This window comes from Pseudoalteromonas sp., from assembly GCF_036960685.1.
Taxonomy (GTDB): domain Bacteria; phylum Pseudomonadota; class Gammaproteobacteria; order Enterobacterales; family Alteromonadaceae; genus Pseudoalteromonas.
In genome coordinates, this window is the sequence record NZ_JBALXK010000006.1 from 12,473 (window position 1) to 69,084 (window position 56,612).

The 56,612-nt window shown below is 39.2% G+C and carries 51 protein-coding genes, 2 tRNA genes and 1 pseudogene; 30 read left to right on the forward strand and 24 right to left on the reverse strand.

Annotation, left to right across the window (positions count from 1 at the left end):
• The 9 genes and pseudogenes from V7783_RS07050 to V7783_RS07090 all read left to right on the forward strand — a co-directional run.
• Positions 1-360: pseudogene (locus V7783_RS07050) on the forward strand (copper resistance CopC family protein); the annotation flags it as partial.
• Between the two features lie 11 nt (positions 361-371).
• Complete coding sequence (locus tag V7783_RS07055; RefSeq protein ID WP_335678121.1) at positions 372-1,280, forward strand: copper resistance D family protein; 909 nt, start codon at positions 372-374, stop codon at positions 1,278-1,280.
• Between the two features lie 22 nt (positions 1,281-1,302).
• Positions 1,303-1,791, forward strand: coding sequence for a YybH family protein (locus tag V7783_RS07060; RefSeq protein WP_335678122.1), 489 nt, complete (start codon positions 1,303-1,305; stop codon positions 1,789-1,791).
• Between the two features lie 10 nt (positions 1,792-1,801).
• Positions 1,802-2,320, forward strand: coding sequence for a DUF411 domain-containing protein (locus V7783_RS07065; protein WP_024591412.1), 519 nt, complete (start codon positions 1,802-1,804; stop codon positions 2,318-2,320).
• 133 nt (positions 2,321-2,453) lie between these two features.
• Complete coding sequence (locus V7783_RS07070; RefSeq protein ID WP_010388415.1) at positions 2,454-2,966, forward strand: DUF305 domain-containing protein; 513 nt, start codon at positions 2,454-2,456, stop codon at positions 2,964-2,966.
• A gap of 24 nt (positions 2,967-2,990) precedes the next feature.
• Entirely contained in the window at positions 2,991-3,722 is a 732-nt protein-coding gene (locus tag V7783_RS07075) for a MauE/DoxX family redox-associated membrane protein (RefSeq protein WP_002963060.1), read from the forward strand.
• A 361-nt stretch (positions 3,723-4,083) separates the two neighbouring features.
• Complete coding sequence (locus tag V7783_RS07080) at positions 4,084-4,461, forward strand: MerR family transcriptional regulator (RefSeq protein WP_010557530.1); 378 nt, start codon at positions 4,084-4,086, stop codon at positions 4,459-4,461.
• Positions 4,462-4,526: 65 nt separating this feature from the next.
• The gene (gene merC / locus V7783_RS07085) at positions 4,527-4,916 is read left to right on the forward strand and encodes an organomercurial transporter MerC (RefSeq protein WP_024601094.1); all 390 of its coding nucleotides are present in this window, start codon (positions 4,527-4,529) and stop codon (positions 4,914-4,916) included.
• A complete protein-coding gene (locus V7783_RS07090; RefSeq protein WP_076916053.1) occupies positions 4,904-5,119 on the forward strand; it encodes a GDCCVxC domain-containing (seleno)protein in 216 nt (71 codons plus the stop codon). The genes merC and V7783_RS07090 overlap by 13 nt, the downstream gene beginning before the upstream one ends.
• Before the next feature lie 232 nt (positions 5,120-5,351).
• Here V7783_RS07090 and V7783_RS07095 read toward each other — a convergent pair whose 3' ends face one another.
• From V7783_RS07095 to V7783_RS07115, 5 genes are all read right to left on the reverse strand, one after another.
• Positions 5,352-6,794, reverse strand: a complete 1,443-nt coding sequence (locus V7783_RS07095; protein ID WP_335678123.1) for an IS1182 family transposase — start codon at positions 6,792-6,794, stop codon at positions 5,352-5,354.
• Between the two features lie 236 nt (positions 6,795-7,030).
• On the reverse strand, positions 7,031-8,170 hold the full coding sequence (locus V7783_RS07100; RefSeq protein ID WP_335678124.1) for a hypothetical protein: 1,140 nt from the start codon (positions 8,168-8,170) through the stop codon (positions 7,031-7,033).
• Positions 8,171-8,463: 293 nt separating this feature from the next.
• Positions 8,464-8,700, reverse strand: coding sequence for a helix-turn-helix domain-containing protein (locus V7783_RS07105; protein WP_058549639.1), 237 nt, complete (start codon positions 8,698-8,700; stop codon positions 8,464-8,466).
• Between the two features lie 293 nt (positions 8,701-8,993).
• Positions 8,994-9,362 (reverse strand): hypothetical protein, encoded by a 369-nt coding sequence (locus V7783_RS07110; RefSeq protein WP_335678125.1) that lies wholly within the window; start codon positions 9,360-9,362, stop codon positions 8,994-8,996.
• Positions 9,363-9,450: 88 nt separating this feature from the next.
• Complete coding sequence (locus V7783_RS07115) at positions 9,451-9,642, reverse strand: hypothetical protein (RefSeq protein WP_193154514.1); 192 nt, start codon at positions 9,640-9,642, stop codon at positions 9,451-9,453.
• Between the two features lie 92 nt (positions 9,643-9,734).
• On the opposite strand from V7783_RS07115, the gene V7783_RS07120 reads away from it, so the two are divergent.
• Complete coding sequence (locus tag V7783_RS07120) at positions 9,735-10,010, forward strand: helix-turn-helix domain-containing protein (protein ID WP_335678126.1); 276 nt, start codon at positions 9,735-9,737, stop codon at positions 10,008-10,010.
• A 27-nt stretch (positions 10,011-10,037) separates the two neighbouring features.
• Here V7783_RS07120 and V7783_RS07125 read toward each other — a convergent pair whose 3' ends face one another.
• Positions 10,038-10,757, reverse strand: coding sequence for a hypothetical protein (locus V7783_RS07125; protein ID WP_335678127.1), 720 nt, complete (start codon positions 10,755-10,757; stop codon positions 10,038-10,040).
• Between the two features lie 627 nt (positions 10,758-11,384).
• Between V7783_RS07125 and V7783_RS07130 the strand changes: the two genes are divergently transcribed.
• Together V7783_RS07130 and V7783_RS07135 are read left to right on the forward strand one after the other, a co-directional pair.
• Positions 11,385-11,606, forward strand: coding sequence for a hypothetical protein (locus tag V7783_RS07130; RefSeq protein WP_008136222.1), 222 nt, complete (start codon positions 11,385-11,387; stop codon positions 11,604-11,606).
• The gene (locus V7783_RS07135) at positions 11,599-12,480 is read left to right on the forward strand and encodes a site-specific integrase (protein WP_335678128.1); all 882 of its coding nucleotides are present in this window, start codon (positions 11,599-11,601) and stop codon (positions 12,478-12,480) included. Before V7783_RS07130 ends, V7783_RS07135 begins: the two co-directional genes overlap by 8 nt.
• A 62-nt stretch (positions 12,481-12,542) precedes the next feature.
• Here V7783_RS07135 and V7783_RS07140 read toward each other — a convergent pair whose 3' ends face one another.
• From V7783_RS07140 to V7783_RS07150, 3 genes are all read right to left on the reverse strand, one after another.
• Positions 12,543-13,406 (reverse strand): hypothetical protein, encoded by an 864-nt coding sequence (locus V7783_RS07140; RefSeq protein WP_335678129.1) that lies wholly within the window; start codon positions 13,404-13,406, stop codon positions 12,543-12,545.
• Positions 13,399-18,138 carry a hypothetical protein gene (locus tag V7783_RS07145; RefSeq protein ID WP_335678130.1) on the reverse strand — a complete coding sequence of 1,580 codons (4,740 nt, stop codon included), beginning with the start codon at positions 18,136-18,138 and terminating at the stop codon, positions 13,399-13,401. Before V7783_RS07145 ends, V7783_RS07140 begins: the two co-directional genes overlap by 8 nt.
• 205 nt (positions 18,139-18,343) lie before the next feature.
• Positions 18,344-19,600, reverse strand: a complete 1,257-nt coding sequence (locus V7783_RS07150; RefSeq protein ID WP_335678131.1) for a tyrosine-type recombinase/integrase — start codon at positions 19,598-19,600, stop codon at positions 18,344-18,346.
• Between the two features lie 398 nt (positions 19,601-19,998).
• On the opposite strand from V7783_RS07150, the gene V7783_RS07155 reads away from it, so the two are divergent.
• Together V7783_RS07155 and V7783_RS07160 are read left to right on the forward strand one after the other, a co-directional pair.
• The gene (locus V7783_RS07155; RefSeq protein WP_335678132.1) at positions 19,999-20,913 is read left to right on the forward strand and encodes a zinc dependent phospholipase C family protein; all 915 of its coding nucleotides are present in this window, start codon (positions 19,999-20,001) and stop codon (positions 20,911-20,913) included.
• 1 nt (position 20,914) lies between these two features.
• Entirely contained in the window at positions 20,915-21,322 is a 408-nt protein-coding gene (locus tag V7783_RS07160; RefSeq protein ID WP_335678133.1) for a hypothetical protein, read from the forward strand.
• 75 nt (positions 21,323-21,397) lie between these two features.
• Here V7783_RS07160 and V7783_RS07165 read toward each other — a convergent pair whose 3' ends face one another.
• The 6 genes from V7783_RS07165 to dapB form a co-directional block, all read right to left on the reverse strand.
• Positions 21,398-22,612, reverse strand: coding sequence for a winged helix-turn-helix domain-containing protein (locus tag V7783_RS07165; protein ID WP_335678134.1), 1,215 nt, complete (start codon positions 22,610-22,612; stop codon positions 21,398-21,400).
• 12 nt (positions 22,613-22,624) lie between these two features.
• Positions 22,625-23,671, reverse strand: a complete 1,047-nt coding sequence (locus V7783_RS07170) for a S66 family peptidase (protein ID WP_335678135.1) — start codon at positions 23,669-23,671, stop codon at positions 22,625-22,627.
• A gap of 128 nt (positions 23,672-23,799) precedes the next feature.
• Positions 23,800-24,276, reverse strand: coding sequence for a transcription elongation factor GreA (gene greA / locus V7783_RS07175; RefSeq protein WP_064667004.1), 477 nt, complete (start codon positions 24,274-24,276; stop codon positions 23,800-23,802).
• A gap of 51 nt (positions 24,277-24,327) precedes the next feature.
• Positions 24,328-27,546: a carbamoyl-phosphate synthase large subunit gene (gene carB, locus V7783_RS07180; protein WP_283710621.1), complete on the reverse strand. Its 3,219-nt coding sequence runs from the start codon at positions 27,544-27,546 to the stop codon at positions 24,328-24,330.
• 16 nt (positions 27,547-27,562) lie between these two features.
• Positions 27,563-28,699 (reverse strand): glutamine-hydrolyzing carbamoyl-phosphate synthase small subunit, encoded by a 1,137-nt coding sequence (gene carA / locus V7783_RS07185; protein WP_064667006.1) that lies wholly within the window; start codon positions 28,697-28,699, stop codon positions 27,563-27,565.
• 207 nt (positions 28,700-28,906) lie between these two features.
• A complete protein-coding gene (dapB, locus tag V7783_RS07190) occupies positions 28,907-29,704 on the reverse strand; it encodes a 4-hydroxy-tetrahydrodipicolinate reductase (RefSeq protein ID WP_335678136.1) in 798 nt (265 codons plus the stop codon).
• A gap of 264 nt (positions 29,705-29,968) precedes the next feature.
• Here dapB and V7783_RS07195 point away from each other — a divergent pair, with 264 nt between their 5' ends.
• Both V7783_RS07195 and V7783_RS07200 read left to right on the forward strand, forming a co-directional pair.
• A complete protein-coding gene (locus V7783_RS07195; protein WP_064667008.1) occupies positions 29,969-31,282 on the forward strand; it encodes a Na+/H+ antiporter NhaC family protein in 1,314 nt (437 codons plus the stop codon).
• Positions 31,283-31,425: 143 nt separating this feature from the next.
• Positions 31,426-32,202 (forward strand): hypothetical protein, encoded by a 777-nt coding sequence (locus V7783_RS07200; protein WP_064667009.1) that lies wholly within the window; start codon positions 31,426-31,428, stop codon positions 32,200-32,202.
• Between the two features lie 73 nt (positions 32,203-32,275).
• On the opposite strand, the gene V7783_RS07205 is transcribed toward V7783_RS07200, so the two are convergent.
• Positions 32,276-32,803: a GNAT family N-acetyltransferase gene (locus V7783_RS07205; RefSeq protein WP_335678137.1), complete on the reverse strand. Its 528-nt coding sequence runs from the start codon at positions 32,801-32,803 to the stop codon at positions 32,276-32,278.
• Between the two features lie 101 nt (positions 32,804-32,904).
• Entirely contained in the window at positions 32,905-34,230 is a 1,326-nt protein-coding gene (gene pssA, locus V7783_RS07210) for a CDP-diacylglycerol--serine O-phosphatidyltransferase (protein WP_064667011.1), read from the reverse strand.
• A gap of 290 nt (positions 34,231-34,520) precedes the next feature.
• Between pssA and trxB the strand changes: the two genes are divergently transcribed.
• The 5 genes from trxB (at position 34,521) to infA (ending at position 40,468) form a co-directional block, all read left to right on the forward strand.
• Positions 34,521-35,471, forward strand: coding sequence for a thioredoxin-disulfide reductase (trxB, locus tag V7783_RS07215; RefSeq protein WP_335678138.1), 951 nt, complete (start codon positions 34,521-34,523; stop codon positions 35,469-35,471).
• 299 nt (positions 35,472-35,770) lie between these two features.
• Complete coding sequence (locus tag V7783_RS07220; RefSeq protein ID WP_335678139.1) at positions 35,771-38,584, forward strand: bifunctional aconitate hydratase 2/2-methylisocitrate dehydratase; 2,814 nt, start codon at positions 35,771-35,773, stop codon at positions 38,582-38,584.
• 161 nt (positions 38,585-38,745) lie between these two features.
• Positions 38,746-39,462, forward strand: coding sequence for a leucyl/phenylalanyl-tRNA--protein transferase (gene aat, locus V7783_RS07225; RefSeq protein WP_192542136.1), 717 nt, complete (start codon positions 38,746-38,748; stop codon positions 39,460-39,462).
• Positions 39,455-40,159 carry an arginyltransferase gene (locus tag V7783_RS07230; RefSeq protein WP_335678140.1) on the forward strand — a complete coding sequence of 235 codons (705 nt, stop codon included), beginning with the start codon at positions 39,455-39,457 and terminating at the stop codon, positions 40,157-40,159. The genes aat and V7783_RS07230 overlap by 8 nt, the downstream gene beginning before the upstream one ends.
• Positions 40,160-40,249: 90 nt before the next feature.
• Entirely contained in the window at positions 40,250-40,468 is a 219-nt protein-coding gene (gene infA, locus V7783_RS07235; protein ID WP_002962494.1) for a translation initiation factor IF-1, read from the forward strand.
• Positions 40,469-40,645: 177 nt separating this feature from the next.
• Here infA and clpA read toward each other — a convergent pair whose 3' ends face one another.
• Both clpA and clpS read right to left on the reverse strand, forming a co-directional pair.
• On the reverse strand, positions 40,646-42,910 hold the full coding sequence (gene clpA, locus V7783_RS07240; RefSeq protein ID WP_335678141.1) for an ATP-dependent Clp protease ATP-binding subunit ClpA: 2,265 nt from the start codon (positions 42,908-42,910) through the stop codon (positions 40,646-40,648).
• Between the two features lie 69 nt (positions 42,911-42,979).
• Positions 42,980-43,288: an ATP-dependent Clp protease adapter ClpS gene (gene clpS, locus V7783_RS07245; protein WP_192542137.1), complete on the reverse strand. Its 309-nt coding sequence runs from the start codon at positions 43,286-43,288 to the stop codon at positions 42,980-42,982.
• Positions 43,289-43,497: 209 nt separating this feature from the next.
• Here clpS and cspD point away from each other — a divergent pair, with 209 nt between their 5' ends.
• Both cspD and V7783_RS07255 read left to right on the forward strand, forming a co-directional pair.
• A complete protein-coding gene (cspD, locus tag V7783_RS07250) occupies positions 43,498-43,713 on the forward strand; it encodes a cold shock domain-containing protein CspD (protein ID WP_064667018.1) in 216 nt (71 codons plus the stop codon).
• 447 nt (positions 43,714-44,160) lie between these two features.
• Positions 44,161-46,383 (forward strand): NADP-dependent isocitrate dehydrogenase, encoded by a 2,223-nt coding sequence (locus tag V7783_RS07255; RefSeq protein WP_335678142.1) that lies wholly within the window; start codon positions 44,161-44,163, stop codon positions 46,381-46,383.
• Between the two features lie 132 nt (positions 46,384-46,515).
• On the opposite strand, the gene V7783_RS07260 is transcribed toward V7783_RS07255, so the two are convergent.
• The 3 genes from V7783_RS07260 to V7783_RS07270 all read right to left on the reverse strand — a co-directional run bounded on the left by V7783_RS07260 (position 46,516) and on the right by V7783_RS07270 (position 50,043).
• A complete protein-coding gene (locus V7783_RS07260; protein ID WP_335678143.1) occupies positions 46,516-47,757 on the reverse strand; it encodes an amidohydrolase family protein in 1,242 nt (413 codons plus the stop codon).
• A 12-nt stretch (positions 47,758-47,769) separates the two neighbouring features.
• Positions 47,770-49,152 (reverse strand): amidohydrolase, encoded by a 1,383-nt coding sequence (locus tag V7783_RS07265; protein WP_335678221.1) that lies wholly within the window; start codon positions 49,150-49,152, stop codon positions 47,770-47,772.
• 105 nt (positions 49,153-49,257) lie between these two features.
• The gene (locus tag V7783_RS07270; protein ID WP_335678144.1) at positions 49,258-50,043 is read right to left on the reverse strand and encodes a hypothetical protein; all 786 of its coding nucleotides are present in this window, start codon (positions 50,041-50,043) and stop codon (positions 49,258-49,260) included.
• Between the two features lie 353 nt (positions 50,044-50,396).
• Here V7783_RS07270 and V7783_RS07275 point away from each other — a divergent pair, with 353 nt between their 5' ends.
• On the forward strand, positions 50,397-50,762 hold the full coding sequence (locus V7783_RS07275; RefSeq protein ID WP_335678145.1) for a DUF3718 domain-containing protein: 366 nt from the start codon (positions 50,397-50,399) through the stop codon (positions 50,760-50,762).
• A 67-nt stretch (positions 50,763-50,829) separates the two neighbouring features.
• On the opposite strand, the gene V7783_RS07280 is transcribed toward V7783_RS07275, so the two are convergent.
• Positions 50,830-51,525 carry a DUF445 domain-containing protein gene (locus V7783_RS07280; RefSeq protein ID WP_335678146.1) on the reverse strand — a complete coding sequence of 232 codons (696 nt, stop codon included), beginning with the start codon at positions 51,523-51,525 and terminating at the stop codon, positions 50,830-50,832.
• A gap of 131 nt (positions 51,526-51,656) precedes the next feature.
• On the opposite strand from V7783_RS07280, the gene V7783_RS07285 reads away from it, so the two are divergent.
• Positions 51,657-52,517: a fructosamine kinase family protein gene (locus V7783_RS07285; RefSeq protein ID WP_335678147.1), complete on the forward strand. Its 861-nt coding sequence runs from the start codon at positions 51,657-51,659 to the stop codon at positions 52,515-52,517.
• A 183-nt stretch (positions 52,518-52,700) separates the two neighbouring features.
• Positions 52,701-52,904, forward strand: coding sequence for a CPXCG motif-containing cysteine-rich protein (locus tag V7783_RS07290; RefSeq protein ID WP_335678148.1), 204 nt, complete (start codon positions 52,701-52,703; stop codon positions 52,902-52,904).
• A gap of 68 nt (positions 52,905-52,972) precedes the next feature.
• Here V7783_RS07290 and V7783_RS07295 read toward each other — a convergent pair whose 3' ends face one another.
• Entirely contained in the window at positions 52,973-53,605 is a 633-nt protein-coding gene (locus V7783_RS07295; protein WP_335678149.1) for a riboflavin synthase subunit alpha, read from the reverse strand.
• 162 nt (positions 53,606-53,767) lie between these two features.
• Here V7783_RS07295 and V7783_RS07300 point away from each other — a divergent pair, with 162 nt between their 5' ends.
• The 4 genes from V7783_RS07300 (at position 53,768) to V7783_RS07315 (ending at position 56,592) form a co-directional block, all read left to right on the forward strand.
• Positions 53,768-55,123 (forward strand): MATE family efflux transporter, encoded by a 1,356-nt coding sequence (locus V7783_RS07300; protein ID WP_335678150.1) that lies wholly within the window; start codon positions 53,768-53,770, stop codon positions 55,121-55,123.
• Complete coding sequence (locus tag V7783_RS07305) at positions 55,101-56,171, forward strand: DUF3080 family protein (RefSeq protein WP_335678151.1); 1,071 nt, start codon at positions 55,101-55,103, stop codon at positions 56,169-56,171. Before V7783_RS07300 ends, V7783_RS07305 begins: the two co-directional genes overlap by 23 nt.
• Before the next feature lie 111 nt (positions 56,172-56,282).
• Positions 56,283-56,359 (forward strand) — tRNA-Val (locus V7783_RS07310).
• A 156-nt stretch (positions 56,360-56,515) separates the two neighbouring features.
• Positions 56,516-56,592: transfer RNA gene (locus V7783_RS07315), tRNA-Val, on the forward strand.
• The last annotated feature ends 20 nt before the right edge of the window (positions 56,593-56,612 follow it).

A 56,612-nucleotide genomic window follows, 5' to 3' on the forward strand; every position in this document is an offset into this window, starting at 1 on the left:
TTTTCCGCATCAGCGCATATATCACTCAAGCAATCAACACCTGCGCAAGAAGCCATGTTAATGAAAAGCCCAGAGCAATTTTCGTTAACTTTTGGTGGTGAAGTAAGGCTAGCAAAAGTCATCATCAAAGATGAAAAAAATAAATCAATAAACTTTGATTTCAAACCAAGCTCTACCCCAAGCACAGACTTTAGTTGGTCATTGCCGAGCTTAGTCCAAGGCACTTACACGGTTAAATGGACAGCACTGGGTGGTGATGGACATAAAATGACCGACACGTTTAGATTTATGGTACACAAAAGTGAATCGCATAAGATGATGCAAGAACAATCTAATACCCACAGCAAACATAATCATTAAGTAGCAACATAATGCAATTAAGTGAATGGTCAGTACTCTTACTATTATTAAAACTAGCAAGCTATATCGCAATTGCAGGGCTTGCGGGCACTTTATTAATGCGCTTTATGTGTGGCAACAGCAATGTTGCAGGGCATCACTTAATTAGCTTTTATCAGTTCTTAAAACGTTGGCAAATTACGTGTGTAGTTACAGGTAGTATTGCTGCACTTTTACAAGTACCAATAGAAGCTGGAGCAATGGCTGAATCAGGCTTTATGGGAATGTTTGACCCCTTTATGCTTGAAATTGTTTGGCAATCAGTCATAGGTGACCAAGCAACGTTTAGAATACCAGCGCTCATTATTGCTCTAATTAGCGCATGTATGTGGAGTGTGGAATCAGATGATAACGTAGCAGGTTATAAAAACGGTGCCGTTATACTAATCATGCTTGGGTTTATCGCTTATAGCTTCACTTTTACTGGGCACAGTGCAAATGAAAATGGGTTAGTGAAAAGTATTTTAACCTTTCACCTTATTGCCATTGCGAGCTGGTTAGGGTCATTGTGGCCGCTTTACAAAAGCTGCACTTTACTACCTACCAGTGAAGTAAAGCGGTTAATGCATTACTTTGGTCAACTCGCTATTGTTATTGTATTTGTACTACTTATTTCGGGCTTAACTCTGCTCTTGCAGTACCTAGAGTCATTTTCTGCATTGTTTACATCAAATTATGGGCAACTAATTTTATTAAAGCTGTTACTCGTCTGCGCGATGCTGTTACTAGGTGCATGGCATAAGCTTTTTTTAGTCCCGCAAATCACTCAACAACACCATATAAGTATATTAAAACGCTCGATTACTGTTGAAATAGTAATTGCCCTGTTTGTACTTATTACAACAAGTGTATTTACCACACTTGTTGGTCCGCCTATTTAACGATTAATAAAAAGGGAAACGTATGTTAATTAAATCCTCTAATTTAAAAATTTTATTGCTACTAATTTTTAGCACTGTTAGTTCTTTTACTGTTAGTGCACATGACGATGAAAAATATTCAAAAAAAGGCAAGGCCTTTGTCAATGTTGATAGCGAGGCTGCAAAAACAGTCAGCCTATTTCATGCATCTCTAAAACAAGGTAATCGCGAAGCTGCACGTAAATTACTGGCCGACGATGTCATCATTTTTGAAGGCGGAAGTGTTGAGCGTTCTGCAGATGAATACGCGAAACATCATATGATAGCGGATATGAAATTCTTAAGTGCTGTTAATAGTGAACTACTAGAGCATCAAGTTTACACAAATGGAGACATAGCTTACTCAATTTCAAGAAGTAAAACTCAAGGAAAGTACAAAGGAAAAGATATTAAGTCTATGGGAATGGAATCAATCACATTAAAAAACACCGATACAGGTTGGAAAATCACTCATATTCACTGGTCTAATTAAGGAGTTAACAATGCGAGTAATCTACATTACCTCAGCGTTTTTTTTATCATTAACTATGTCATTTTCGGCAATGAGTATCGAAAAACAGCATAAAACATCAATAATCTATGAAAATTCAGAAAAACCTGAAATTGAGCTTACCGTTTATAAAAGTAAAAATTGTGGATGTTGTAATAAGTGGATTGCTCATTTGAGTGAAAACAATATTCAAACAAAAGCAATTAACGTTAATGACATGGGGTCGATTAAATCTCAGTATCAAATAAAACCTAATATGCGCTCATGCCATACAGCCGTGTCAGCCGATGGATTTGTATTTGAAGGTCATGTTCCCGCTAAACATATAAAACAGTTTTTATCTGGGCAACACGCTCCGCACATTACAGGCTTAAGTGTACCAGCCATGCCTATTGGCACTCCCGGAATGGAAATGGAGGGTATATTTCACAAATATAATATTGAACTACTCACTGACAACTCAAATGAAGAAACCTACAGATACATAAGTAAATCCAGCGAGCAATTTTAGCCTAACGGCATAATTCTTGAGTTAATTGTTAAATACCCATTTTACACAACAGGAAACACTGATTTGTGAGCTTGATAGTGTAAAGATTACTCATATGTAAAAACAAAATACAAAACTTTTAAGAATCAATACAATGTCACACTATTCAAAATTTTTTTTAATGATAGCAACATCTACAATAACCATGTTTGTATTGATGTATTTGAACACCTACCAACTTAGTCATGTTTATTTTAGTGAAACTCGTACTTATATGGCGCTTTATATGGGAGCCACGATGGCAGTGATAATGCTACTTTTCATGCTCAATATGTATAAAGATAAAAAGAAAAATATAACAGTACTCATTGCTAGTGTTGCCGTATTTGCAGGAAGTTTATTTTTAGTTCGCTCACAAGTGACTGTTGATGATAGCTCATGGATGTCGGCGATGATCCCACATCATTCAATTGCCATACTCACCAGTGACAGGGCAAAAATCAAAGATAAACGCGTTCAAAAGCTTGCTACAAATATAATTGAAGCCCAAGAGCGAGAAATAAAAGAAATGCAATGGCTCCTAAAAGATATAGAGCAAAACGGCATTGCACAAACCAATGCTCAAGCACAATTAAGAGCTGTTCCAGATTTCAATTCAAATAAATAAACCGCATAACATAAGGAGTAAAGCATGAGTAAATCAGCCCAACTTTTTAGAATGGCAACAGATGAGCATATTTGTCCGTTTGGTTTAAAATCAAAAGACCTACTAGAGCGAGAGGGATATACAGTTGATGATCAGCTTTTAACTTCTCGAGAGCAAACAGATGAATTTAAAAAACAACACAGTGTAGAAACTACACCTCAAGCATTTATTGATAATAAACGTATAGGTGGCTACGACGATTTACGTGATTACTTTAATAAGCCACAAGCAGCCCAAGAAGGTACAACTTACACGCCCGTGATTGCGATTTTTTCGGTTAGTTTTTTGCTTAGTGTGGCATTTAGTTTTGCATCGGATAATAGCTTATTATCAATGCAAACCGCTGAACTGTTTGTAGCCCTAACAATGGCAGTGTTAGCAATACAAAAGCTTCAAGACTTATTTAGCTTTACTAATTCATTTATAACCTATGACTTAGTCGCTATGAAAGTAGTCAGGTACGCTTATGTCTACCCATTTTTAGAAGCATTTGTTGGCATTGGAATGATAGCCGGATTACCAGCCTATATTATTGCCCCTATTTCATTATTCATAGGTGGGGTTGGTGCTGTTTCAGTGATAAAAGCAGTCTATATAGATAAACGAGAGTTAAAATGTGCGTGTGTAGGCGGTGACAGTAACGTACCACTAGGGTTTATCTCTCTAACAGAAAACTTATTTATGATAGCTGCCGGTATTTGGATGTTTGTTAGGTAAATAACAGCTTTAATTTAAAAATATGATGACGAGCTTATTTATAGCACGAACCAGACTCAGTAGTTGAGTCTGGTTCTGCCTGAACTTAAAACGCCATCAATTTGCTCTGGCTTCTCTAAGGTATCTTGAAGTTACAATGAGACTAAAGTTTTTTATTAATTGCATGATTTAAAAAAGCACTAGCCCTCTAACTTTATTAAATAGATCTAATCTAAATTTGATTCCAGGATTCTTTTGGCAATAAATTTTGTGAAATTTTTTCTAGTCCGCTTAGAGCGAAAACCAGTCATTGTAGTTCGAGCAATTTTACTTCGTATTGATATACTAATGTCATGATTAAAGTTGATTTTATGGTTGGACGATGAAAACAATAGGCAAGTTGGCTAAAGAACTTGATATAGGCGTAGAAACTATACGGTTTTATGAGCGGGAAGGCTTGATAAAACAGCCTCAAAAACCTCAAAATGGTTATCGTGTCTATGACGACTCAATCACCAAACAATTACAATTCATCTGTAAGGCCAAAGCACTTGGCTTTACTCTAAAAGAAGTGGCTTCATTGATGTCAATGGATGGCGATTGTGCCAAAGTAGAATCCCTAGGCTTGCTGAAATTGAACGTAATTCAAAATAAGATAGCTGACCTTCAACGCTTAGAAGTCGTCATAAAAGAAATGACTAATTCATGCCGCAACAATAACGATCAATCCCACTGCCCAATAATCGATTCGCTAAAATAGTATTGACTCCGTACCTACCTACGGAGTTCATACTCAAATCATTCAAATAATGTTAGACGTTAAAAATGATTAATAAGATTTTAGATAAAGTTAGCTCAGGTGGTGTTTGGCTTGCGGCTCTTAGTTGTACGGGGTGCTTCCCCGCACTCGGCTCGTTAGCATCAGCATTAGGATTAGGCTTTCTCTCTCACTTTGAGGGAATTGCTGTAAATACCTTGTTACCTATATTTGCAACTCTGGCATTGTTGGTAAATTTGTATAACTGGTATAAAAACCAAAATCATGCGAGAGGTATTCTTGGGGTTATTGGCCCTATAGCGGTTTTGTTAACCCTCTATCCACTATGGCAATACGAATGGAGCACTTATTTGTTTTATGTAGGTATTTGTTTGATGATTGTAATGTCCGTATTAGACATTGTTAAACCTTTGAAGGAGCAAACATGCAAAGTATAGAGTTAAATTCTACCATTACTTGCCCTGAGTGTGGCTTCAGTAAAACTGAAGAAATGCCAACCAACGCTTGCCAGTGGTATTATGAATGTGAATCTTGCAAAGTTCTCCTAAAGCCTTTGAAAGGCGATTGTTGCGTATATTGCTCTTATGGAACAGTGAAATGCCCGCCAATTCAAGAAGGTCAAAGTTGTTGCGATAGCTAAATGACAGTCTATTAATGGCAATGAGAAGGCATAAAAAGAAATAGTGAAATGTCAGCAATCGTATCATTGCAGCCTTTATCACTAAGTCACTCAAGGGCTGCTTTTGGCACAGACTGTGTAAAAACTAATTTTTAATAAATTGTCTTGGGTATGTTCTTAGTTTAAAACCATCTAGGATGGTTGCGATCGATTTTCTCTCAGTATCACAATTTTCTCCGCGCGAGCGAAACTGCTATAGCAACGCTACTCTAATCGCTTTACTTAGACCATTAACTCCCATAATTGTGAGCATTCTTCTGAAGTTGTAAGCCAGAACATGAAGACTTATTTCTGTACTCACGCTTTTTAAACCTCGTGTTAGTAAGTGGGTAGCTCCCATCCAGAGTTTAATTGTGCCAAAGGGGTGCTCAACAGTTTGCTTGCGATGAAGCATCAATTCAGGTTCATTCTTTAGCTTTTGAAGCATTTCTTCTGTCAGAATCTCATGCACCCACCGCCTTATTCGCCTAGGGTCTTTTTTAGAGTTAGTGCACTGACTTCTTATTTTACAATCTCGACAAGCAATGTGATTGAAGTAAACATCAAGGTATTTACCTTGCTCAAATACCTGCATTCGATTTTGAAGTTCATTACCAGCGGGGCATAAGTAAATATCTTTATTTGCATCGTATTTGAAGAGTGAGCGGTTAAATATCCCTTTCTTTTCAGAGGACGATGTATCCGTCTTGGGCATGATTGGCTCTGCACCCAAATCGATAGTATCTTTTATATCGGGCTGACTGAAGTAACCTTTATCTGCTAATACCCTTATATCTTCCTTGCGCAATGCTTTTTGTGCGAGTTTTGTCATTGACGCAAGCTGGCCTCTATCTGGCACGTTGGTCACCTCATGCGCCACTATAAGGTGGTGCTTGGTATCAACCGCACTTTGCACGTTATAACTCACAACTCTTGTAAAACCTTGAGTTTTCATTAAACGTGAATCAGGATCAGTAGTGGATATTTGCTTGTCAGGATGAGCTTCAACTTGTTCTTTAATCTCGTGTAGTTTTTTTAACTGGCTGCGAAAGTCAGCTAGCCTATCTTTTGTGGCTTTAATTTTTGTGACGTTAGCTTGCTCTTTATCGGCTTCATCAAGTAATTCAAGGTAACATTCAATGTTCTTTTCGACTCGGTCGATGTGGAATTTAACTTTGCTTGGCGTAAAATTATTGCCTTTGTTGTTGCTAGCTTTAAACTTACTACCATCGATGGCAACAACTGGTTTCTCAAACATATTCAGACGACGGCAGACTTCAACAAACGTTTTGCACACATTTTTTATACCATCTCCGTTGTCTTTTCTAAAATCAGCAATCGTTTTAAAGTCGGGTGCCAACTTACCAAGTAGCCACATCAGTTCAATATTGCGTTGGCATTCGGTTTCTAATCGGCGGGATGATTGAATACGGTTGAGGTAACCATAAAGATACAGTTTTAATAATGTGGCTGGATGATACTTAGGGCGGCCTGTGGACTTTAAAGTTAATCCTTTAAACCCCAATTCAGCTAGATTTAGTTCCTCAATGAAAACATCAATCACTCTGACCGTATTATCTTCACTGACGTAATCTTCCAACGATTCTGGAAATAACGTTGATTGGTCACGACTTTCACCGCTTATAAACTTTGACATACTGCCTCAACCCTCAACTGAATCAATAGTCTAATTATATAAATATCAGTATATTAAGTGAACTAAATGTATAGATTAATAGATCATAAGCAGAACATACTTAGACCAAAAGGTGATCAGAGTTTTCACACAGTCTGTGCCCAAAGCGGTCGGGGAAACTAGTCCAGAAAGTTCTAAGCTGTATTGCCACTGTTGCATATTTTGCTGTTTAATTTCAATCTAAGTGCCCTGTCACATTATGTTATCCAATATCTTTTAACTGTTCTTAAACTAAGATTGGTAAAAAGTGCAACAGCCTGTTGAGTTGGTCTGTTGCCCGTTTCTTTGGTTATTTTTTTAACAGCTTTTTTAACAAGCTGCTGCGAATTACTTCGCTTTTTAACCGCAGTGTCTGTAGCTGCTTTTTTCTGCCTCTCCTTAATTTCATCACTTGATAACTTCACTTTTGACCTAATATTTAAATATTCAGGGCAATAGCCGAACAAGTCTTTCAGGTAATCAGCTAGAGTCTCTTTTCTGTATTTGTAGTGTGTTGTTTTTGCTGTTCTAGTTAAACTAACAAGCTCTTCTAATGATAAACCAATTAGCTCATCATTTATTTTTGTTAGCTTTTCAAATGCGGTGTTTTTATTTAGGTGTTGAAACGCAACAAACAGGATAAACGCTGTTTTATCTCGCTTACCCTTTGGCACCCCACCCTGCTTATAAAAATGGTTTTGAATACTGTTAATACATTTTAGCCACCATTCTTTAATGCTATGACCGTAGCGTTGGTGACCTGGTTGCTTTGGTTGCTTTGCTATCTTATTTCTGGGGTTTGAAGCTAAACTAGTTTTGAATTCTAGCTGTGATTTCTCTATATTCTTCCGTAAATGACATAGCTCTAAACACATCAACAGTTCATCAAATGTATATTTAGTACCAGAACCAAAATACCTGGCATGCAATCCTGTTCTACTGTGAACAGAGCCGGGGACGCGCAAAAAGCCGCTAATTCTTTTTGTAGCCATAAGATCTATATGCCAAAAACTATCTGCCGTTCCAAAACTCTCAATTAGACTTTTAGCAATTTGTTGCCATATCAACTTGTTAATTGCGACTGCATCTACAGGATTGTAAATCCAATAAAGATGTATTCCACCTGAGCCAGAAAGGACATAGCCAGTTGGCGGCGGTAGCTTACTCAGTTTTAACCTATTGAATACTTCAGGAACAATTTTAGCCTCTGTCCTTCTAACATCGTATGGATCACATTTATCATTAAGATCAATTTCAATCCAATTCGCTGACAGTAGAGCTAGGTTGCTCTCCCTAGGCCAACTAAAAAATTCGTTTGGAGTGTAATAGCAGTCTACTGATTCACTTGTACTATACAATACTCCTCGAACAAACTTACTAGTGTCCCGTCTAAAAGCTCGAAAATCGGTTAAGCTTTTTGATTTACTGTTCCCAAGCAAATGAATAAATTTTTTAGACTTATGGCATTTACTTAGTAACCCTCGAACATATTTAGGTGTCTTGAATTCAATTAGAGAATAAAACTGACTCGGATAGGCAATAGTATATTCTGGCCACTCGAATTGTGGCCTTATTTTAAAGGCAAGCATATAATATTAAGATGCAAAGTGCGTTTGGGGTGTCGCCGGTCAAGCAGCCCCTTTCGCCTTCCTTACACCTCCACTCCTTCAAAGCGAGCAAGCCATTGCTCAACTGTTTCGCGTTTAAATAGGCGAACTCGACCCAATTTAATAGAAGGTGGTGCTAAACGTTGAACTTGATAAAGGTTGGCATCTTTTCCAGACTCAATAGCCTTTCGCTGGGCGCTCAGACGATTATTAATTGTGCCTGTAGATAGATGTAAAAGCTCTGATAGCTCTTTTACTGATAAGATTTCTGATGACTGCATGTTCGCTCTCCAATACGTAAATTAGAGCAAAGAGATGCCACATTGCTCTGTGAGCCGTGGACTTGCTAGTACATATAATTAATATATGCGTACCCTAGTAACCTCTTTTCTACGTATTGAAAGCAGCCCCGAACATTAGGCGCCTGTTTTTTATTAACTTTACTATGTTCTGTGGTAAATCTTTTATCTCTTTGCATTATAAGTAAGCATAATAGGTATGCTTAAAATGAATTTAAATGAGATATAGTGATAAATCAAGTGAGCTTGAGGAATAAAATTGCTTTAAGGCTCAGCTAATGAATTACCGAGCGCTGGATTTTTAAACTATCGCTACAATCATCACAGAGCATAAGCATCCACTTAAACACTGATTGGACATGGTCTTCAGGGTAGTAATTACCCCGCTTTTTCACTTTTTCTGATCTATTATAAAACGATGAAAAAGACTCTAGTTGTATATCCCAAACCTCTGATTGCTCGTTACTATAATCGTAAAACATGAAATCTAAGGTAAGTAACTCACTAAGTACTTGTGCTTCATTAAGATTACTTAAGTTATCTCTAATTGATAATAGCTTATCACGGCTATTATCTTGGCCTTGCAACCTGATAAATAAAAAATCAATCGCGGGTAAAAATGCATAAACGTTAAAATTAATCATAAAAAACTACGCAGCTTTTCAACTGCGTAGCCTGTATTTTGTGTAAAAACCCACCTAACAATTGCACTTAACAAAGCAACTGTCAAAACTATTTGTAGAACTCACCACGACTATGAGTGTCTCGCGCTTCTTGCTCTGTGTAGCTATCACCACAATGATCGACATTTCCAGTTCCATCATTGTATTCATCGATGAACTTATCTTGCTCAGACTTATCATCAACATCCAGCAAAATATCAACCGTCACGGCTCCTATAAACTTAACTGCTTTCCACAACATTTGCTTCACCCGCCTACATCTAAGTATTCCTTAGTATCGTGAACACATTAAAGCTAAGAAACTCTTAGTTTTCAAGTTAAGAATTAAATATAATGAAAACGAATGATGGTTCACCGTTTCCAAAACGGCTAAAAGAGGCAAGACTAGCAAAAGGACTTTCGCAAAAAAAACTAGGAATACTGGCAGGCATGGATCAGTTCGCGGCGTCGCCTAGAATGAATCAATACGAAAAAGGCGTACACTCACCCGACTTTCAAACAGTGCGGGCACTAGCTAAAGTCTTAGAAGTACCAACAGCTTTTTTTTACTGCGAAGAGGATGAGCTTGCAGGCCTTATATTAGCTTACAAGGTAAACACCTTGAAATAGGCAATTACACGTAAGAAAAATATCTTTTTAAGTCAAATCAATGTCAACTTTTTGCAGTAATGATTTCTTTTGTACGCACGCATATCTCAAATTTGAAATTAGTATTTTTGATGCTCTCTTGTAGCTCACCATCAACGTCAGAGCGAAAAATGAGAACAATGATAAATACACCGATGTTTCAAAAAGGCTATTAAGAAAATTTTCATCTGGTTTCATATCAGATATGCTAATTAACCTAAATTGATAGTTTATGAACAAAATATACCCAGCCCAAGCAGACCCGATTAGCCATTTGTAAAACTTAACTCTTTCATCTATTCGCTCTTCAATTTTATCAACGTTGTCCTCCAACAACTCTAAACTATCAACACTATTAATTTCATGTTCCGATAAAATAATAACCGTGTTATTAACTGTTAGTTCTGTAACTCCATTAAAAGCATATGAACTAGGCGTAGAAAAGCTAATCAACAGTAAAAAAAACCATACAAATATATTTAAGCTCGCAATGTAGCTATTAGAGTCGAGAATAGAATTTTTGACTAAAAAAGATAAAGCTAGAGCTATGGCAAAACTAAATAACGACCACATTTTTAGCGGACGAACAAAGTCTACGAATCCTACTTGCAAATATACTAGAGGATAAAGAAACAACCTTTGAACTGGTGACAAGTAACTTTTCTTAGTAGAAAAACCTAATAAGCTAGATTCCGTACACTCTAATATTGACTTAGTTTTATTAAACACTAAACGCTCCGTAAATTATTAAACCAATAAAAAATTATTAAAGTATCGTTTATCTAGCACCTAAGCAATTTTAAAACATTAATAGCGAGAACCTAATTCAGGCATTGTAAAATAGCTATATGTAAATGATAACTTTAGCTTTATACCTACAATATAATGTAGAGCTTTAATAAAACCAATTTTAATAGAGGCATCATGAGCAATAGCCTCTCTTTAAACATTGGGGCTTCGCCCCTGTCCCCCGCTATGTCGAAGCCGAAAATCGGCTTACACATAGCGGGGGACAACACATTCATACTCTTATACGCAGGTTTTATTTGCAGATTGAAAAATATTTCTAAAGTGGTAATCTTATTGCTACTGAAGCTCTAACGAGCCAGAAAAAAACAGGCGCTATTCTGCTGCCTTCAACACGTAGTAACGAGGTAAATACTATCTTTTCAAAGGTAGTAACCAACCAAAAACGGCGCACTCCAGCTGCTGACAACACGTAGAAATGAGGTTAATAATCAGGCGAGATCAGTCCGAGCCTTTCGCATATGCGAAAAACAGGGGCGAATAGGCTTAAGTGCCGCTGAGCTTTATTGCCAGTCAATCTTACAACCTTAATACGACTGGAGTCATACCATGAAATTCGATGCCCTAATCGAAGTCCAAAAACTAAAATTTGAAAGTAAGTTAATCGCAGGAAGCCGTAAAAAAACATCTAAGCTTGATAAACATAAATTCGAGCTAATAGAAATTTACAAGCAAGGGTCAAACATTGTCGAGCTTCAGCGCTGGCTAAAGCGTAAAGGTATCAATGCTCATTGGTCAACAATTCAAAGATGGATTAAAAAACATGGCTAAATTTGCGAAACCAAAAACTCAAGCACACAATGTCATAAAAGGGCTTACAAAAAGTAAGCTTATAAAGTCTCTTGGAACTGCCAGAAACTACGAGCAATCACTTAACACCGTTGTCTCTTGGGCTAAAGATATTGGCATAAACGGTATTCAGGCAATGACCATCGATCAAGCACTCAATTATTTAGATTACCGTAAAGAAATAGTGGGTCAAAAGTCACTGGATATGGAGCGCCAAGCTATACAAGCAATGATGAGGCTAAACGGCAAACTTAAAGATAAGCAAACCCTCCCCGTTATTAAATCAATTAATCAGCAAATTCTTAAATCACGCGCCTACACCACAGAGCAAGCACAAATAATAAGTAAGCACCAAACATCTAAATATTCATTATCAACACAAATAGCACTCTCTTCGGGGCTTCGTGCGCATGAATTATTGACCATAGCCAAAGTTGAAGAGCGCAAAGCAGATAAACGGCCAGCTTTTGATTCAAAGTGGTCTGGCAGAAACGGTGTGCTATATACCGTGACAGGCAAAGGAGGCTTAACACGCGAAGTACTAATACCTCACGATTTATCAGCTAAATTAGAACTTCGTAAATTTAAACAACCTGTGACCGTTGTTGACAGAAAAATAAACTACTTGCAGCGCTACGATATTGGAGGTGGCAAAAAGTGGTCCGACTCATTTAATAAAGCATCAAACCGTACTCTTTCATTTTCCAACGGTGCTCACGGCCTTAGGCATAGCTACGCACAAGAAAGACTATTAGAGCTGATACTTAACCAATATCCATATCAAATAGCATTAGAGACCGTTTCACAAGAAATGGGGCATTTTAGACCAGAAATCACTGAGGTATATTTAAGGTAAAATGACCCTGTAACACTATTTCTAAAAGCCTATTCACCATCATGAGTCGTAATTAGCTTAAGCTAAATAATGTAAGTAAAATAGACTAGATTAGGAATTATTTTTTTGAGTTCCTTGAAATAGTCTTCTCTTAATATCAAGTCACAGCCTTCTAACTTTGCAATATTTGAGTCTGCTCCAACAAATGAAGCACCATTACCAATTAACTGATCCCTCCAACACCTAAATATTAAAACGATTTCATCATTACTATTCAGTGCCCTTAGCCCATTATTGTAATTATCTAATGTTAGTCCAAGCATGTTCAATAAATCGCTATTCATCCATAAAACGTATTGAGGTTCGATGCTATTAATATTTGCATTAAAGCCTTGTATAACTGGTTCTTCAAGATAGTAACTATTTTCCCAAATATGATTCGACGGATATTTCTCAACTAAAGGGTTCATTTCTATTTTACATGGAAGTAAACCTTCAAATATAACACCACCTTTGTTTTTTCTTCTTTCTCCATAATGATTCTCACTAAGCTCCCTTTCAAACCTTGATATTACTCTAAAACCATCTTCATAATCAGGCTCTTTAAAACCTTCCACTATATCAGAAGGTTTTTGTATGCAGGGTCTTTGAATTAAAGCCCTAGAAGTGGCGATAATTGTTTTTATATCTAGTTTTACTTCATTTTCAAAAACCACAGAGGTTTTATACTCGTCATATAAATACTTGCACACGTATTCAAAAACTAAGCTATCGAGGTATATATTAGGAGATAATCGTTGATGAGAATGGTTGACAAATACATCCATTCCATCTTCATTAATATTTTCCAATATTTCCACTTTTATTACATCAATATCAACACCTAAATTATCTAAATAAACAAGATATTTATTTCGGTTTATACTATCTAAAATTTGTTTATTCATGCTCCGATCCATTTAAAATATCTTGAACAGTATTGTGTATATATAAATTATCTATAACGAGAGCGTTTCTCATTTCATCTTTAATACTATTTATGAATAAAGAATGATTATCACTTTCGATCAATAAAAGCTCTAATATGCTTGCAACTGACAATTGATGAAAACACTCTATATTATTAAAAAACCACCTGAACGGTTTTATTAATAATGAACCATCGTGTTTCATGAGATAGCTAATAGCTACAATAATATCCTTATGTACAAATGAATCTAAGTTTTTTGTCTTGCTAAGAATCACTACGATAGCAAGCTCATCATGATTCATATCTGAAATTTCAGTGCATTCTAAACTTTCCCATTTAAAATCATTTGTATCTGGTAATCTATTTTCAACAAAATCAAAACTATTTTTATACATTGATAAAATAGATTCATCTTCTAAGCCTGCGTATTCAAATGCAATAATCAAGTTAGCAGCATATTTATATAAATAATCGGAAGTGGAAAATATTTTACGCAGTGATTTTGCCAATACCTTTAATGATTCATCTTTATCAATTTCTACCGCGATTTTTAATGATTCTTTGTCAACAAAGTTAGAAAGCCAGCCATTTTTAGAATAAACAAAGTTATGAATAAGTAGATAAACTTTGGTTGCATCCAACAATGACAATTGATTAATTAAAGTCCGCATTTTCTTAAAATGCTCTTCACCATCACTTGGAAATCGTTTTTTTATAATTGGAATTAACAGTTCTGTAGCAAGTTGATCATTACTACTTTCTTCCAGATAGAAATAAAGATAATTTAAATCTTCATCGGACAATTCAACTTTCTTATAATACTCTAATAATTCGAGCTCACTTTTGCCCTTCAATGAAACTTCTGTGCAGAGCTGTTTAGTTAAATTTTCACCTAATTTCTCATTTTTATAAATATTAGTTGTTGTTTTATTTTCCGACCTTTTATTATAAGTTAAATAGGTTATTCCGAACCGATCCATCAATTGGTAAAACTTAGTTCCCGTTTTATTTTTTAATTCATTATAAGAGTCATTCCAATCTCTAATTGATAAGTTGATCAGTGATAGCTCTGCTAACTTTTTATCTATTACTTCTAGTCTAGCAATTACATCCAGAAATCCATCAAGGTAATTGTTTCTAATATTTGTTGGTGACAATTTATATAAAAAATTAAGAATGACGGGGTCAACGTGATTGCTTTGTTGTAAGTATGAAACAAGCATGTAATCCAATTTCCAAAAATACTCATTCGTTAAAAACTCATTAACTAAGTATATAGTGGCTAGCTCATAATCAACATTCAAAAGCTGCTCAAACCAGTCTATAGTCAGCCATCTAATGCCCTTCCCCTCTTCCGTATGCTTCATTACGGCGTCAGTTAGGTACTTCAGCCTTTTAGCATATTGCTTGGCAAAGTCTGGATTAATATTATTAATAGCAGGTATCGGTTCGATAAGCTCTGTCAGTGTTGTATCTTTACGAGAGGTGTAACTTGTAATTAACAAAAGAGCCTTTTCCAGCTCGTGTTTTGCTTCATTAACCATTCCTACTTTTCCATAATAAATGGATTTTCTGAATGAGTAGTCTGCATGCTCATAATATTCATTGTCTTCTGCTTGATCAAATTGATCATAGGCATCAATAATCAAATGAATATTTTTATCATTTAAGAATTTTTTTTCTATTGTCGGCAGTATTGGATGTGGTACTTTCATCAAATTTGAGATTACTTCTTCCCATGACTCTTTTGAAACTATATACCTTAAAGATCGCTCAATAGTATGCTCAATTAAGCTACTATGGGTATAATTAAAAGTTACTGCTCTTGGTGCTCCTTTAAATCGATCTGTATCGCTAGCTAGAAATTTAATGTTTTCTATAACTGCTTTTTCTTTATTTGTATCAGATAAATCATTTTCAATTATAAATAATCTAATAAAATACTTTATCCAATTACGCACAAAATTGTGTGAGGCTATTCCTTTTTCAAACTCAATTAATGCTTTTATATCGAACTGTGCGTATCGTTCAACATTAAAGTAAAACTTATCTAATTCATTGTTTTTTATATGCTCATCTATAAATTTTAAATCTAAAGGCTCTATTTCAGAAGGCTGTTTGTCATCTGCAATCGAAATTCTTTGTTCGCAATTTGTTCTCTCTAGAGCAGCATTTATTTTAACTGCGATCGTTTTATCTTCATCGTCATTAACACTTTTATAATGATGAAGTATCACCTCAAAACCTTTACTCTTAAATACTTCTACAATAAAAACCCTAAGATAATCAGAGTATTTATCAGATAAAACAGAATTGAAGATTTTATCTAATGAACTCTTTATTTGAATTTTATAACAAATGAAATATTTAAAATCATCAAATGCAACGCCACTTTCAAATAAACCTTTTACTTCTTCCCAATGTGGTGAGTATCCATATTCTTGCAATATCGCAAAACCTTTGGCTGTAATTCTGTCACTATAGTTTTTTTCGCTATTAAAAAATAAAAATGAATTAGCTTTTTCTGTCCCATAGATAGAACAAATTGCTTCAAAATATAGTTCGAAATTATCTAAAAACTGACTATGATTTTCCTCAGAGTTTGTTGTTGAAATAGCTCTATGTAACTCACCTGAATAAATAAATAGAGGCCAGTCTTGTAATTTTTCTGCTATGTGTAAGAAATGTTTATAGTTATTCTTTATTAACGTCTCTGAATGACCGTAATATAAGCTTTTGGATAAGAAGCTTTTCTCTGCATACGCACTCGCGTTTTCATATCGTTCTGAAAGGATTAAGTATTTTAATAAATATCTGTAAGATTTATCATTTTCATAGAAGTCATTATTAATCAACCAATTTGATATATATTCATATATCTCTTTTATGTCTTCTATAGAAGACAGTTTCTCAATGTTAAACCTCCTAAAGCTATCATGATATAACTTTACTCCTCCCCTAGAGCTATTCTCAGATATAACAGGGGCTAATACTTTCATGTCAGAATTAAAATGACGCTTCATCGGTATTATTTCTTTGAGTTCTTTTTTACTAACTGCAAACTCTAAGCAAGATAGTATTTCAGACGTTGTATTATTGCCTATTTGACTTGTTAAATATTCATAATAATTTTTTAGGCCTAAATCATATTTAGGCAGGCTATCGATAAGCTCTTCAGTAATAGCTTGATAATCATTAAGAGTCTTTATTATGTAAGTCAAATATAATGGACTCCCTTCACTTTTTTTATGAAGTAGAATCGATAGATTTCCATCATTAATTTGAATGTCTTCACATTCAAACCTGTCCATCAATTCTTTAGCGTTTTCTATATCCCACTTAGGTAATTGTACTTTTATAAATTCATAACTTTCTGTTAAAACGTCAACTTCATCCGTTGGCTGAGAACCTAATATAATACTGACATTATTAGGTAGTTCGATCTTCGATATGTATTCAATAATTTTTGTCTTTTCTTTAGATAAAGTAACTGATTTTTTCAAAACTCTATTAATATGATCTAAACCGTCTACTATGATTATGATTGGTACCTCAATAGCAGAAAGTAATAGATTTAACTCTTCTAAGTTAGCTGCTAGTACATTATTTTTTTCTTTTTTTAATTCAGGAAAATTTTGACCAATCTCACTTATTAGATTACCAAAAAAAACATCTGAACTAACTCTCTTATCAGACAAAGGATCTTCTGTACTCGTGAAGCAATAGTGTCGTATTACAGCATGGTTATATCGTGTCAAATACTCTATTAAGTTGGTTAAGAACCATGACTTGCCTGCACCAGGCTCACCGAGTAATAACGTTTTATTGTTAGTAATAGCATTTTCAAGAAATAAACTATTTTTTTCATCTGATGTAATGTTTTTATTTTGGTCAACTTCGAATTTTTGCTCTATTCGACCAAAGTCGGTTCTTACTCGTAGTGCAATAAGTATATCTTTTGCTGAAACTTGAGCTGAGCGTGTTCTATACACCCCTGTTAATTTAGCTAATCGTTCTAGAAAATCAGAGATGTAAATATCATCATTTGGGTATTGTTCAATACCTAATTTTTGAGCTTGTTCTATTAGTATTTCTTCTAACTGACTTGGCCTATTAAATTTTAAACTTGCTTTAGGTAAGTTGACCTCAATAAGTAAATCATTACAAAAATCATTAAAGTCAGCTCTATTTATATCGTTATCTTCTACATAAGTTTTTAAGCTATTCCAGCGATTAAAATTTTCTGGATTTTCTTCCCATAATCGGTCAAGGTTAATTTTGAAAACCTTTGTTGGAAAATTATTGAATGATGATCTATCAAGCTGTACCTCTAAAATCCTTGTAATGTTTTGATCAACTGGTTCGTCCCAAGCTAAGCATAATCTAAATTCAGTATTAGGGGTTTTAAGGTTTTTCCACGTTTCAAATAATTTATGGATTGCTATTTTGTAATGAGTATCACCTGAAAGGTAATCTTTTATTAGTATTTTTGATACTGTGTCATTACTGTACTTAATCTGCTTCCGCTGTATTTCAGCACCATTAGTAATGACTAAGTCATCAAATCTATCAGGGATATTTCCTGTGGTATTCTTTTTATCAATTGAAAATATACTATCAAAATTACCATCTAAAATTTCTTTTAAAATAAAGTAGCTTGTTATCAAGTCTTGATAGTCATAGCCTTCATGTGCATTATTTAAACTCAAAAATCACCTCCCGTATTTTTTACTATTCATTGTAAGGTCGGTCCTTTGACCTTAAATATATTAATATATATCTTTACTATTAGATGTCTTATTCATAGATATACAAGAATATAGAATAGTTAGTTATTCAAAACCCATATCTTTCTGTTAAATTAATCAACTTTCATGACTATATAAGACCAAATGGTGTAGCCTTACTAAATATCTATACAAATAATTTTCTCCCCCACTCTTCCAAAGCTTTACTTCTGGCTTCCATATACTCCTGCATATTATATACGCCCTGCACTCCTTGCAATTGGTGATTCAGTATTTTTTCAATCACTATTGGATCTGTTCCAATATCAGTATCACCTAAGCGAGTAGCGACAGTTCTTCTTAAATCGTGAGGCACAAATTTAGGTACTCCAAGTTCCTCTAGTTTACGACTAATAGAACGTGATAGTGAATGCCTATCAATAGGTTGCTCACCTGGGCCTGATTTATTCGTTGATGTACTCGGGAAGACATATTTAGAATTAAGATAGCCAAATGCTGCGCGTAACTCATCAAGCAAAATAACCATATTTTGAGTAATCGGTACTTTATGGGTTCTTTCGCCATCTTTGTTTTGCTTTACGCGCTCGGCGGGGATTGTCCATATCATTTTTTCAAAATCAAATTCTTGCCACTGCGCGCCTGTGACCTCTATTGGCCTACAACCGGTTAACGTTATGCACTTTAATGCGTAAATAACTTGCTGGCTTATACCTAGCCTTGGTAGGCGGTCAAATACTTGAATAACCTCTTCAAACTCAAGCGCTCTGGTTCTCGATTTTTCTAGGCCACCCACACTCTTCTTTTTAACAGTGCTTATCGGGTTACCTTGTATTAAATCGCGCTCAACGCCAAAGTTAAACATTTGCTTTAGAATGGATAGCGTTTTATTGGCCTGCGTTTTAGCACCCCTATCTGTTATTGGATCAAGCACTTTTTTAAAAATTTCGCGGCGGGTTATTTCTTTAAGTTTGTAGCTGCCAATAAAGGGCAGAATGTCTTTTTCAAACATTCTAATAACAGGGTCTACATCTTTACGGTTAGCTTTAATATCTCTTTCAATAAACTCATTTGCAAGCACAGCGATTGTCGGCGAGGTACTTTTTTGCTTTTCAATCAGCACTGCTTTCTTTTTTTGTAAAAAAACATCGATACCGCGTGACACATCACCAATATATTGCTTAGCAAGCTGTCTAGCTTCACTTACTGTGATTACCGATGAATTACCTAAGGCTAACCTTCTTTCTTTCGAACCTCGGCCTCCTAGACGGTAATACAGATAATATACCTGTGAGCGCTTTCCTTCTTTATTCGCCTTACCAATATTTAGATAGAAACCGGAGATCTCAGTGTCATTGATTTTGGTAATTTCCAGAGGGATATTTTTGAGTACAGATTCAGTTAGTTTTACTTTGATTGACGCCATTTTTCGCACACCTAGAGTTAAGTCAAAACTTTTGTCGCACACTTATCGCACGAGCTGATTTGAGTTCACTAAACTTCACGTTTATTCACTAGGTATAATTTAAAAGCTTAATCCTTTCAATAGCAATAACTTACAATTACTTCAAACACTTCACTGTAGAACACTTTTAGCCACTTTTGTACACGATAAAGCACAGGTGATTTTTATGGGGTGGCAGGGGTCGAGAGTTCGAATCTCTCCATACCGACCATTTAACTCCTTTCCTAAGCTAATATCTTATAAAACACTGCTTAAATTTGCTAAATAATACAGTTATTTATAATTTCCACTACTTGACTAATAACCATACTGTTGTAATTTGATCGGTATATTAAAATATTAAGTAGAAGGATTTACTCATGCCTGGTGCCTTTGCACACATCACTGCGGCTAACATAGCTACTGAGAATAACGCTTTGATTGGAATGAATATTCCAAACAGAGCAAAGCTGATCTTAAGTCAAAACCAAAAATACCTCGAGTTGGGCTGTGTATCCCCTGACTACCCTTATTTAGCTATCGGTAATTCAGAGCAAAATAAATGGGCTGATTTAATGCATTACCAAAACACCGGTGACATCATTAAAGCGGCTGTGACGTACTGCAAAGAACTTGAAGGCCGCACGCAAGAAAAGTGCTTTGCCTGGCTGTGTGGTTATATGTCGCATGTTGCGGCTGATATCACGATTCATCCGGTGGTCGAGCTTAAAGTTGGCCCATATGAGCAAAACCAAACTGACCACCGCATCTGTGAAATGAATCAAGACTCTTATATTTGGCCAAGGTTAAATCTGGGTGAAATTGGTCATGCGGATCGCGTTCAGCTTAATATCGGGTCGTGTACCAACCAAAGCAATTGCCTTGATGACGATATTAAACAACTTTGGCAACATGTTTTATCGAATATCCACCCAGACTATGCGCAATCAGCAGCACCTGACTTCGATGCCTGGCACTCAGGTTTTCAACTGGTTGTTGACCATGCTGAAGAAGGGTATCGGCTTTTCCCATGGGCAAGACATGTTGCAGCAAACAACGGGCTACTCTACCCTCGCCAAGATGAGATTGATTACACGTATATTGAGCAACTTAATACCCCAAACGGGTCAATGCATTACGACGCTATTTTTGATTTAGCGGTTGTAAATATACAGTATTTTATATCTATTATCGCCAATGCTATTTTTAATGATGCACATTGCAGCCAAATCTGTAATTGGAATTTAGACAACGGTAAAGACGAAAATGGCAACCTAACCGCATGGAATATTTGATATGAAGAACCTCATTCTACTCATCACTATTGTTTTATCTGTTGCTTGCACTAGCTTAGTTAATACGTATGACCCCGAAAAAATGGCAAATCTTGCATCGCAATTAAAAGACATTTCCGCCGCGGTTGATGGCACATTAAAGTTCAGCTCTCAAACCTATACTGATCCACAAGCCTTGCTAATGGCAGCTATCAACGATGAACAAAACAAACTCGATCCTTTTGAGGGCTATCAGTTAAAAGTTTTCATTCAAGATAAAAACGCTGTGCTATTACTGTGTGAGGATGATGTGTTACTAATTGAAGATGCCGGTTGTACTGCGCAATCTGATCTTCAACACTGGCAATCAACTCAATCAAAAGCATGTGCAACCACTTTAGATACAAATCTAGTGTGTAAAATTAACTGATTAAAATCAAAGTATAACGCTGAATTAGCCTACCCAGTGCGTAATTACTGAAGCTTACGCACTGCTATTGTAGTTTCAAAACAATGACTTTAATAGATTCTGCAGTATAGGTGTTAGCCGTTGTGGGTGAACTTGATTTAGTGACACTGAGTTACATTGCTGGAATGCGATAAATTCCATGATTGCATTACCAAAAGCAGTTATTACAAGGGAAATATCCAATTCATAGACCTCTAAGTGCAACGATTTGATCTCTAAATGAGCTGTTTTACGGTGCACTTTGCAATCCATGCGGCCAATAAACACATCAGCAAACAATAGCGGTAAGCAAAAGTAACCATATTGGCGTTTTGCCTCTGGAACGTAGCATTCTAATTGATAGTTAAACTGAAACAATGACTTTAAACGTTCTCGCTGGATCACGCTATTATCAAAGGGGGAAAGGATTTTCAGCTGTTCGCTGACACGAATTCGAGTTTGCTCAAAACCCCCTGTTGGCAAAAAGTACGATTCACCATTAGTAAATTGCAGTTGCTCTAATTGGCTTTGCTGTAATCGCGTATTTACGAGGTTTTTTATAGCTGCTTTTAACTGAGTATTACGGCGTAAATAAGTTAATCCTTTTATTGAAACAAGCCCATGACAACGTAATTGTTGATCTAAAATATGCTCTGCATATTCTGCCATACTCGGCATCTGTAAATTCACTTCTGTTGGTAGCACGCGCTCTGTGAGATCATACACTTTCTCGAAGCCTTCACGGCTACTCACCATTAAATCCCCTTCCATGTATAACTGCTCCAACGCTTTTTTAGCAGGCTTCCAATCCCACCAACCATTACTTTTGTTGGTACTGCTTTTAATATCACGTGAGCGTAAAGGGCCATCATTACGGATGCGTGTAAGCAGTTCAGCCATCAACTTGCGATCACTGTCTTTATACCAGTGGGTTTGACCACTTTTTATTGCATGTTTATAAAGCAAAGAAAAACGAAAATCTGCGATTGGCAAAAAAGCCGCCGCATGCGCCCAATACTCAAAAGTGGCTTTGTTATGCAACATGCAAGTTAACATATCAGGCGAGTAATTAGGGACTCTAGAGTGCAAAATATGATGATGCGCACGCTGTACAACGCTAATGCTATCAATTTGTACATAGCCAATTTGATTAATCGCCTCACAGGCACCTGCTTGCCCTACCCCAAAGGGCCGTTTTTGCAATAACCCCTGTGCCGCCAGCGCTATACAGCGTAAGCGTTTAAAATCTTCTGCGCTGTTAACGTGGATCATAAACGCTCACTTTTAACTTAAATTGGTGGTGATTTGTGCATCGCGCACCTTTGCATTCTCAAGCTTTGCCAATACTTTTACTCTGGCACCATTGACTAAACATAAATTGGGTGCGATATGTCCGATATCAGCATCAATAATGACCGGGAATAAGCAGGTACCAAGGGATAACTCAAGCGCTTGATAATATTCAGCTTGTTGTTCGGGATTTGTCGCTGCACCATTTCTGCCAATAATTAGGCCGTTAATATCACTGAAAATGCCACTTAATTTCAGCGATATTAAAAACCGCGTTAGCGCATTAGCATTAAGCTCGGCATTTTCTAAGTATAAAACCAGCCCATGAGGCGCAAATTGTTTTTTAAATTCATCCAGTGCTACAAAGGGTGATGGCAGTAATAAACCAAGGGTGTCTAAGCAGCCGCCAAATAACCGCCCAGATAGCTCTACTTCGCGGCTATCTTTGACGTTTAAACAACGCCATTGGCTCGGTTGCGTGAGTGAAAATAGCGCATCAGGTACTTTGGCATAATTAATTGCATCAGCTTGATAACACGGCGCGGGTGTTTGCGTAAATTCACTACCCGCTTCGAGCTCAAGCGTTTTAAATACTTGTAAGCAGTGAGTATCTTGCTCGTTTGGATGCAGTTGCATTAAGTTGGTACAATGTAATGTTGCCCAGCCGCAACGTGCGGTTAATACACAAGCAAGCGTGCTGACATCTGAAAAGCCAACGAGCCATTTCGGGCGAGCTTGTTTAATTGCATTAAAATCCAGGTATGGCAGCACTTCCATGGCAAGTTCCCCACCCCAAGGCGGCATAATTGCCGCAATGCTATCATCAACTAAAAACGCCATCAGCTCATCGGCGCGTTGTTTTGCTGGGCTACTTTGTTGCCTTACACATTCGCCCTCCACTACTTGGTAACCACGGCGTGTTAAACCGCTAAGTACGCGCTCAAGGCGTGGCTGGAAGACGCTATCAACACCGGATGAAAAGGCACAAATGGCGATTTTATCGCCGTTTTTTAATGCATCTGGAAAAGTAATGGCTGTCATCAACATCTACAAATTATCAATACGTTAGCTTAACGTACCCAATTTATTAAAGAATGTCGAGGTTGTTTGAGGCATAAAAAAACCGATGCTGGCATCGGTTTTTAAAAGCGTGAAAATGAGTAAAGTAATTAAATGTACTGCACTTCAATAACTTCGTATTCAACATCACCATTTGGCGTTTTAATGATCACAGCATCGTCTGCTTGTTTACCAATTAAACCGCGAGCGATTGGTGAGTTAACCGAAATACGGTGGTTTTTAATATCCGCTTCATCATCACCAACAATTTGGTAGGTTACTTCAGCATCGGTTTCAACATTTACAATCGTTACCGTAGTGCCAAAAATAACTTTACCGGTGTTTGGCAATTTAGTTACATCAATAATTTGTACATTTGAAAGCTTGGCTTCAATTTCTTGAATACGGCCTTCACAAAAACCCTGTTGCTCACGCGCAGCATGATATTCAGCGTTTTCTTTTAAGTCACCGTGTTCACGTGCATCAGCTATATCTGCAACGATTTTTGGACGGGTAACTGTTTTTAATTCGTTAAGCTCTTTGCGCAGTAAATCAGCGCCACGAACTGTCATCGGAATTGATTGCATACTTTTCTCACTTAATCCCAAGGCCGCGCATAACGGCCTTGGCACATTTCCTTAGTTCAATCTCAGGTGTAGTTCTTGAACTGACGTTACTTTGCTACGGTCGTCTGCTTGGTTAGCAGTACAGTTAGCAAATGCCGCATTAAGCGTCGTCGTATAGTTAGTCTTGTGTTGCAATGCACCACGACGTAACACCTTCGAATCTTCGATCGCTTGGCGACCTTCGGTGGTATTAACGATATAGCTATACTCGCCATTTTTGATTCTATCAAGAATATGCGGGCGACCTTCAAATACTTTGTTTACACGGCGTACCGCAATTCCAGCATCTTCAAGGGCTGCAGCTGTGCCACCTGTTGCATCTAGTTCAAAACCAAGCTCAGTCATGGTTTTAGCTAGTTCAACAATACGTGGTTTATCGCTATTACGCACTGATAGTAACGCGCGGCCACCGCGTGGTAAAGTGTTGCTTGCACCTAATTGTGCTTTTGCAAAGGCTTCAGCGAATGTATCGCCCACGCCCATTACTTCACCCGTTGAGCGCATTTCTGGGCCACGGATTGGATCTACGCCTTGGAACTTAGCAAACGGTAATACTACTTCTTTAACGCTGTAGTAAGGAGGAATTACTTCTTTAGTAATACCTTGGCTTGCAAGCGATTGACCCGCCATACAGCGCGCCGCTACTTTAGCAAGTGCTACACCGGTTGCTTTTGATACAAACGGTACAGTACGCGCAGCGCGTGGGTTTACTTCGATTAAGTACACTTTGCCATCTTTAACAGCAAACTGAGTATTCATCAAACCAACTACGCCAAGCTCAAGTGCCATATCTGTTACTTGCTTGCGCATTACGTCTTGCACTTCTTGTGATAACGAATGTGCTGGTAATGAACAGGCAGAGTCACCAGAGTGAACACCGGCTTGCTCAATGTGTTCCATAATACCGCCGATGATCACTTGCTCGCCGTCGCAAATTGCGTCAACGTCAACTTCAATCGCGTTATCTAAGAAACGGTCAAGTAATACTGGCGCTTCATTTGATGCAGATACGGCTTCGGTCATGTAACGACGTAAGTCTTGCTCGTCATAGACAATTTCCATAGCACGACCACCTAGTACGTACGAAGGACGTACAACCAGTGGGAAGCCAATTTCAGCTGATTTAGCAATTGCTTCTTCAGTTGAAGTTACCGTTGCGTTTTCAGGCTGTAGTAAATCTAAACGCTCAACAAGTTGTTGGAAACGCTCACGGTCTTCTGCGCGGTCAATGGCATCTGGCGAAGTACCAATCACTGGCACACCATTCGCTTCAAGGGCACGAGCAAGTTTCAGTGGCGTTTGACCACCGTACTGCACGATAACGCCTTTTGGCTTTTCAACACGTACGATTTCAAGTACGTCTTCAAGGGTAATTGGCTCGAAGTATAAACGGTCTGATGTATCGTAGTCAGTAGACACTGTCTCAGGGTTACAGTTAACCATGATAGTCTCGTAACCGTCTTCACGTAGTGCAAGCGCCGCGTGTACACAACAGTAATCAAACTCAATACCTTGGCCGATACGGTTAGGGCCGCCACCGATAACCATGATTTTATCACGATCTGAAGGGTTCGCTTCACACTCTTCATCATAAGATGAATACATGTAAGCGGTGTCTGAGCTAAATTCTGCAGCACAGGTATCAACGCGCTTGTACACAGGCACGATATTTAATTGGTGACGCTTTTTACGAATTTCAGCTTCAGAAACACCGGCAATTTCAGCGATACGTGGGTCAGCAAAACCTTTACGCTTTAATTTACGTAGAAAGTCTGCATTTAAGCCAGCCATGCCAACTTCAGCGATTTTCGCTTCATCTTTTAAGATGTCTTCGATTTGCACTAAGTACCAAGGGTCAATCTTAGTTAGTTCAAACACGTCATCAACGCTCATACCGTGACGCATTGCGTCTGCAATGTACCAAATACGCTCTGCACCTGGCTCACGTAGTTCGCGGATAATTTTTTCTTTTGCTTTAGGGTCATCAAGCGCCACAATCGGGTTAAAGCCCGTTGCACCTACTTCAAGGCCACGTAATGCTTTTTGTAATGACTCTTGTTGGTTACGACCAATCGCCATTACTTCGCCCACTGATTTCATTTGCGTAGTTAAACGGTCGTTTGCACCGGCAAATTTTTCAAAGTTAAAGCGAGGAATTTTTGTTACTACGTAATCGATTGACGGCTCAAATGACGCTGGAGTTTTACCGCCAGTGATATCATTTTGTAACTCGTCTAACGTGTAACCGACTGCTAACTTAGCAGCGATTTTAGCAATCGGGAAGCCCGTTGCTTTTGACGCAAGTGCAGATGAGCGTGATACACGTGGGTTCATCTCGATGATAACCATACGGCCATCAACTGGATTTACACCAAACTGTACGTTTGAACCACCGGTTTCAACACCAATCTCGCGTAGTACTGCCATAGAGGCATTACGCATGATTTGGTATTCTTTGTCGGTTAGGGTTTGTGCTGGAGCCACAGTGATTGAATCCCCTGTGTGCACGCCCATTGGGTCAAAATTTTCGATAGAACATACGATGATGCAGTTGTCTTTTTTGTCGCGAACAACTTCCATCTCATACTCTTTCCAGCCGATTAATGATTCATCAATCAATAACTCGCTAGTTGGAGAAAGGTCTAAACCACGTTCACAGATTTCTTCGAACTCTTCTAGGTTATACGCTACACCACCACCGGTGCCGCCCATAGTGAAAGAAGGACGAATGATACATGGTAAGCCAATGCGCGTCATAGTATCGCGGGCTTCTTCCATTGAATGAGCAATTTCAGCACGTGGACATTCAAGACCAATGTTTTTCATTGCTACGTCGAAGCGTTCACGGTTTTCTGCTTTATCTATTGCATCAGCTGTTGCACCAATAAGCTCAACGCCGTGTTTTGCCAATACACCGTGCTTATCAAGTTCTAATGCACAGTTTAATGCAGTTTGACCACCCATAGTGGGCAGTACTGCATCTGGCTTTTCTTTTTCAATAATTTTTTCAACAACTTCCCAGTGAATTGGTTCGATATACGTCGCATCGGCCATATCAGGATCAGTCATAATTGTTGCAGGGTTTGAGTTAACTAAAATAACTCGATAGCCTTCTTCTCTAAGTGCTTTACACGCTTGAGCACCAGAGTAGTCAAATTCACAGGCTTGGCCGATTACAATCGGGCCTGCGCCTAGGATAAGAATGCTTTTTATGTCGGTACGTTTTGGCATTGTTACTCCGGTATAATTAGTTGTTACGTGCTTGCATCAAGTCGATGAAGTGATCAAATAATGGCGCTGCATCGTGCGGACCTGGGCTTGCTTCTGGGTGACCTTGGAAGCTAAACGCTGGCTTATCAGTACGATGAATACCTTGCAAGGTACCATCGAATAACGATTTATGCGTTGCACGAAGGTTATCAGGTAGCGTTGCTTCATCCGCAGCAAAACCGTGGTTTTGTGCAGTGATCATAACTACATCGCGGTCTAAGTCTTTCACTGGGTGGTTACCACCGTGATGACCAAACTTCATTTTTACTGTTTTAGCACCTGAGGCGAGTGCTAACAATTGGTGACCTAAACAAATACCAAAAATTGGTGTCTCTGTTTCTAAGAAGGTTTTAATTGCTTCAATCGCGTATGTACACGGCTCTGGGTCACCTGGGCCATTTGATAAAAAGATACCATCTGGGTTAAGTGCTAACACGTCGGCTGCCGAGGTTTGTGCAGGAACAACGGTTAATTTACAACCACGGTCTACAAGCATACGTAAAATATTACGTTTTACACCGAAGTCATAAGCGACAACGTGAAATTTCTCATCTTCTGCGTTCAAGGTTTTAAACCCTTCACCCAGTGTCCAGCTTGATTCATTCCACTGGAAATTTTCCTTGGTTGAGACTACTTTTGCTAAATCCATGCCTTTTAAGCCTGGGAAGGCTTGCGCAGCTGCGAGCGCTTTGCTTTCGTCGATATCATCACCTGCAATAATACAGCCGTTTTGAGCGCCTTTATCGCGCAAAATACGAGTCAATTTACGAGTGTCGATATCTGCAATACCTAAGATATTGCGTTGTTTTAAGTAATCATCTAACGATTGCTCGTTACGAAAATTACTTGCTAGCAGTGGCAAATCACGGATCACAAGGCCTTTCGCCCAAATGTGACTCGCTTCTTCGTCTTCGCTGTTAGTACCCGTATTACCGATATGTGGGTACGTCAAAGTTACGATTTGTTCCGCGTATGAAGGGTCGGTCAGGATTTCCTGATAACCAGTCATAGACGTATTGAATACTACTTCGCCGACTGACATGCCGTCAGCGCCGATTGCAGTACCGCGAAACACTGTGCCGTCTTCTAGAACTAACAGAGCGGATTTAGTCAAGTTAACCTCCTAACAGTAAAAAACGGGAGTAAAGTCATTTGCTTTACTACCCGTTTATAGCGATTGGAAACACGCAATTATGAATTTTTGGCAAATTGGCGCTATTCTATAGTAATTTCGTATTTAGGTCTAACCCTATTTCAATAATTACTAAAAATAAGCGCTATTAGCTAAAAAAACCACCAAAGCGCCAAAAATGCAAGAAAACTACTTCAAGTCAAGCACATCTTGCATATCATAAAGTCCTGCCGGCTTATTTTTCAACCAGCCTGCAGCTCTTACTGCGCCTAACGCAAAGGTCATTCGAGAACTTGCTTTATGAGTTAATTCAAGCCTTTCGCCAGAAGTTGCGAAATATGCGGTGTGTTCACCAACTATGTCGCCGCCTCTGAGTACCGAATAACCAATTTCATTTTGCGATTTTTCTGTTTCTACTTTGCTACGGTCAAACACCGCAACTTCATCGTGATCCCAGCCTTTTGCAGCGGCAATAGCTTCACCAATGGCTAAAGCTGTACCCGATGGCGCATCAATTTTATGGCGGTGATGCGCTTCAAAAATTTCAATATCTAAATCATCACCAAATTTAGTCGCGGCGGTTTGCACTAAATTCAACAGTATATTTACGCCCACACTGTAATTACGCGCAAACACAATAGGAATGTGCTTAGCCGCCGCTTGTAACGCCAGCATATCGTCATCATTTAGGCCTGTTGTGCCAATTACCATCGGGATGTTTTCTGCCACGGCTATTTTTAAATGCTCACGCATTCCCGCAGGAAGGGTAAAATCAATCAATACGTCAATATTGCCTACATTACGCTCATCACTGAAGTTAACGGTTGGAGGTGCGGCACTATTTAATTGATTAACAGCAATATTTAATAAAGGTGAACTGCTTCGTACATAGGCTGCTCCCAGCTCGGCATGATTATTTTTATGTGCGGCTTCAACTAATGCCAGCCCCATTCTTCCATTTGCGCCAAATACGCCGATTCGATTCATTTTAATTAACCTTTGCTTTTATGTTGGCTAGATTTTATCTAAAACTCATGTAATAGTCAGGTACGCCTTTTAAAATAATAATAACAGATACCCATAGACTTTAGCCATCTATACATTTAAACTTCTTTCTTTGCGCCGATTTGGTCTTTGGCTTGCGGGCGCTGTTGAGTTACTTATCACTTTGATAAGCACACAACTAAATGCTGCTAAAAGAAGGATGTTTTTGCTGCACTAGTTGCTACGAGTTATCTAACGAGGAATATGATGCAGCCATCATTTAATAAAACTAACGCAAAGTTATCTTTGCTGCCGCTACTTACGTTTGTCGCCTTATTTTTAGGCGCGGGTTTATACCTGCAATCTCAAGGGGTTGATTACGCTTTTTATCAGCTCCCTGCCCCTGTTGCGATTTTACCGGCGATCATGCTGGCGTTTATCCTTAATAAAAACACCATTAATCACAGTGTAGAAACCTTTATAAAAGGTGCTGGTCACAATAACATCATTACCATGTGTTTAATTTACTTACTTGCAGGTGCTTTCTCCGCCGTTGCCGGCGCTACAGGGGGTGTTGATGCTGTTGTAAATGCCGGTTTATCACTTATTCCCCCTGCTTTACTGTTACCGGGTTTATTTTTAATTGCTGCGGTGGTCTCAACCGCCATGGGTACGTCAATGGGTACAATTGGTGCAATTGGCCCGATTGCTTATGCGGTATCGATTAAAACAGGCATTGATCCTGCGTTGATGGCCGGTACGATTGTTTCTGGCGCCATGTTTGGTGACAACTTATCAATTATTTCTGATACCACTATTGCCGCAACCCGTACTCAAGGTTGTGAAATGAAAGATAAATTCCGTGAGAATTTAAAAATCGCCTTGCCTGCGGCTATCCTGACAATTGGTTTATTATTGTTTTTAACCCCAGCAGCACAAGCGGTCGAAACCAAAGATTACGATATTCTATTAGTACTGCCTTATGCATTTATCTTAGTGCTGGCGGTCATGGGCTTTAATGTATTTGTAGTACTGTTCAGCGGTATTATATTTGCAGCATTGATGGGCTTTACTGGCAGCTATGAAGGCGCCAGCTTTGTGAAAGACATTTACAAAGGCTTTACGGATATGCAGGAAATCTTTTTGCTATCTATGTTTATAGGTGGCCTGTCTGAGTTTATTCGCATTAATGGCGGCTTAGATTATATCGCGCAAAAGATTCAAGCGATCACTAAGGTAATTGCTAAGTGGCACCGAAAAGTGGCTGATCAACTGGGTATTGCGGCATTAGTGATGACCAGTAACCTGTGTATTGCTAACAATACCGTGTCTATCATCGTAGCCGGTCCTATTGCTAAAAAGTTGGCTGATGACGGTGAGATAAGCGGTAAGCGCTCTGCCAGCTTATTGGATATTTTCGCCTGTGTTACGCAAGGCTCTCTTCCTTATGGTGCACAAGCGTTACTACTTGGCGCGACATTTAAAATTAGCCCGTGGCAAGTATCTACTTCATCATACTACTGTTTTATATTAGCGTTTACTGCAATTGCGGTGATCTGCTTACGTCGTAATAAAGCATAATTTATTAAGCAGATACGCTAACTTTGCACGTATCTGCTATAATCTTGTCTTGAACTAGAGCATGTTGCACCTTTAGGATTAAAGTTTAGTTAGTCATAAAGTGAAGCATGTTTAGATAACAACCTTAGATTTGAGATAAAACATTGAAAAAAACCGTCGTCTTCGCTGCCATTTGTTTGGCAAGCACCTCTAGCCAAGCGGCTAACTGGAGCAACACAGCATTACACCTTAACAATGGTGATTTTAAAAACCCATTCACAGGGCAAAAATCAAATACCACTATCGCGTCTTTACAGCACGCATCAGCCTATGATTATGGCGATAACTTCTTCTTTATTGATTATATTAATGACGCCACTGATGATGGCTATCAAGATAAAGATTTTTACGGCGAGTGGTACTCAACATTCAGTCTGTCGAAAATATCCGGCAACGATATGTCTTATGGAGCGATTGCTGATATCGGCCTAACGGCGGGCTTTAACGCAGCCGGTGATTCAAAAGTATTAAAGTATTTACCCGGTGTAAAAGTAAACTGGCAAGCGCCTGGTTTTACCTTTCTATCAACGTTAGTGACGGCCTATATTGATGATAACGATGGCGTTGCTCGTGGTGGCGCACCGATTGAAACAAATAGTTGGATGCTAGATGTAGCATGGGGTTACCCGTTTTCGATTGGATCGCAAAAATTTAACGTAACGGGTCACGTTGAGTATATAGCTGAACGTGAAAATGAATTTGGTGAAGACGTAAAAGCGTGGATCTTAGCGCAACCTATTATTACTTGGGATTTAGGCCACGCCATCAGTATGAAAGAAAATACCCTGTTACTTGGCCTTGAGTGGCAATACTGGCATAACAAGCTAGGCACTGACACCACCGAGTCGGTACCGCAGTTTCACGTCGAGTGGACGTTTTAGCGAGTTAGCGAGAATAATAAAGCGCGATATCAATTGTATTGCGCCTTTTTTTATTATTTACCATCTGCACTGTTCACGTTAGCTTTATTTCATATACACCTAAACGCTGATGCTTATTAGCAATGAAGATTGATGTGTCCTTTTGATAATATTTAAATTGTGCGCCTGCGCGTTGCACAACTTTAATGCTCGCTAGGTTTTCGTCTAAACAACAAAACTCAATCACTTTTGCGTGACTATTATTTTTTATATAAGGCACTATTTTAGTAAGCACTTGATTCATGACTCCTTGCCCGCGTGCAAAATCAGCTAACCAATAACCGCATTCAGCAACTTTACTGTCAGGATCAATGTGTTTAATACCAAATACACCGCTTAAGCGATCGCCTCTATATATCGCAAACCACTGAGCGCCCGCTTTATTGCTGTCTAGTCGTTCAGCTATATACTGCTTAGTAGTATTAACATCTATTATGCCATCAACCCAAGGTAAAAATTGACTCAGATTTTCCCGACTATCGGCGATAACTGAATAAAGTTCAGCGGCAAAGCTAATAGCTAATGGCTTTAACGTTATTGAATCTGAAATCACGAGCTCCATTTAATCAACCTCAGCGACTTTTGCTAAACGCATATGGATCAGCGGAAACGGCTTTCCTTGGCCGTCTAATTCTGAGCGCCCTATTTGCTCAAAGCCTTTACTTAAATAAAACGCTTAATAATAAAGTCGACTTTGACACGTTTGGCTTGACCTAATAGCTTTTTAACTGCTGGCGGGTAATCGTCCATGGTTTCTAAATCTTCAGCACCATTTAGACGGCGGCAATGTTTTAATATTTCAGCTCTTTCATTATCAATAGCCGACATTAAGCTTTGCTCTGGGTCTTCTAATAAAATACCGTTTTCAATATCTAAACCCCATGCACGCGGGTTTAAATTATGACCACTTAATAAATGATATTTACGATCAGCACAAATGCCTTTTAAATGAAACGAATTAGATTCGTGCTGCCACAAATAAACATTTAAATTACCATTGTTGATATGACGTTTTTGCGATTTTAAAAACTTATGCAAAATCGTTTCATATAGATACGGCAAAGCGCCAATTTTACTAAACGGCTCACTTGGCGGCAGGTAAAAGTCATTGGCGGTTTTATCACCCACAACAATGGTTACTTGCTTGCCTTGTTTTAGTAAGCGGCGCAATGAGCGCATTAACGGTGCAGGGAAATTAAAGTATGGGGTGTAAAGTACTAATTCTTGCTCTGTGGTATCAAATAATGATTTGATCACCCTGTTGAGCTCATTACTACGACGCCCTAGCCCCAAAAATAACCTGACACCTAACGCTTGCTGATTCTGCACATTACTGTGTGCATAGCCCGCTTGTTTTAAAGTACGCATCAATTGTTTTTGCACAACTTTAATATCATTAAACTTTGTTAGCGGCCGCATATCAATACGCGGTACGGCCTCTGAGCTCAACAGTTCTTGCTCAATAAACTTAATAATAGAATCACACAGCGCAGCCTGCTTGACCAAAAAATAACGGTCTAGTCGGTAGCGGTCTTGATACTGTAAATACACATTGTTTAAGCTGGCGCCGCTATAAAGCAGCGTGTCATCAATTACAAAGCCTTTTAAATGCAATACACCAAATAGTTCTTTGGCTTTTACTGGCACACCAAATATTTGTACATTGGATTGATACTTTTCTTGGTATTCACAATATAAGCTAGCGTTTCCGTCTGACTTTGCAGCACCAATTAAACCGCGTTGAGCACGATGAAAGTCAACCAACACTTTAACTTCTAACGCTGGGTTGGCAAGTGACGCCAAATGTAACGCTTCGAGCACTTCGCGCCCAGCTTCATCATCTTGTAGATAAAGCGTGGTTATATAAATGCGTGTTTTAGCCTGCGCAATTAGTGTTAATAAATGTGTGCGATATTCTTGTGCATTGGTTAAGACGTTAACGTCTTTTGAAGTCAACCCGTACGCGGGTTTTTCCTGCCAAAATAACATAGTTGCCTATTCACTTAGGTCACCCTTTTACAGGGTCACAAATCAAAATTAGTTAAAACATATCAAAAAAACACAGTTTGGTCATGAATTAACGCCATGCGCTTCGTTAATACTGAATTAATAGCTCAGATATCATACAAATCGTACACTTATCGCAATTCTAGTACACAATATTTGACAGCTTTGCGATTTAGAAAAAAAAATAATCGCCGCTTTTATTTACTTCCCCCTTGTTTCTCTTAAAATCGAGCGCATTAATACGCTATTGAAACGTTTAGGATAGAAATAACATGAGTGAAGTAAAACATTGTAAGTTACTAATTTTAGGATCTGGCCCTGCAGGTTACACCGCAGCAGTCTACGCAGCGCGTGCAAACTTAAACCCGGTATTGATTACGGGCATGCAACAAGGCGGTCAACTTACAACCACAACTGAAGTTGAAAACTGGCCGGGCGATGCTCATGGTTTAACAGGTCCTGCATTAATGGATCGTATGAAAGAGCATGCCGAGCGCTTTGAAACTGAAATTGTATTTGACCATATTCATACTGTTGATGTGTCTAAACGTCCATTTACATTAACTGGCGATCAAGGCACATATACGTGTGATGCATTGATCATCGCAACGGGCGCTTCAGCTAAATACTTAGGCCTTGAGTCTGAAACTAACTTCCAAGGCCGAGGCGTATCAGCCTGTGCTACTTGTGATGGCTTTTTCTACAAAGGTCAAAAAGTAGCGGTTGTTGGCGGTGGTAATACCGCTGTTGAAGAAGCACTTTATTTATCAAATATTGCTGAAGAAGTTCACGTAATTCACCGTCGTGATAGTTTCCGCAGTGAAAAAATCCTCGCGGATCGCTTAGCTGAAAAAGCGGCAAACGGTAATGTAGTACTGCATTACAACAGCACGCTTGATGAAGTACTGGGTGACCAAATGGGCGTTACCGGCATTCGTATTAAAGATGCAAATTCAGACGCCACTGAAGAACTTGATTTAGCTGGTGTATTTATTGCCATTGGCCATAAACCAAATACCGACATGTTCGTAGGCCAACTTGAAATGAAAGACGGCTACTTAGTGGTTGAGTCAGGGCTTCACGGTAACGCAACGCAAACCAGCGTACCGGGTGTTTTTGCAGCAGGTGACGTGTCTGATCATATCTACCGTCAAGCAATCACTTCTGCGGGTACTGGCTGTATGGCTGCATTAGACGCTGAACGCTTTTTAGATAATCTATAATTTAGAATCTAAATTAATTAGGGGCTGAATTTTCAGCCCTTTTTTGTGCCCGAAAATTAGTTAAACGATACAAGCTTCATTCACCGTGTTTATAGTGAGAATTCATTATATATATACAATTAATGGCTTAGGTGCGATAGGATCTAAGGCCGTGCAATGAATATCGTCAAAGTATAGTAAGTAAAACTAGCTATAATTATAGCTGGGCACAAAAGCTTTATTCATTTAGGCATTACTAGATACTGTAAAATCAGTTAAAATGCTTAACTTCATATCAAGTAAAATACCGAGAGTTTTCTATGAGTTTGTATACAAAATATATGGAAGAAATCCAAACCCGTAAAACGGAGCTTGGATTAAACCCACAACCAATCGATAGCGCTGAGCTAGTATCAGAAATCATTAATCAAATTAAAGATACTAATAACGAGCACCGTAAAGATTCACTGCATTTCTTTATCTTCAATACATTACCAGGAACAACCAGTGCTGCGGGCGTTAAAGCACAGTTCTTAAAAGAAATCATTCTTGGTGAAGAACAAGTTGCAGAGATCACTCCAGAATTCGCATTTGAGTTGCTTTCACACATGAAAGGCGGCCCATCAATTGAAATGCTAATTGATTTAGCATTTGCTGATGACGCAGCAATCGCAGCACAAGCAGCTGAAGTACTTAAGACTCAAGTATTCTTATACGATGCAGATATGGCGCGCATAAAAGCGGCATACGAAGCAGGCAACGCGATTGCAAAAGAGTTACTAGAGAGTTTCGCAAAAGCTGAATTTTTCACTAAATTACCTGACATCGAAGAAAAAATCGATGTAGTAACCTACATTGCTGGTGAAGGCGACATCTCAACTGATTTACTGTCTCCAGGTAACCAAGCACACTCACGTGCTGACCGTGAATTACATGGTAAGTGCATGATCACTGAAGAAGCACAACAAGAAATTGTTGAACTTCAAAAGAAACACCCTAACGCTAAAGTAATGCTTATTGCTGAAAAAGGCACGATGGGCGTTGGTTCATCTCGTATGTCGGGTGTGAATAACGTTGCACTTTGGGCTGGTAAACAAGCAAGTCCATACGTTCCTTTCATCAACATTGCACCTGTTGTTGCAGGTACTAATGGTATCGCACCAATCTTCTTAACAACGGTTGATGTAACGGGCGGTATTGGTCTTGATCTTAAAAACTGGGTTAAGAAAGTAGATGCAGACGGCAATACAGTTACTGATGAAAATGGCGATGCTGTTCTTGAAGAAGCTTATTCAGTTGCCACTGGTACTGTGTTAACAATCAATACAAAAGAGAAAAAGCTTTATAACGGTGATAAAGAACTGGTTGATGTATCGTCAGCTTTCACTCCGCAAAAAGTTGAATTCATGAAAGCTGGTGGTTCTTACGCCGTTGTATTTGGTAAAAAACTACAAACGTTTGCAGCTGAAACGTTGGGCATCGACACTCCGCTTGTATACGCTCCTTCAAAAGAAATTTCACATGAAGGTCAAGGTTTAACAGCGGTTGAAAAAATCTTTAACCGTAATGCGGTAGGTGTTCTATCAGATACACCACTTCACGCAGGTTCAAATGTTCGCGTTAGAGTGAACATTGTTGGTTCACAAGATACAACCGGCCCAATGACGGCGCAAGAATTAGAAGCAATGGCTGCTTCAACAATTTCACCTCTTGTTGATGGTGCATATCAGTCTGGTTGTCATACCGCATCTGTATGGGATAGCAAAGCGCAAGCAAACATTCCAAAACTAATGGCGTTCATGAATAAGTTTGGTCTTATCACAGCTCGTGACCCGAAAGGCGTTTACCATGCTATGACTGACGTAATCCACAAAGTATTGAACGATATTACCATTGACGACCGTGCAATCATCATCGGTGGTGACTCGCATACTCGTATGTCGAAAGGTGTTGCCTTTGGTGCCGACTCAGGTACTGTTGCGGTTGCACTTGCTACTGGTGAATCAGCGATGCCAATTCCTGATTCTGTTAAAGTAACGTTTAAAGGCAGCATGGCTAAGCACATGGATTTCCGCGACGTTGTACATGCAACGCAAGCGCAAATGCTGAAGCAATTTGGTGGCGAAAACGTGTTCCAAGGCCGTATCATTGAAGTACACATTGGTACGCTTATGGCTGACCAAGCGTTTACCTTCACGGACTGGACTGCAGAAATGAAAGCGAAAGCTTCAATCTGTATTTCAAACGACGAAACGCTGATCAAGTCAATTGAGCTGGCTAAGAGCCGTATCCAGATCATGATCAACAAAGGTATGGATAACGAAGCGCAAACGTTGCAAGGTCTAATCGATTTAGCTGACAAACGTATTGCTGGTATCCAATCTGGTGAAGAGCCAGCACTTTCTCCAGATGACAACGCTAAATACCACGCAGAAGTAGTGGTTGATTTAGACCAAATCGTTGAGCCAATGATTGCCGATCCAGACGTAAATAACGACGATGTTTCTAAGCGTTATACTCACGATGTGATCCGCCCTGTTTCTTTTTACAACGACAAGCCTGTTGATTTAGGTTTTGTTGGTTCGTGTATGGTTCACAAAGGCGATATGAAAATTATTGCTCACATGCTACGTAACCTAGAAAAGAAAAACGGTTCAATTGAATTTAAAGCACCACTCGTTGTTGCGCCACCAACATATAACATTGTTGATGAGCTAAAAGCTGAAGGCGATTGGGATATTCTAGCTAAGTACGCTGGTTTTGAGTTTGACGATTCTAAACCTAAAACAGCGGCACGTACTAAGTATGAAAATATCTTATACCTAGAACGCCCTGGTTGTAACCTATGTATGGGTAACCAAGAGAAAGCAGAACCTGGTGACACTGTAATCGCAACGTCAACACGTCTGTTCCAAGGCCGTGTAGTAGCCGATACAGCTGAGAAAAAAGGTGAGTCACTACTAGGTTCAACGCCGCTTGTAGTGCTTTCTACTGTGCTTGGTCGCTTCCCGACTATCGAAGAGTACAAGTCAGCGGTTGAAGGCATTGACCTTACATCGTTTACACCTGTTGAAGAAGCGATGACAACTAAGTTTAACGCTGGACAAGCAGTACCAGTAAAAGTTGTTAGTTAATTCGACAAGTTAACACTTATTAAAGCGCGTTTTTAACGCGCTTTTTTTTGCCTAGCGAAAATATGGCGCTAAAATGTAATTCCTTCCAATAATTTGTTGTTTATGAATTTAAAGCAACAGGTTACACTTTCTCTTGATCATTCAGTTATTCAATCGGTGCTATGACTAAACAACTTTATCAACTCTCTAAAAACCACTTTGCTTTTCCTGATCCCACCCACGCATTAGATGATCCAGATGGTTTACTTGCTATAGGCGGTTGCTTATCCATAACGCGCTTAAAAAACGCGTATGGGCAAGGGATTTTCCCTTGGTTTAGTGAATATGAGCCAATTATGTGGTGGTCGCCCAGTGAGCGAGGCATTATAGAACTGGATGAATTTCATGTCAGCCGAAGCCTGCGTAAACATTTAAAAAAACATCCTGTTAAAGTGACCATCAATACTGCGTTCACTGAGGTCATTGCTGCCTGTCGTCAGCAACGCTTAGCAACCGATGGTACTTGGATCACCAAAAAAATGCTCAATGCCTATAAGGATGCACATAAATCAGGCCTTGCTCATAGTGTAGAAGTTTGGTCAGACAATAAACTGGTCGGTGGTTTATACGGCATTATGCAACATGGTGTATTTTGTGGCGAATCAATGTTTCACCATCAAGCAAACTGTTCAAAATTAGCCATGTGGGCACTGGTTAATTGGTTAAAACGCCATCAAGCGCATTTTATAGACTGTCAGCTTGAAAACCCTTATTTAGTTACTTTAGGCGAAAAAGTACTACCACGCTCAGAATTTTTAACTAAGCTTAAAGCAGCAGAAGATTTTATTATTCCGGCAACAATGTGGCAACCTCAGGAGCTTATCGCTATTTATGACTGAACACTTACCTGCCCGTTTAGGATTAAGCCAACAATTTGATTGCAGCTACCTAGCTGATCGACAAGAGCAACTGTTAGTGATTTTAGATCACAGTTGTTATACCCCGAGTAAATTTGAAGCGTTACTGGCTTTGGGGTTTCGTCGCAGTGGTGACCAAATCTACCGACCTCACTGCCCCGCTTGCAGCGCATGTAAGTCTGTGCGTGTATTAGCTAAAGCATTTTTACCGACAAAATCGCAAAAACGTAAACTTAATAAAGCAAAAAATACCTTTACCGTGAAATACTCAGATCAACAACACCCCGAATACTTCCCGTTGTACAGTAAATACATTACCGAGCGTCATCAAGATGGCTCGATGTTCCCACCCGAGCAAAATCAGTTCAACAGTTTTATATTTTGTCATTGGTTACCTATCACTTTTATTGAGTTATGGGATCAAGAAAAATTGGTTGCCGTAGCGGTAACTGATTGTATGCACAACGCTGTTTCTGCTATTTACACATTTTTTGACCCTGACTACGAGCACTACAGTGTGGGCACTATTATGATTTTAGAGCAGCTCAAATTTGCCAAACAATACGATAAAGAATTTGTCTATTTAGGCTATCAAATAGATGAATGTGCAAAAATGCGTTACAAAACCCAATTTTTACCTGCTCAAAATAGGGTTGCAGAGCAGTGGCTGGCTATTTAATTTGCAAAAATGCCTACTGCGGCTTTACTTATTGGTGTATTTTCGGCAGAATCTGCATCGTTTAACTATTAAAGAGGTGTTACGCTAAACATGGCGAAAGAAGACGTAATCGAAATGCAAGGGACGGTCCTTGATACTTTACCAAATACAATGTTCCGAGTTGAGCTTGAAAATGGTCACGTAGTTGTGGCTCACATTTCAGGTAAAATGCGTAAAAACTATATCCGCATTCTAACCGGCGATAAAGTTACCGTAGAAATGACCCCATACGATTTATCAAAAGGTCGCATCGTATTCCGTGCTCGCTAAGTTAGTGCGTTAACGAAATATCAAGTTTTTAGCTAAGTTGTCTGAGTAACTTAGTTACTTTCTGCACTAGCTTGAAGCGTTTATTAAATGTAATTGAAGGCAGTTGCTGACCATTACATTTAATAAACAAAAAGCCCAGCAATTGCTGGGCTTTTTGTTTTCTATTTAACGCTGCGATTATGCAGGTGTTAAATTCGTTTCATAATCAAAACGTAATTTTTTATCTTTGACAGACACTTTAACTGTGCCGCCATCGATAAGTTCACCGAATAAAATCTCGTTTGCTAACGGCTTTTTCAATTGCTCTTGGATCACGCGGCCCATTGGTCGTGCACCCATTGCTTTATCGTAGCCTTTATCTGCCAACCATTCCCGAGCCTTGTTAGTCAGCTCCAAGTTAACCGATTTTTTATCCAATTGCGCTTGTAACTCAACAATAAATTTATCAACAACCAGTAACGTGACATCACGATCAAGGTGGTTAAACCAAATGATGTTATCTAGGCGGTTTCTAAACTCTGGCGAAAATACTTTATTAATTTCACTCATCGCATCATGGGAGTGATCTTGATCAGTGAAACCAATCGACTTACGAACAGTCTCTTGAACACCGGCATTAGTGGTCATCACCACTACCACGTTTCTAAAGTCCGCTTTACGGCCGTTATTATCGGTCAGCGTGCCATGATCCATCACTTGCAGTAAAATATTGTAGATATCTGAGTGGGCTTTCTCAATCTCATCCAGTAATACAACTGAATGTGGATTTTTAATCACAGCCTCAGTTAACAAACCACCTTGTTCAAAACCAACATAGCCTGGAGGCGCACCAATTAAACGGCTCACTGCGTGGCGCTCAACGTACTCAGACATATCAAAACGAATAAACTCAACACCCATACATTTTGCAAGCTGTTTGGTCACCTCTGTTTTACCGACACCGGTTGGCCCTGCAAATAAGAACGAACCGACTGGTTTGTCTTCATTTGATAAGCCTGAGCGCGATAAGCGAATGGCCGAGGTTAGTGCATCGATTGATTGATCTTGGCCAAATACCAACATCTTCAAGTTACGATCAAGATTTTTAAGGGTCTTTTTATCGCTCGATGACACACTTTGCTGCGGAATACGCGCCATTTTTGCCACGATCAATTCGATATCTGCCACACCGATGGTTTTTTTACGTTTTGAAATCGGTTGAAGTCGTTGACTGGCACCCGCTTCGTCAATCACATCAATCGCTTTATCCGGTAAATGACGCTCGTTAATATACTTAGCACTGAGCTCCGCAGCCGCTTTTAGCGCTTTTTGCGTATAACGAATACCATGGTGCTCTTCGTAACGCTCTTTTAAGCCATTAAGAATTTTGGTGGTATCTGCCACACTGGGTTCAAGCACATCAATTTTTTGAAAACGACGAACTAAGGCACGGTCTTTTTCAAAGATATTTTTGTACTCGTTATAGGTAGTTGAACCCATACAACGTAACTTGCCACTTGATAATAGTGGTTTAAGTAAGTTAGAGGCATCCATAACGCCACCAGAGGCCGCTCCGGCACCAATTATGGTATGGATCTCATCAATAAATAAAATCGCGCCTGGTTTCGCCTGAAGCTCTTTTAGTAAGGCTTTAAAGCGTTTTTCAAAATCGCCACGGTACTTAGTGCCTGCAAGCAACGCGCCCATGTCTAACGAGTACACTACAGCATCGGCAATCACATCGGGGACTTGTTCATGCACAATACGATACGCTAAGCCTTCAGCAATGGCGGTTTTACCCACCCCTGCTTCGCCAACTAATAACGGATTATTCTTTTTACGCCGACACAATACTTGCACCGTTCGCTCAACTTCACTATCACGGCCCACCAATGGGTCGATATTCCCTTCACGGGCGAGCACATTCAAATTAGAGGTAAAGTTTTCTAATTTACTTGGCTCTTCACCTTGTACAGCTTGTGCTTCTTCGTGAATGTCATCAGCATCTTCACCACCGATGTCATCATCCGCTTTAGAAATACCATGAGAAATAAAATTCACGATGTCTAAACGAGAAACATCGCTTTTCTTCAGTAAATACACCGCTTGGCTTTCTTGCTCAGAAAAAATCGCCACCAAGACATTAACACCTGTTACTTCATTTTTGCCCGATGATTGCACATGAAATACAGCACGTTGTAATACTCGCTGAAAACCAAGTGTTGGTTGTGTTTCGCGCTCTTCTTCTAAATCAGGAATGACTGGAGTCGTTTCATTTATAAATTCTGATAACTCAGCTTTCAGTGCTGACATATCAATCCCGCAGGCATGCAGCGCTTCTCCAGCCGATGGGTTGTCTAGTAGCGCAAGTAATAAGTGCTCTACAGTCATAAATTCATGGCGACGTGTACGCGCTTCACGAAACGCTGCGTTTAAAGTTAGTTCTAAATCTTTGTTTAGCATTAGCAACCCCTTACTGAGATAAAATATATATACCGTTGTGATGGGTATTTTGATCACCCTACCTTGGTATTATTCCTGCTCACAACTACATAGCAGTGGATGCTCGTTATCCCGTGCATAACGGTTAACTTGTTCAACTTTGGTATACGCTACATCGGCGCTATAAACGCCACATATCGCACGACCATTTTGATGAACTTGCAGCATCACATCTGTTGCTCTATCGCTATCCATATTAAAAAACGTCGTTAGTACTTCTATCACAAAGTCCATAGGCGTGTAATCATCATTATTTAAAATGACCTTGTATTTTCGCGGTGGTTGCAGTTTTTGCTTCTCACTATCGCGAACTGTGTCTATAACACCTGAATCTTTCATGCCACTCATAATTAAATATAGTCTTGTCTTTGGAACTCAAGCAAACTTGAATAAAAAAATAAATTAAATGTTAAAAAATAGTTTAAAACACTTGACTGACTGGTGAAATAAACTACAGTCAGTTGTAGATTGATTAAACCTTAGTCAGTCTATCAAACTATACGGTTTAGAATAACTAAATTAGTCAACTTATAGAAGGATGTAGAAGTATGGCTTGTGGTAAAGTCAAATGGTTCAATAATGCCAAAGGTTTTGGTTTCATCGTAGAAGACGGCTGCGAGAATGATATATTCGCCCATTACTCAACGATTGTGATGGACGGTTATAAAACACTTAAAGCTGGTCAAGATGTAACATTCGAATTGCAGCAAGGCCCAAAAGGCATGCACGCGACTAACATAGCTCCTAATGATGATTTAGTGTAGTTGTTTTAGAAGTTCGACTAAAGCGAGCGACCTGTAAAGATCCTCGCTTAATTCCTTTTTATTTTTTTGCATTTCATTTAAATAGCTCCCTTTATGTCACAATCAATTTATTGTTCAGTATGAACAAAAACTGTTCTTCCTCTTGAAATTCTTTTTTAATACCCCAATGTTATATTTGTTATTAGCCCTTTTGGGTCAAGCTTGTTACACTCTTTGTGCTTAAAATTAGCTAACTACGGCCCTTTAAGCGGTAAAAATTAGGCTAATGGCTAATTTACTTAGCCTGCAAATAACATAAAATTTATTACAGTTCGTCAGGTGTGATTATTGAATCAACAGTATTAACACCTAACAGACTGATCATTGCCACCTCATGCACTCATGATGGCGATGATATTCTTTGCATTGTTGAATATGGCTCTTAATGCCTACTATCTAGGAATGATGATGACATCAAAAATTATCTACACTAAAACAGACGAAGCTCCGGCACTAGCAACTTACTCTTTGCTGCCGATCATCCAAGCATACACCAATGCCGCTGGCGTTGAAGTTGAAACACGTGACATCTCTTTAGCTGGCCGTGTTATTGCTAACTTCTCTGAGTATTTAACGCAAGAACAACGTATTGGTGATGCCCTTGCAGAATTAGGCGAGCTGGCTAAAACACCTGAAGCAAACATCATTAAATTGCCAAATATCAGCGCGTCAGTACCACAGTTACGTGCCGTGATTAAAGAATTACAAGCAAAAGGTTATGCACTACCAGAATACCCAGCAGAGCCTAAGACAGACGAAGAAAAAGCAATTAAAGCCACTTACGACAAAATCAAAGGTAGTGCTGTAAACCCAGTATTACGTGAAGGTAACTCTGACCGTCGTGCACCTGGCTCTGTGAAAGAATATGCACGTAATAACCCACACTCAATGGGTGCGTGGAGCAAAGATTCTGCTTCAAACGTTGCCAGCATGAGCGAAGGTGATTTCTTTGGCTCAGAGCAATCAGTGACGCTTGATGCTGCTACTGATGTACGTATCGAGCACGTTGCTGCAAACGGTGATGTTTCTGTACTTAAAGCAAGCACACCACTACTAGCTGGTGAAGTGATTGATGCATCTTCAATCAGTGTTACTAAACTACAAGCTTTCTTAGCCGCTGAAATTGAAGCAGCTAAAGAAAAAGGCATTTTGTTTTCATTACACATGAAAGCAACCATGATGAAAGTATCTGATCCAATCATCTTCGGTCATGCTGTTAAAGTATTCTATCAAGATGTTTTTGCTAAACACGGTGAATTATTCGCAGAGCTTGGTGTTGATGTAAATAATGGTCTTGGTGATGTTTACGCTAAGATTCAAACCTTAGATGAAGCTAAACGCGCTGAAATCGAAGCTGATATTGACGCGGTTTATGCAACACGCCCTGCAATTGCAATGGTTGATTCAGACCGTGGTATCACTAACTTACACGTACCAAGTGATGTGATCATCGATGCGTCTATGCCTGCTGCCATTCGTTCAAGCGGTCAAATGTGGAACAGTGAAGGTAAATTACAAGATACCAGCTTTGTAATTCCTGATCGTTGTTACTCTGGCGTTTACCAAGCAACTATCGACTTCTGTAAAGAACACGGTGCTTTTGATCCAACAACAATGGGTAGCGTACCTAACGTTGGCCTAATGGCGCAAAAGGCGGAAGAATATGGTTCACATGACAAAACATTTGAAGCACCTGCAAACGGTGTGATCCGTGTTGTTGATAGTGCTGATAACGTATTGCTACAACACAATGTTGAGCAAGGCGATATCTGGCGCATGTGTCAGGTTAAAGATGCACCAATCCAAGATTGGGTTAAATTAGCTGTAAACCGTGCACGTGCGACTGGTAACCCTGCAATTTTCTGGCTTGACGAAAACCGTGCTCACGATGCACAGTTAATCAAAAAAGTGAATGCGTATTTACCAGATCACGATACATCTGGTCTTGATATCCAAATTTTAGCACCGCTTGAAGCAACATTGTTCTCACTTGCGCGCATTAAAGAAGGTAAAGACACTATTTCAGTAACGGGTAACGTATTACGAGATTACCTAACTGATTTATTCCCAATTCTTGAGCTTGGTACAAGTGCGAAAATGCTATCAATCGTGCCGCTTATGAATGGTGGTGGCTTATTCGAAACTGGTGCAGGCGGTTCAGCACCTAAGCATGTTCAACAGTTCGAAAAAGAAAACCACTTACGTTGGGATTCTTTAGGTGAGTTCTTAGCACTTGCGGCGTCACTTGAGCACCTAAGCGTGACTACGGGTAACAACAAAGCACAAGTACTTGCTGATACACTTGATAAAGCAACCGGTACTTTCCTTGCTGAAAATAAATCACCATCACGTAAAGTTAAAGAAATTGATAACCGTGGTTCTCACTTCTTTTTATCTTTATTCTGGGCACAAGAGCTTGCTAAGCAAAACGATGACAGTGAACTAAAAGCTCAATTCACTCAAATCGCCAGCGATTTAGAAAGCAACAAAGATAAAATCGTTAGTGAGCTTAACGATGCGCAAGGTCCAGCTGTTAACATTGGTGGTTACTTCCAACCTAATGATGATGCAGCATTTAAAGCAATGCGCCCTAGCACTACATTTAACGATATTTTAGCTAAACTAGTTTAACTATCGCTTTAAATTTAAAAGGCGCTCACTGATAACAGTGAGCGCCTTTTTTATCGGCAAAAAACAGTAAGTTTTGTTTATAAGAACAAAAAAAGGCCGCAAATGCGACCTTTTCTAACAGCTAAACTAACGTTATTTAGTATATGCGCGCGGCATTTCTGAATCCGTTGTATAACGTTTGCGTAGTTTATCCTGACGAGCTTCGGTTGAGACCTCTTCGCCATTGATAAACATTTTAGTTACGTGACTAGTAAAATCAAACGGATCATCGTTCCACATTACTAAGTCAGCGGCCTTACCTACCGCAACACTTCCTGCATTGATACCAAATACATCGGCAACGTTTGCTGTAATTGCTTTTAACGCACCCTCTTGCGTCATGCCATAAGATACAGCATTCCCTGCATCAAAACGTAACTGGTAAACATTGTGGCTGGCATCACCGGCAATTGATAGCAATACCTTCACGCCTGCTTTTTCAAGCTTGCCAGCATTGTCTAAACTCGCATGTAGCGAATCAAAACTACCAGGTAAGCTTTCCATTGCGCTTACAATCACAGGGACATTAGCTTGTGCTAACTGCTCTTTCACAACCACTGCATCTTGTGCACCTGCAATCACCAAATTAAGTGAAAACTGCTGTTTAAGTTTAATCAGCTCAATGATGTCAGATGCACGTGAGGCTGTAACTAGCAAAGGCATTTCACCCGCTAACACTTTGGTGAGGACTGTCTCTTCAGTACTTGGGCTGGCTGCATCTTTTTTATCTTTCTTGTTACTGTTTTGTTGATGTGCAGTAAGCTTATCAACAAGGTTTTTCAGTGACATAGCACGAGAGCCTTTGCTCTTCTCGCCTAAATGCACCACCAGCGCCACTTGCGTTTGTTTTACGCTGTCAAACTCGCCACTTAAATCAACAACACTGGCAAGGCCCGCAAAAATACTGTCGCCGCCATGTGGGGTGATCACATCGCGGGTAATACCGCCTTTGCGTGCGTATGGGATCAAGCTTGAGTGAGCATTAAAGGCTAGGCTTGGATCAAAGTCGATCCCCGCTTTATCATCGCCACCATCGCGAGAGCCTGCAACAGCGCCCACTTCAACTAAGCCTAATTGATTCATGGTGCCGATAAAGCCTGCAGTCACAATTTGGCCTTTAGCGTCTATAATCGTGTCCGCTGCAACTTTCTCCGGGTTGATGGCAGTAATTTTGCCCTCATCCATAATAATGCTCGCACCTTGTAATACACCTTGCTCTGTCGAGGTGTGTACCGTGGCATTAATGATGGCGATTGATTGCGCAGCAACCGCTGTACTTGCTAATAAACCGGCAGCAACTAGCGAGAGCGAAAATGAATGTGTTAATTTTGTCATCCTAGTTACTCCTTATTTTTGACCTAACATAAAATCGCTTTGGGCTTGGAATGTATCATCATAACGATCATACACTTTTGCACCATCGACAAAGACTTGCTCAGCTTTAGCATAAACACTGAATGGGCTTTGATTCCAAATGACCACATCGCCTTGTTTACCTGCTTCAAGTGAACCTGTTTTGTCAGCAACACCTAATGCTTTTGCCGCATTTGAAGTGATCCATTTTATTGCATGCTGTTCAGAAATATTAAAACCGTTATCGTTAGCACGGTACATGACCTTGCTCGCTTCTTGGTTTAAGCGCTGAATTGTCGTATCAGAATCTGAATGTACAATTGCACATGAGTTTTTCACCGCATCAACAATCGCTACGTTTTCTTGCACCATGTCGTAGGCTTCCATTTTAAAGCCCCACCAATCTGGCCAAAGCGCAGCACACGAACCATTATCAGCTAGTAAGTCAGCAATTTTGTAAGCTTCAATACCGTGATGGAAAGTCCCTGCGTGATAACCAAACTCTTTAGACAGGTCAATCATCATTGCCATTTCTTCGGCTTTATAGCAATGATTGTGGATCATTACCTCGCCTTCTAATACGCCACGTAATGTATCGTACTTAATATCGCGATGCGGTACTTCAGGGTTTTTACCCGCAGCATAATCAGCATCGTACTTATCCCATTCACGCTTATATTCTGCAGCGCCAATCCATGCAGTACGATAGCCTGCCATATTACCCATACGTGTTGATGGTAATACACCCTTACGGCCATAAACACGTTTTGGGTTTTCACCACACGCCATTTTTAAGCCATATGGCGCATCTGGGAACTTCATACCTTGCATAGTATGTGCTGGTACATTTTTTAGAGTTACACCACGGCCGCCAAATAAGTTAGCTGAACCGGGTAAAATTTGTAATGACGTAATACCGCCTTCGCGCGCGCGGTTAAAACCGGGATCTTGTGGCCAGATTGAATGTTCAACCCACACTTCTGCAGTGTTCGGGCTGGTCATTTCATTGCCATCTTGGTGAGATTCAACTGACGGGCTTGGATAAGCACCTAAGTGTGAATGCACGTCAATTAACCCTGGGGTTACCCATTTACCTTGCGCGTCTATTGTAAGGTCGGCTTGTGCAGTAAGGTCTTTACCAACTTGTTGCACTTTACCGTCAACAAGCAATACGTCCGCTTCTTCTAAACGCTCGCCAGTACCTGTTAAAACAGTTGCATTGCTGATCAACGTTGTTGTTGATTTAAGTGCTTTGTAGGTACTTGGGTATGGGTTTTTATTAATTGTTACTTTTTCGTCTTGTGGGTCATTATCTTGGCAACCCGCTAAAGCGACACCAAGAGCAACAACCAACAATGATGGAGCAAATTTTTGCATCATGTTAATCCCTGTTATTTTTTTGTTACTGTATATAAATACATTCTATAAAGCTAAAAAATAAGCCAAATCTGCATTTATACAAGATGAATGTAATTTACCATGTTATTTTTTAATATAATTGTTATATAACTGCTCTAGTGCAGCTTCGGTGGTGAGACTGGGATCTTTAGTAATAAAATGCTTAACAGTGCGAGTTACAAAATCTGAATTTTGTTTATGCAATTTTGAAAAGTCTTTAATTAAACAATTGCCGTCTTTCGCGGCAGTGACTTTATCGTGACGATGTCGATACTGGCTCAGCGCTTTATTAAAATCACCTTGGTAATCTTCTACTAATATTTTGTAAAAATCACTTTTTTGCACTTTTAATGCACTAATACAATAGTTTAATGCTTCTTTAAAGTCAGTAAAAATGACGCCTTCAACATCAAACTCCGCGGTTTTTTCACGTACTGTTACTTTCGCTTCTTCTGTTGCATAACTAAAACCACTAAACGCTAAGCGCTCTGCAGCTTCTTTACCTAATATCATGCCAGCTTTGATGCTATGCGCAAACTCATCACTCATGTCACTAAGTTCATTTTCGTGCCACATGTTGTAAACACGTAATGGTTTTGCGTATTTAGTACCCAACTTGGTTTTTAATTTAGAAAAGCGTTCGTCAATGGTCATTAAACGCTCATTGTGTAATATCGCATGGCACTCATAACAGGCTGGAATACTTATAAATTCAGCTTCTTCACCTAAATCAATAATGCTTTGTAGCATATGTAATGGCGGGCAATGATCGCGCTCCGTCGCTTCACAACCACAATAAAAGCAACGATTAAAATTATGCTGTTCACAGGCGTAAGCTTGCTGGTAATAACTCGCCAATGTTTTACTCACAGAGTCTCCTAATAGACTGGTATTTTTATAATCAAGGCGATCATAACAGGGTTAAAAAATATGTCAGCACTACAGTGTGACAAAGTGCATTTACTCTAAAGTAAATAGCATGTAAAACCAATGAAAGCAGATTGAAAAACAACCAAAATCAAGAAAAAAAATGAAAAATAAATATCATTGAATATGTCAAAATACACATATAAATTACTTTATAATCAGTATGTTATATTTATTTATACACATTCACATACGGTGTTACATCTTGTCGATTTTCATTTACAGCATTAATTAAAAATATGGCCAATAATACATTCGTCAACAGGACAACTTACCCAAACCACTGGAGAATGATGATGAATACTTTAACAACTACACTTTGTACAACATTACTTTTAGGTACCGCAGCATTAACTACAACTAACACACAAGCAGCTGAATTTGTCGCGGCAGATAACAGCCCTGGCACACGAGTTTGTATGGCCGTGGTATCAAATAGACCAATCCAACTTTATTTAACTATGAAAGAGTTGCGTATTAATAAAAACATCACAGCCGAAAAGCTACAGTGTAATAATATGAACATGACCCAATTTGCTAGTACTTACGGTTTTAATAAAACCGCAAAGTATTTAGGGCTTGAAACGGCTACTGGCACATCAATTCAAGACATAGCAAAATTAGAGCAGCAAACAATTTTGGTTGTTGCAGGTTCTAAATAGCATGTCAAAAATGCAAATAATTTAAGCTGGCGAGTTGTTGGCCAGCTTAAATTAGCTACCTAAAAAATTAAATGATTGCTGCCACAAGACCAAATAAACCACCAAACACACCACCCCATACGACAAGCCAACCTAAATGTTCTCTGATCATGGTTTGTATAATGTCCTTCACCATTTTTGGAGTCAGTTCATCTAAACGATCATCAACAAGCCCTGACACCGTTGTAAATAATGAATCGCTTGCCAGACTGGTCTGGGTGAGCCTGCTATTAACTAGCGCCTTAAACTCAGCGGTTTCACTGATATCAAGTAATGAGCTGCGCATTTTTTCTATAAAAGATTCACGCATTGGCTCTACCGCAGCGCTGCCACCAAACATGGCTAACATACTGCCAAATTGAGAGTGCTCGATAACATCTAAAAGTGTGTCGAATGCGGGGTTTAAGTCAACTTCATTGATCACCGGTTGTAAATCAATATTGATGGTTTTATTGCCAAGTAGCTGTGATATTTTTTGCTCTGAAAAAAACTCTGTTAAAATAAGGTTTTTAATCGCGACTTTAAATCCTGCAAATTTCAGTTGGATCACACCCGAGCCATATAAAAACGGGACTTTTTCAAATAACATATGCACCGCGAGTAAGTTAGTCACCGCACCAGAAAGTGCAAACAAGCCGATTGACAGCACAATTGCTTGGTTAAATAAAAAACCACTAGCTACGAAAATTCCCGCAATCACATTAGTAATAAGGCTTTTATTCATTGTTCCTCCAGTTGGGTTATCGTATAACGCTTAGCACGCAGTTTTAAAATATGAATTTTACTCTCAAGAGTTTGTTTATTTAACTACTTTTTGCCATAGTTTAACTATCTGTATAAAAGGTGAACAATGCTATGTGGAATACGGTTAACGAGCAAATCAGCCAAGCTATGCATTTTGACTTTAAGCACACCAGTAAGTGCCAACTGCAAAGTCCAAATAGTGATAAACTATTTCAAATAAGCGATGGTATTCATCAGTACTTTGTTAAGGTCGCGCATCGTAATGACCTTGAGCGATTTGAAAACGAAGCCCACAATTTAAAGCTACTCACCCAAGAGAGCTTATTTATGGTGCCAGATTGTATCACTACTGGCTCTAGTATTGAGTTTTCATTTATTGTATTAGAATGGCTTGAACTAGATCCGCAGCCCCATACCAATTGGCATATTATGGGAAGCCACCTTGCAAGCTTACACCTAAAACATCGCCAAGCCATGTTTGGTTTTGATCACGATAACTTTATTGGCCCGACCGCTCAACCTAATCGCTGGCATAAAAAGTGGAATATATTTTTTGCTGAAGAGCGAATTGGCTGGCAGCTACAATTACTACACGAAAAAGGCATTGAGTTAGTAGATAAAGATTACTTTGTCGCATTTATAAAAGACATGTTACACAGTCATAACGTGCAACCATCGTTATTACATGGCGATTTTTGGCGTGGTAACATGGGCTTTATTCACAGTGTGCCCAGTATTTTTGATCCCAGCTGCTATTATGGTGATCGGGAAGTTGATATTGCTATGAGCGAACTCTTTGCTCCGCTTCCAGAGGCCTTTTACATTGCCTATAATAAACACTATCCGCTAAGCCAAGGCTATGAACAACGCAAATTAATTTACCAGCTTTACCCCATTTTAAATCACGCTAATATTTTTGCTGGCCACTATCTTACTGAAGCTAAACAACAAATAGAACGACTGCTGAAATAAGGGGGTTTTTATTGTCAAATTAATGTCATAAATGGCTAAAGCAGACTATATTTAGGTATCGCCTGAAATTGCACAAACCCAGTAATATCAGGCGCTGCGTACAACTATGTGGAGCATAACAATTTATCCGACACTATAAATAGTCATGCTTTATTAGCTCTGCTTTGTAAGGTTGGATCATTTATGCAAAATCACCTATCACAACGGATCAGCTGCCCACACTGTGGCCACCATATTCACATTACTCTTGATGCCAGCGATGGTGATCAAGACTACTTTGAAGATTGCAGCGCATGCTGTAACCCAATCCACTTCAATATGCATATTGACTATGCTATTAATAAAGTCGAGTTACACATAGACAGTGATGACGAACAAATATTTTAAGCTGGCAATTTTACTTTAGTAGCAGTTATGTAGTTGCAGTTAAGTGCTAGCTGTTACTGTGATGACTGTTACTGTGAGGACTGTAGCCGTAAATAATTTTCAACTGTGTTTATAATGGTATAAGTTTGCTGGTCAACTTCAATATTGAGCTCATCACCCACCTCAGTCTGACCAATATTGGTAATTGCTAGTGTTTCTGGTATTAAATGTAACCAGAAACCTTGCTCGTCTACTTCACCCACAGTCAAACTCGCTCCATTAACACAGACAAACCCTTTATAAAGCACATACTTTTGCCACTTATTGGGCAGGCTTAGCTGTATTTTACAATTACCGTCTGTGTGAATAATCGCTTTAACCTCGGCCATGCAATGAATATGACCAGACACAATATGCCCACCCAACTCAGTGCCAAACGTCATAGAGCGTTCAAAGTTAACAGTGCTACCAGAGGTAAGTTTGCCTAGATTAGTCAGCTTTAATGTTTCATCAATCACATCAAAATAAACCTCTGCTAAGCCATGCTCGGTTGTAGGTTGAACTTTAACAACCGTTAAACAACAACCATTAATAGCAATGCTGGCTCCGAGTTCTAATTTGGTAATGTAATGTGGCGCGACAGCAAGAACTAAACGCATAACACTGTGTTGATAATTATTTGTAATTACCTTGGCTTGTGTTTGCACAATACCTGTAAACATAACTTAAACCGCCCTTTAAAACATGGATTTATTTTTACGCTGTAGTTTAACCGATCCCATTCATTAATACTGCAATCAATAGCCTTAACTCACCGCTATAGTTTTTTATTCTACGCTTTATCGATTACAATAACGGCCTCTTCAGTTTACGTAGCAAGTAATATGACTTTTTGTAGTTGGGAAGCCAAACGGCTAGTTTCTCTGGCAATCCCCGTTTTTTTAGCACAAGTAACACTCGTTTTAATGTCGGTGGTTGACACCATCATGGCAGGACAAGTCAGTCCAACCGATTTAGCCGCGCTCTCCATTGCCACGGGGGTTTGGAATCCAGCAATGCTTGCTCTGCAAGGTATATTGTTAGCCCTGACCGGTATTATCGCGCAATTTTCTGGCGCTAACGATAAAACAGGTATCAGCCATTATTTTCAACAAGGCTTATATCTTGCGGGCATATTAAGCGTATTTGGTTTATCCATTGCCTACTTTGCCGACGTTATCATTTTAAAGCTTGATACCAGCCCTGCTATCGCCAATATGGCCTATGACTACATTCATTATGTAAAATGGGGAATTATTGGCTTTTTAGTGTTCAGTGTATATCGCAATATCACCGAAGGCATGGGGATGACCAAGCCCGCTTTTTATATCAGCTTAATTGGCCTTGCGGTCAATATCCCTGCAAATTACATATTTATTTATGGCAAGCTAGGTATGCCAGCACTAGGCGGTGCGGGCTGTGGGATTGCCACGGCTTTGGTTTTCAGCGCAATGGCTATTGCACAAGTCATTTACTGCCAATTGAGTAAAAAAGTGGATGCCAAAACCCTGTTGGCCAACTTTAAAGCGCCGCAACTCAATACTATGTGGACCATTACTAAAATCGGCATTCCTATTTCTCTAGCGACTTTTTTTGAAGTCACTTTATTTGCCTGTATCCCATTATTTATTGCGCATTTAGGTGCCGTTGCGGTGGCCGGCCATCAGATTGCTGCCAGTGTTACAACCTTACTGTTTATGATGCCATTGAGCTTATCTATTGCGATCAGTATTCGGATTGGTAATTTATACGGCCAGCATCATTTTGAGCAATTAAAAAAAGCAATTTCAACAAGTTATATTCTTGCTATGATCATTGCGGCACTACTTGCGGCTATCACCTTCTTTGGTCGTGATATCATCAGCCAACTTTATACCGATGATGCTCAAGTCATCGCACTGGCAACATCTATTATGATCTTAGCCTGTATTTATCAACTCCCTGATGCTCTACAAGTAGCCGCCAACGGTATTTTAAGGGGTTTAAAACATACCGCTCCCATATCCTATATTACCTTTCTATCTTACTGGTTAATTGGTTTTTCATTGGGGTTTGTTTTAGCACGTACCGATTTGATTGTGCCAGCGATGGGACCACATGGCTTTTGGGTAGGTATTATTGTTGGTTTAAGTGTTGCTGCTATTTTATTAATGCTAACCGTTGCAAATAGATTCAAACATGAACCACTTAAAAGCGCTTAATATAACTAACAGCAAAGGCAAGCAAAACAAACGATTTGCTTGCCTTGCTACTTTCTTAATGTATTTACTATTAAGTGCCTGTAGCGATAGAGCAACGGATATTAATGATCAGTATCAACAGCGACTCGCCACGGCACTTGATAAACCATTTCCAGAGACAGCAAAACTCACTAATCTTAAGTTAGCCCCTATTAGCAATAATGATGAGTCAATACAGTCACAACAATTAAGCATAATACAGCTAGCGCAACTATCTCATTGTAAACTTAATACCCTGATAGCAGAGCATAATAGTCAACTGGGAAAAGTTGCCACCGCAGCCGGTCAACTAGCTTATCAAATCCAGTTTATTCAACTGGCCCCCAGCTGCTTAGATAAATTAAGCCCTGAATCAAAAAGCTATCACGCAATAAAGCGGGAACTAGCCAACAAAAAACAGCGGCTATTAAAGCAGTTCAACCACTTACTTTATAAGGATCCAGAGTTAAAACGTACTTGGCAACTCACCAGCTATGCACTTGATACAAACTTAGCTGGCCTTGTAGAAACAGAGATTGCCCTGCAAAACTTGCTGACGTTAAAGCAGCAAATAATACAACAGCAATACGCACAAATAGATAGCAAAGCACTCTACCCGCTGCTATCGGTGCTACGCCAGTTTAACTTTAATCAAGCTTTGATAAGCGCCGTGCGTCAACAAACATACTTTAATCAAAGTACCAGTCGCTATTTAGCAAGCATTGAGCTTAATGAACTATGTAACCCACTAAAAAATAAACGCCAAGCGCAAATAGTCAGTAACGTATTTAAAAAGTATTACTTAGCACAATTACAACCCTATCAAGCACAGCTATCAGGCGCTTTAGAGCGATTGATGCCGCTATATCAACAGCTTTGGCTCGGTACGACTATAAATCAACCTAGGCTTGCTGCACTGCTTGAGCAAAATCAGCCAAATAACTTGCTCACTGCATTCAAAGATTCAGCAAAAACGCACGTCACTTGGTGGCAAACGTTTTATAAAACGTGTGAAATCAGCCCAATATGAATAAAAAAACGGCAAACAAACCAAAAATGCATAAACGAGCTTGATTCACTCAGGCGCACGCTATATATTAGCGTCCGTTGTTAAGTAATTAACACAACTTAAATTTATGATACGACCGTAGCTCAGTTGGTTAGAGCACTACCTTGACATGGTAGGGGTCGGTGGTTCGAATCCACTCGGTCGTACCAAATTTAAGTAAAAAATTAAATAAAAGTACCATCGAAGGAAAAAGCACTACCTACTCTTGATCACCCGGTCCAAAGGTCAGTGGTTCGAATCCACTCGGTCGTACCAAATTTATTCAAAATCATAAGAATAAATTATATTTAAGAACTCACTATTGTACGACTGTAGCTCAGTTGGTTAGAGCACTACCTTGACATGGTAGGGGTCGGTGGTTCGAATCCACTCAGTCGTACCAATTAATGAATAAAAAAACAT

Excerpts from the sequence above, each read along its gene's own strand:
- V7783_RS07095 (WP_335678123.1), bottom strand. The coding sequence starts at position 6,794 with ATGTCAAAGTTTATAAGCGGTGAAAGTCGTGACCAATCAACGTTATTT.
- V7783_RS07285 (WP_335678147.1), top strand. The coding sequence starts at position 51,657 with ATGTGGAATACGGTTAACGAGCAAATCAGCCAAGCTATGCATTTTGAC.
- V7783_RS07220 (WP_335678139.1), top strand. The coding sequence starts at position 35,771 with ATGAGTTTGTATACAAAATATATGGAAGAAATCCAAACCCGTAAAACG.
- V7783_RS07060 (WP_335678122.1), top strand. The coding sequence starts at position 1,303 with ATGTTAATTAAATCCTCTAATTTAAAAATTTTATTGCTACTAATTTTT.
- V7783_RS07065 (WP_024591412.1), top strand. The coding sequence starts at position 1,802 with ATGCGAGTAATCTACATTACCTCAGCGTTTTTTTTATCATTAACTATG.
- merC (WP_024601094.1), top strand. The coding sequence starts at position 4,527 with ATGATTAATAAGATTTTAGATAAAGTTAGCTCAGGTGGTGTTTGGCTT.
- V7783_RS07115 (WP_193154514.1), bottom strand. The coding sequence starts at position 9,642 with ATGTTGTGGAAAGCAGTTAAGTTTATAGGAGCCGTGACGGTTGATATT.
- clpA (WP_335678141.1), bottom strand. The coding sequence starts at position 42,910 with ATGCTAAACAAAGATTTAGAACTAACTTTAAACGCAGCGTTTCGTGAA.
- V7783_RS07155 (WP_335678132.1), top strand. The coding sequence starts at position 19,999 with ATGCCTGGTGCCTTTGCACACATCACTGCGGCTAACATAGCTACTGAG.
- V7783_RS07195 (WP_064667008.1), top strand. The coding sequence starts at position 29,969 with ATGCAGCCATCATTTAATAAAACTAACGCAAAGTTATCTTTGCTGCCG.
- V7783_RS07165 (WP_335678134.1), bottom strand. The coding sequence starts at position 22,612 with ATGATCCACGTTAACAGCGCAGAAGATTTTAAACGCTTACGCTGTATA.
- V7783_RS07140 (WP_335678129.1), bottom strand. The coding sequence starts at position 13,406 with ATGAATAAACAAATTTTAGATAGTATAAACCGAAATAAATATCTTGTT.
- V7783_RS07055 (WP_335678121.1), top strand. The coding sequence starts at position 372 with ATGCAATTAAGTGAATGGTCAGTACTCTTACTATTATTAAAACTAGCA.
- V7783_RS07105 (WP_058549639.1), bottom strand. The coding sequence starts at position 8,700 with ATGCAGTCATCAGAAATCTTATCAGTAAAAGAGCTATCAGAGCTTTTA.
- V7783_RS07300 (WP_335678150.1), top strand. The coding sequence starts at position 53,768 with ATGACTTTTTGTAGTTGGGAAGCCAAACGGCTAGTTTCTCTGGCAATC.
- greA (WP_064667004.1), bottom strand. The coding sequence starts at position 24,276 with ATGCAATCAATTCCGATGACAGTTCGTGGCGCTGATTTACTGCGCAAA.
- V7783_RS07205 (WP_335678137.1), bottom strand. The coding sequence starts at position 32,803 with ATGGAGCTCGTGATTTCAGATTCAATAACGTTAAAGCCATTAGCTATT.
- pssA (WP_064667011.1), bottom strand. The coding sequence starts at position 34,230 with ATGTTATTTTGGCAGGAAAAACCCGCGTACGGGTTGACTTCAAAAGAC.
- infA (WP_002962494.1), top strand. The coding sequence starts at position 40,250 with ATGGCGAAAGAAGACGTAATCGAAATGCAAGGGACGGTCCTTGATACT.
- dapB (WP_335678136.1), bottom strand. The coding sequence starts at position 29,704 with ATGAATCGAATCGGCGTATTTGGCGCAAATGGAAGAATGGGGCTGGCA.
- V7783_RS07290 (WP_335678148.1), top strand. The coding sequence starts at position 52,701 with ATGCAAAATCACCTATCACAACGGATCAGCTGCCCACACTGTGGCCAC.
- V7783_RS07120 (WP_335678126.1), top strand. The coding sequence starts at position 9,735 with ATGAAAACGAATGATGGTTCACCGTTTCCAAAACGGCTAAAAGAGGCA.
- V7783_RS07080 (WP_010557530.1), top strand. The coding sequence starts at position 4,084 with ATGAAAACAATAGGCAAGTTGGCTAAAGAACTTGATATAGGCGTAGAA.
- V7783_RS07280 (WP_335678146.1), bottom strand. The coding sequence starts at position 51,525 with ATGAATAAAAGCCTTATTACTAATGTGATTGCGGGAATTTTCGTAGCT.
- V7783_RS07255 (WP_335678142.1), top strand. The coding sequence starts at position 44,161 with ATGACATCAAAAATTATCTACACTAAAACAGACGAAGCTCCGGCACTA.
- V7783_RS07150 (WP_335678131.1), bottom strand. The coding sequence starts at position 19,600 with ATGGCGTCAATCAAAGTAAAACTAACTGAATCTGTACTCAAAAATATC.
- V7783_RS07130 (WP_008136222.1), top strand. The coding sequence starts at position 11,385 with ATGAAATTCGATGCCCTAATCGAAGTCCAAAAACTAAAATTTGAAAGT.
- V7783_RS07305 (WP_335678151.1), top strand. The coding sequence starts at position 55,101 with ATGAACCACTTAAAAGCGCTTAATATAACTAACAGCAAAGGCAAGCAA.
- clpS (WP_192542137.1), bottom strand. The coding sequence starts at position 43,288 with ATGAAAGATTCAGGTGTTATAGACACAGTTCGCGATAGTGAGAAGCAA.
- aat (WP_192542136.1), top strand. The coding sequence starts at position 38,746 with ATGACTAAACAACTTTATCAACTCTCTAAAAACCACTTTGCTTTTCCT.
- V7783_RS07110 (WP_335678125.1), bottom strand. The coding sequence starts at position 9,362 with ATGATTAATTTTAACGTTTATGCATTTTTACCCGCGATTGATTTTTTA.
- V7783_RS07090 (WP_076916053.1), top strand. The coding sequence starts at position 4,904 with ATGCAAAGTATAGAGTTAAATTCTACCATTACTTGCCCTGAGTGTGGC.
- V7783_RS07265 (WP_335678221.1), bottom strand. The coding sequence starts at position 49,152 with ATGCAAAAATTTGCTCCATCATTGTTGGTTGTTGCTCTTGGTGTCGCT.
- cspD (WP_064667018.1), top strand. The coding sequence starts at position 43,498 with ATGGCTTGTGGTAAAGTCAAATGGTTCAATAATGCCAAAGGTTTTGGT.
- V7783_RS07295 (WP_335678149.1), bottom strand. The coding sequence starts at position 53,605 with ATGTTTACAGGTATTGTGCAAACACAAGCCAAGGTAATTACAAATAAT.
- V7783_RS07070 (WP_010388415.1), top strand. The coding sequence starts at position 2,454 with ATGTCACACTATTCAAAATTTTTTTTAATGATAGCAACATCTACAATA.
- V7783_RS07260 (WP_335678143.1), bottom strand. The coding sequence starts at position 47,757 with ATGACAAAATTAACACATTCATTTTCGCTCTCGCTAGTTGCTGCCGGT.
- V7783_RS07160 (WP_335678133.1), top strand. The coding sequence starts at position 20,915 with ATGAAGAACCTCATTCTACTCATCACTATTGTTTTATCTGTTGCTTGC.
- V7783_RS07075 (WP_002963060.1), top strand. The coding sequence starts at position 2,991 with ATGAGTAAATCAGCCCAACTTTTTAGAATGGCAACAGATGAGCATATT.
- V7783_RS07275 (WP_335678145.1), top strand. The coding sequence starts at position 50,397 with ATGAATACTTTAACAACTACACTTTGTACAACATTACTTTTAGGTACC.
- V7783_RS07135 (WP_335678128.1), top strand. The coding sequence starts at position 11,599 with ATGGCTAAATTTGCGAAACCAAAAACTCAAGCACACAATGTCATAAAA.
- V7783_RS07170 (WP_335678135.1), bottom strand. The coding sequence starts at position 23,671 with ATGACAGCCATTACTTTTCCAGATGCATTAAAAAACGGCGATAAAATC.
- trxB (WP_335678138.1), top strand. The coding sequence starts at position 34,521 with ATGAGTGAAGTAAAACATTGTAAGTTACTAATTTTAGGATCTGGCCCT.
- V7783_RS07230 (WP_335678140.1), top strand. The coding sequence starts at position 39,455 with ATGACTGAACACTTACCTGCCCGTTTAGGATTAAGCCAACAATTTGAT.
- carB (WP_283710621.1), bottom strand. The coding sequence starts at position 27,546 with ATGCCAAAACGTACCGACATAAAAAGCATTCTTATCCTAGGCGCAGGC.